This window comes from Pedobacter sp. (assembly GCF_046462515.1).
GTDB lineage: Bacteria > Bacteroidota > Bacteroidia > Sphingobacteriales > Sphingobacteriaceae > Pedobacter.
Genome location: NZ_JBKGVD010000009.1, coordinates 632,435 through 673,022 on the forward strand (window position 1 = coordinate 632,435; position 40,588 = coordinate 673,022).

Consider the following 40,588-nt stretch of genomic DNA (forward strand, 5'->3'; position numbering starts at 1 on the left):
AGAAGAAAAGTTTGAAGCTTTTACCAATCTGAAATCAAACATAGGTATTTTAAAAATGTATCCGGGCATTACAGAAAATGTGGTTAAAGCAGTCACAGAATCAGATGTAGATGCTATAGTGTTAGAAGCTTTTGGCTCGGGTAATACACCTACAGACGACTGGTTTCTAACTTGTCTTGAGAAAGCGTCTAAAGCAGGCAAGATCATTGTGGATATTTCACAATGTAAAGGAGGATCGGTTCAGTTGGGTTTATACCAAACGAGTAGCAATTTAAAAGCTATGGGTGTTTTAAGTGGATATGATATGACCTTTGAAACCGCTATTACCAAATTAATGTACCTTTTAGGTAAACAGCTTGACAAGATAGAAATAGCCAGACTTATGGAAACTTCCATTGCCGGAGAGTTAAGCAAGCCCTGATGGCGATAAGTTTTAACCGTAAAAATTGTGTCAATAACTTTTACACTTAGCTAAACTTCAACAAATAGCAGTTATTTTTGGTAAAACCGCTTCATTAGAATAATATGAAAATAGAACAAATATATACCGGTTGTTTGGCCGAAGCAGCTTATTATATAGAAAGTAACGGTGAGGCCGCAATTATAGACCCATTGAGAGAAATTGCGCCTTATTTAAATAAAGCTGCACATAACAATGCAAAGATCAAATATATTTTTGAAACGCATTTTCATGCTGATTTTGTGTCGGGACATGTTGACCTGGCCCAAAAGAGCGGAGCAGTAATTGTTTACGGACCAACAGCCAAAACACAGTTTAATGCTCATATAGCTAAAGATGGCGAACAGTTTAAAATAGGAGATGTTACTCTAACAGTTTTGCACACACCAGGCCATACGCCAGAATCTACTACCTATTTATTAACTGACGAGAATGGTAAAGCACATTGTATTTTTACAGGAGATACGTTGTTTATAGGTGATGTAGGCAGACCAGATCTTGCCCAGCAGGGAGATATGACCATGGAAGATATGGCCGCCACTTTGTACGACTCTTTACACAAAAAAATCATGGTTTTGCCAGATGATGTGATTGTTTATCCGGCGCATGGAGCAGGCTCTGCATGTGGTAAAAACATGAGTAAAGAAACTTTTGATACACTGGGTAACCAAAAGCAGGTTAACTACGCCTTAAAAGCAGCTTCAAAAGAACAGTTTATACAAGAAGTAACGGAAGGTATCTTACCCCCTCCTCAATATTTTGCTAAAAATGCCGCTATGAATAAACTGGGTTATGCCAGTATAGATGCCGTTTATGAACAAGGTATGAAAGCGCTAAGTCCTACGGAATTTGAATTAATGGCTAACCAAAGCGGAGCCTTGGTTTTAGATACCCGTGATCCGCAAGAATTTGCCAAAGGATTTATTCCAAATGCCATTAATATTGGTCTGAACGGACAATTTGCACCTTGGGTAGGGGCTTTGATTACTGATTTAAAGCAACCTATTTTATTGATAACTGATAATGGAAAAGAACAGGAAACCATAACACGCCTGGCCCGTGTTGGCTATGATAATACCATTGGTTATTTAGCGGGAGGTTTTGAAGCCTGGAAAGCAGAAAATCGTGAAATAGACCAGATCAAGTCTATAAGTGCGGCTGAATTTGAAGAAGTGGTGAATGGGCAAGGCAACTTACTGGCTTTAGATGTACGTAAACCGGGCGAATACCAAGCAGAACATTTAGAATTTACCCTGGCCCGTCCCTTAGATTATATCAACGATTGGATGTCTGAAGTTAAGCCTGACGAAACTTATTATATCCATTGTGCCGGAGGATACAGATCAATGATTGCGGCTTCTATTCTAAAAGCCAGAGGTATAGATCATGTAATTGATGTAGCTGGAGGTTATGGTGCAATCAAGAATACTGGTTTGAAAAGAACAGACTTTGTTTGTCAGAGCAAAGCTATGAAAGTATAAAGAAAACATGTTTAATAAAAAAAAGGCCGGATCATTGATCCGGCCTTTTTATATCAATTCCTAATTAACGGGGCAAACCTTTGGCATAGGCCCTTTCTGCCCGTTTTACCGCTAGTTTTTCCCTGTAACTGGCATATTTCCCTTTGAGCATCATTTTAATCAGACTGTCAACCGCGCCGTGTTTAAAAACACTCCATACACTTGCTGCTTTACCCATAAAAGACTGATCCCATGCTCTTAAACTTAAAGAGAAAGAGCCATCCAGATATTTCATCCAATGCCACATGCCTACCGGCATGAACAAAGTATCGCCATGTTCTAAAAAGACTTCATAACCCTCTACGCCATTTAAAGAAGGGAATTTTTCAAAATCGGGATTACCAACATTATAATCTTCCAAGGCATAGGTGGCGTTTGGCAAGCAGTATAACCTTGTTTTCCACTCGTAATCAAATAAAATCACATGTTTACGTCCATTAAAATGCGTATGAAAAATATTCGGTAAATCTATATCATAATGCAAAAACGTTTCAGAGTTTGATCCGCCAAAAAACATACTTGGTAAACTCTCCATAACACCATCTATTAAATGTTTAGGAATTTTGACATCATTTACCATAGAAGGCGCTTTCTTAAATAAATTAAATAAGAAAATGCGGAGCTCTGTTGGTTCACGTTGTATCAGATCAAGGTAATCACCAAATTTCATTTTGGCTACAGCTGCATTGATTGGTTTGCTGGGATCTGCTTTAGAATTGTCATAAAGCGGAACCTCTACATCGCCAGCAAGTTGCTTTAAATATTCGGGTGTCCATTTTTCACGTGCAGGCCAGTCTTTAGTTAGTCCTTTGATTACTAAAGGTTTTCTGGGCTTGAGATAGTTTTGGATAAAATCTTCTCTGGTAATATTTTCTACTGTATCTACAGGTTTTAGGATGAAACTCATTTATGTAAATAAACTTATGTTTTCAAATTATTTAGAACGCTTTCACACAAATTTGAGAATTAAATTTTAATTGTTTATACGTTTATGTGTAAAATGTTAAGCCAATGATAATTGTATAAAAAGTAACAGTTACGTAACTTTTGCCTTTTTGATCATTTTGCTGAAATAGGCAGGAAAAAGTCTTTTTAATAATACGCCTTTTACTTCTTTTCCGCCAATATAAACTTCTTCTTTTTTAGCTTCGAAGGCAGCAACAATCTTTTCGGCACATGCGGATGGTTCCATGCCGTTAGCCTGTGCGCTATCCATAGTGCCTTGTGGTGTGCCGTTGGCTGTAAGTGCATTTAGCGTTACCCTGGTTTTGATAAAACCTGGACAGGCCAGCATAATATGGATGCCGCGATTGTCAATCTCTGTGCGCAGTGAATCAAAATAACCATGTAAAGCATGCTTTGATGCCGCATATGCAGAACGGTAACGGGTGCCGAATTTACCAACTAAGCTACTAATGCAAATGATCGATCCGCTGTTCTGTTGAAGCATAATAGGTAAAACGGCTTTGGATAAAATAACTGTCCCCCAAAAATTAACATTCATAAGGCGTTTTTCGGTTTCAAGACTGGTATCTAAGGCAAGTGCTCGTTGACTGATCCCTCCGCTGTTCACCAGTATATCAATGCGGTTGTAGATGCGCAGGGCTTCTGCTGTTTTTTGAGCTAAGCTGTTGTGATCTTCTAAGTCAATAGATAGTACGTGAACATCTATTTGGTTTTTGCAGTTCTGTTTAACCCTAAAAAGCTCATCTCTATTTCTGGCTGAAATAATGAGTTTGGCACCTCGTTGGTTAAAAGCGTACACCAAAGCCTCGCCTATGCCTGATGATGCGCCCGTTATCCAGACTACTTTGTTGTTCATAATGAGATTAGATAAATGTTAAATAATAGGTTAATCCGTATCCGTAAAAAGTTCTGCTGCAATTCCATCGGCAAGCAATTTACCCGATGTTGTAAGTATGATCCTTTCGTTTTCTAAAATTACATGATTCTCTTTTAAAAACGGTTGAATTTCTGCTCTTACCTTACCAACATAACTCTGCCCGAAACTATCCTCTATTTTTTTTAAATCGATACCCCACATTGTTCTTAATGAGGTCATAACGTACTCATTAAATTTATTTGCTTCAGTTAAGACCTCGATATGTTCAGGTAATTGATTTTGCAGAATATTTTCTATATATCTTGTATTGTTGTTAATGTTAATGTAACGTTGTGTGCCGTCAAATCCATGTGCAGAAGGGCCAATACCCAGATAAGGTACACCTTTCCAGTAATTGGTATTATGAACCGCATAACGCCCTGGTTTTGCATAGTTGGAGATTTCATAATGTTCAAAACCGTTTATGGCTAATAATTCGGTCAGGATCATGAACTGGTCGGCGGCCTGTTCATCATCAATATTTGGTTGTTTCCCTTTTTTTATTGCGGCTGCTAAAGCTGTTTTAGCTTCAACAGTTAAGGCATATGCCGATATATGAGGTATTTGTAAATCTAAAGTAGTCCGGATATTATTCTTCCATTTTTCATTGCTAAGTAGCGGAAATCCATAAATAAGATCGATACTTAAGTTTTCAAAACCTGCATCCTGACATCTTTTGATACTGCTTTCGGCTTCTTCGGCATTATGGGCACGATTCATCCATTTCAGATCATCATTATAAAAAGATTGTGTGCCTATGCTAAAGCGGTTAACAGGTAAAAGTCTTAGCGCTTTAACTTTTTCTTGGTTCAGATCATCGGGATTGGCTTCGAGTGTAATTTCTGCTTCGCTATTGATGGTGAAATGTTTTTCTATTGTATCAAAGATTTTTTGAAGTTGAGAAGCCGGTAAAACACTCGGTGTCCCTCCGCCCAAATAAATACTGCTTATGGGGCTGCTTATACGGTCCTTCTTTAGAACAATCTCTTTACAGATGGCTTCTATTAGGTTATCGACGTTCTTGAAAGAAGTGGTAAAATGAAAATCACAATAATTGCAGGCCTGTTTGCAAAAAGGAATATGTATATAAATACCAACCATGCTGCAAAGTTAAGATAAAATTAAACGCGTTTTTTAATTTTGAAAGTATTGTAAAAATAGGCTTACTTTATGAAATGAAATATCTGTTAACCGTTTTTCTGGTACTGAGCAGCTTTTTAGTGTGGGGACAGGAGCTTTATCAGGTAGAAGTTAAACTGGTAAAGCCAAATGCAGAATTGCTGAATAACTTAAAGTTTAATAAGGAAGCGGCAGATAGTGCAACAGTTTATAAGGAAGCTGATAAGGTCATTAGCCAACTTAGATTAAAAGGCTATCTTCTGGCAGAGTTGAAACAGATTAGCATCAAAAATAAACGGGTTGAGTTATTTGTAGATCAGCAATTGCAATACAAATGGATAGGACTGAGAAAAGGAAATATACCCGTATTCCTTGAGCAGAACATAAATACCTATGTAGGCCATTTTACGGGTGCTCCTTTTAATACTTTGCAACTTGAGGATTTGCTCAAAAAGGTGATAACTGATTGCGAAAATAGTGGCTATCCTTTTGCAATGGTAAACCTCGATCAAATACATTTTGAAAATGAACAGATTGTTGCAAGCCTTAATCTAACACTTAATGAACGCATTGTTTTTGATAGCCTCAAAGTAGTGGGCGATGTAAAAATAAGTAAAGCTTATTTACAGTCTTATCTGGGTATTAAGACCGGCACGAGCTATAATGAAAATGCGGTAAGGCAAATTTATAGGCGGTTAAATGAATTGTCTTTTTTAAAAGAAGCCAAACCCTTTGAAGTTAGCTTTGCAGATCATAAAGCTATGCTTACCCTTTTTTTGGAAAAAAAGAATATCAATCAGTTTGATGGTATTTTAGGCTTACAACCAAAACAAAATGCAACTGATAAATTAGAAATTGTAGGTAATCTTAAGCTGGCTTTGGCAAACACTTTTCAACAGGCAGAAAAGATTTATTTTAACTACCAAAACCTGGCTAAAGGGACACAGCTTTTAGAGAGTAATATTGATATACCGCGTGTACTTAATACGGATCTGGGCTTTATGCCTGCCCTAAGTCTGTATAAACAAGATACTACTTATCTCAATGTAGATACAAAGTTGCTATTTAATTATGAAGTAAGACCTAATGACAGAATACAGTTTTTTGTTGAGCGGAGAACAAGTAGCCTGATAGAAACCTCCCAATATAAAGAGGCACAGAGCCTCCCGCAAAACTTAGATGCCACCATCAATTTCTATGGATTGGGTTTTATGGCTCAGCATTTAGATTACAGATTTAATCCTAGGAAAGGTTTCCAGCTTGAACTTAATTTTGCCGCGGGAAATAAAAAAATAAAACCTAATGCAAATATTCCTGCGCATTTGTATCAACAGGTTAATCTTAATAGCTCTATATATCGATTTTATCTGGATGCAAAATATTTTATTCCGCTTACCAAGCAAGCCATTTTTGCTTTAATTAACCAAACCGGATATTTATCAGGTAAAGATTTCTTAGATAATGAATTGTTCCGCATAGGAGGTCAGAATACCTTGAGAGGTTTTAACGAAATGGAATTTTTAGCCAGCGCGTATACATTGTTTAATGCCGAGTTCAGATATTTATTAGAGCAGAATTCTTTTCTGTTTCTTTTTTATAATCAGGCTTATGTGCAAAAAAACAATAACAAAGATTATCCTTTGGGTATGGGGGCTGGCTTAAATTTTGAAACCAATTTGGGCATACTTTCATTAAGTTATGCCCTAGGTAAACAAAAAAATAATCCGTTAAATTTGCGCCAGGGAAAAATCCACGTTGGAATAACCGCTTTATTTTAATTGATATGCTTAAAAAACAAATCTGCTTTTTATTATTCCTTTTACCAGCCTTTATTTCATTTGCGCAGATAAGCCCCGTTAAAGCAGATTCGTTAAATATAAAGCCTTTCTTAACTGATAGTCTTTTACTTGATACTATAAGTAAGAGCGCAATTGATACTTTAACACCACATATTTTAAAAAAGAGAGATTCTTCTACTTATGCGCATTGGATAGATAGCCTAAGTAAAGGATATGGTTTTGCGGTATTTGATTTGTCTTCAGTTTTAAAAAAACAAAATCCCGTAGAAAAAGTAACTTACCAGCAAGGAGACCTTTTACCTAAAGGTAAGGTGTGGATCCTATTGGTAATCGGATTTTTATTGGTGCTGTTTGCGATTTTGAAAAACTCATTTGGTAAGCAACTCAATATGGTTGTACAATCTTTCTACAGCAACCGCGTGTTGGCTAATTTCAGTAAAGAAGATAACTTGGTTACTTCATGGTCTTTTTTACTGCTGTTTGTACAGTTTGGTTTTACCATAGGCATGTTCTTTTACCTTTTAGCACAATACAATGAGAATGAACAGGCACAGCGACAAGGCTTTGAATTCTTTATTACCCTCTCAATGGGTATTATTATGCTGTATCTCTTAAAGATTGTTATGCTAAGATTAATAGGTTTTTTCTTTGAAGTACAGAAACCTGTAAAGCATTATGTTACCATTTTATACCTGAGTTATTTTAACGCGTCTTTATTGTTTATTCCTTTGATTATTGCTTTTGCACTTGCTCCTGTCCAATATGGTAATGTTTTTATTCTTACAGGCTTAATTTTGCTTTGCGCCATCTTCGTTTTTCAGTTTGTAAGAGCGGCAATTAATATTTTATCCACTTACCGGTTTCCTAAGTTGTATTTAATTTTGTATCTTTGCGCCCTTGAAATATGCCCTATAATGATATTAATCAAGGCAATAGGATATTAAGAGGTAAAAAAGAAATGCAAGAAAACAAAGAAAGACTACGTAAAGTAAAAAGCATCTTGGTTACATTGCCAAAGCCTGAAGCAGAAAAATCACCTTATTTCGATTTAGCCAAAAAGTATAATCTTAAAGTTGATTTCAGATCGTTTATACATGTAGAGGGAGTACAGGCTAAAGATTTTAGAAAGGAAAAAATCAATCTTCCTGATTACACTGCGGTAGTATTTACAAGCAGAAACGCGGTAGATCATTTTTTTAGAATATGCGAAGAAATGAGATATGAGGTTTCTGTAAATCTAAAATATTTTTGCATTTCAGAATCTACGGCGCTATATCTTCAGAAATATATCCAGTACAGAAAAAGAAAGATATTTTTTGGGAAGCAAAGTGCGTCTGATTTGGCAGAAGTAATGAAAAAACATGCCGGTGAGAAGTTTTTGTACCCCTGCTCTGATGTAGCTACTGAAGACACGATGAATTTTTTGCAGAAAAACGGTTATGATGTAACACCTGCGGTATTATTCAGGACAGTAGTAAGCGACCTTTCTGACCTTGCTGATGTGTTTTACGATATTCTGGCTTTCTTTAGTCCGTCAAGCATTCAGTCGCTGTACACAAATTTCCCCAATTTTCAACAAAACAATACGCGTATAGCGACCTTTGGATTAAATACACAGAAAGCAGTAGCTGAAAAAGGACTTATTGTTGATATTGCGGCGCCAAATCCTGAGGCTCCTTCAATGATCATGGCATTAGAAAATTATATCAAGAAATCTAATAAATAATATATCGTCTATTGGTATATCATTACAAAAAAACAGGAAGCGGCTCAGGGTTAACCCGAGCCGCTTTTTAGTTGATATTCAAAAATAAAGACATCGCGAAAACCTTTTTTATAAAGAAAATCTTTACAGGATCTGCAGATATAAAATACCTATAAGTAAGTATTTATGTTTAATTATTTAATATTAAATTAGTAAATAATTTAAAGGTATTTTTTAATTATGCCTTCTGTTTGGTTTTAAGCTTTTGTGGATAACTGGGCTTTGTGGGGAAACTGTGGATAAATTTGTGCAAAAAGTTGTAATTGTCAATGTTAATTGATAAAATTGCTATAAAATTGTTTAAACAACTTATGAGGAAAATCTACTTTCTTGCATTTTTTATTGCAGGAGTTATGCTCTCGAGCTGTGGAAGAGGCGGTGCTGGCGAACTTGTAGGAGCGTACAATAAAAAATTTAAGAACAAAACTATCCCGCTGGGGATGGTGTATATACCCGGAGGAAGAAACCTTATTGGTATGACTGACGAGGATATTACTTTCTATCAGGGGAGGCAAAGTAAAATGGTTTCATTCAGTCCTTTTTATATGGATGAAACAGAAATTACCAATGCTGAATACAGACAGTTTGTAAACTGGGTAAGAGACTCTATTGCAGTTTCTGTATATGTTAAAGGTGCTCCCTACGAAGGGGGAGGTAATTACAAAACTCCAAGTGGTGATGCAGCTAAGTATTTCTTGAAGCCCAAGACACAACCAGCTTCAGGAACTACAGCTCCTCCGCAAAATATTAACTGGAAAGCGATTGGTAACGGTTCAAAATTATGGGCTAATAATAAAGGTGGCAACAAAGATTTAGGCGATTTATATAGTAAAATCAGTATGAATGGTCGTGATATCTCTGTAGGCCTTGATGTGAAAAAATTAAAGTATTCATATTACGAAGTAAACCTTGAGTACCAGCTTAAAAATCCTAACGGATCTATAGCAGATTTCTATGATGTGTATGTAGATAATCCAGATCCTAACAACCCAAACCAACACCCTTCTGTAATGGTTTATCCGGATACATTAGTATGGAAAAAAGATTTTACCTACGAGTATAATGATCCTATGGTTGAAGCTTATTTTAATCACCCGTCTTATGACAGGTACCCGGTTGTAGGTGTAACCTGGGATCAGGCAAAAGCTTTCTGTGCCTGGAGAACTAATCTTTATGAAAGTGTAGCCTCGAAAAGAAAATTACCAAAAAATACAAGATTGAAATATTCTTTACCTACTGAGAGCGAATTTGAGTATGCTGCAAGAGGAGGAAGAGTACAAACCAAATATCCTTGGGGCGGTCCTTACATTATGAATGCAAAAGGCTGCTTACAGGCTAACTTTAAAGTAGGAAGAGGAAATTATGTGGATGATGGCGCTCTGTATACTGTAGAAGCCAAAGCTTATTTGCCAAATGATTATGGCTTATACAATATGGCTGGTAACGTGGCAGAATGGACTTTAGATTCATATAATACCTCATCACCTGAAGATAAAAATCCTATTTTTAGAAATGGTAAACGTAAAGCGGTAAAAGGTGGATCATGGAAAGATATAGGCTTTTTCCTTCAAAACTCAGTAACACAATACGAATATCAGGATATGGCAAGATCTTACATCGGTTTCAGATGTATTTCAAAATTCCCTGGAAATAAAATTTAAACGATAAACCAAAACTAAAATTCAAACGAAAAAACTATGGCTGGAAAGTACGCTACTACAGAAGCAAAATTACACCTTGCAACCTCAGTTGGTGCATCTATTGTAATTGTTGGTGCTCTATTTAAAATTCTTCACTTAGGTGGGATATATGGTAGTATCATGATTGGGGTAGGTTTAGGGGTTGAAGCTGTCCTGTTTTTATTAACTGGTTTATTCCCTCCGCACCCGGATGTAGAGTGGCAAAAAGTTTACCCTCAGTTACGTGAAGGTGGTAAACCAACTCCTGATGGCGCAATTCCTGAGGTAAGCAGCAATAATGCTTCTACAGGTACCTCACAACAACTGGATAAATTATTTGCTGATGCAAAAATTGAGCCTGCATTAATAGAAAGTTTAGGCTCTGGCTTAAGAACATTCAGCGATAAAGTAGCCACTATTTCTAATGTTGCAGATGCATCATTAGCTACCAATGAATTTACGGCGAAAGTAAAAAATACAACTTCTAAGTTTGCTAACTTAGATAACGCGTTTGATGTTGCTACAAACCAGCTTCAGGATTTAGGTAACAGTAGTAAAGACACCAAAGCTTATCACGAGCAGGTGAATAATTTAGCTAAAAACCTTTCGGCATTAAATGCGGTATATGAATTAGAGTTACAAGATTCAAGTGCTCACTTAAAATCAATGAATAAATTCTACCAAAATCTTTCTTTAACCATGAATAACTTCAACGATTCAATGGATGATTCTAAGCAGTTTAAAGAAGAGGTAGGAAAACTGGCTAAGAACTTAGCATCATTAAATGCTATTTATGGTAATATGCTGAGCGCAATGAATCAACCTCGTGCTTAAAATATCGGATTAAATTTTTTAAAAACTAATTCTAATTTAACATGGCAGGAGGTAAAGAAACCGCAAGGCAGAAGATGATAGGTATTATGTACCTGGTGCTTTTAGCGATGCTGGCGCTAAATGTATCAGATCTGGTACTTAAAGCCTTTAAAAATATTAATGACAGTTTAAACACTTCAAAAGAAAATGTAAATACCAGTATCCAGCAGTTATTAAAAAACTATGGGGATACTAAAGCTAAAGAAAGCTCAGATAATCAGGTTAAGTTTGATAGAGCAAAAAAAGCACAGGCTATAGCTGGTAACTTAATCAAATATATTGATGGGTTACAGGCAGAAATTGCTAAAGACGGTATTGACGAAAATGGAGAACTTGTTCAAAAGAACAACCTTGATATAGGTCAGAATATTATGGGTAGTGATGAGCAGCCTAAAAAAGGTAAAGAATTGCAAGAAAAAATTAACCAGACCGGTAAAGAACTTGCTGCGTTGTTATTACCTGATGAGGGAAGACCTACTTTTGTACTGGAAGCCAAGAACCCTGCAAAACCAAAAGCAGGAGAACCAAAAACATGGACAGGTACTAACTTTGGTGAGGGTGTTCCTTTGGCTGCGTTCAGAACAATATTAACCATGATTCAGAACGACACAAAGAATATGGAAGCTGATATCATTAACAAGATATTAGCTGATAAACCTATTGTTGTTTTAGATCATTTCGAAGCAGTTGCTGTAGCGCCTACTTCATATGTAATTCAAGGACAACCCTATAAAGCAGAAATTTACCTGACAGCAAGTGATTCAAAATCTACACCTGATATCAGCGTAAACGGAAGCAAAGTGCCAACCGAAAACGGGAAAGGTATATATACTGGCGGAACAGGTAGTGTAGGTACATTTACATGGAAGGGTACCATAAGAGTTAAAGAACGCAATGGTAATATTAAAACGTATGAAACCGCACCTCAGACCTATCAGGTTGCTGCTCCGTCTGCAACTGTTTCATCCGATAAATTAAATGTAATTTATGCGGGTATTCCAAACCCTTTTACCATATCGGCTGCAGGTTTCCCTAATATCAATGCTTCTATTTCAGGAGGCGGTTCTTTAACAGGGGCAAATGGTAAATTTATGGTTAACGTACCGGGTTCATTGGTGGGTAAAGAAGTTTCTATCAGTGTATCGGCTAATAATAATGGTAAAACTGTAAATTTAGGTGCACCTAAGTTTAGGGTTAAAGCTATACCTGCACCGGTTGCAAAAGTTGGAGGTAATGGCGGCGGAGATATTGCTTCGGTACAATTAAAAAGTGAATCTGAGATCGAAGCTGATTTAGATGATTTCCCTTTTGATGTTAAGTTCAGAATTTTGCGTTATGAGCTTACTGTAATCAAACCTCGTTCGGATGCGGTTACAATATCAGGTCAGGGAGGAAGCTTTACAGGAGCAGTTAGAAACGCTATTAACGCAGTTTCGCCTGGAACAAGAGTTATTTTTGATCAGATTGTTTCGCAGGGACCTGATGGGAGACAAAGGGTGCTGCCACCTGTTGTATTTAATGTAAAATAATTGAAAATGAAAAAGTTCATATTATCGCTTGTTTTTATTGTTGCAGTTAGTGTTGTTGGTTTTGCTCAAAATGGAGCAAAGAAAACAAACGGAAATAAGACTACTCCACCGGCTAAGCAGCAGCCTGTGAAAACAGATCCACCGGCGGAAGAGAAAAAGCAGGTAGATCCTAAGCCTGCTAAAACACCTAAACGTAAAACTCCACCTAAAGATGGTTATGCTGTAGAGAAAGATTTGAGAGATACGGTTTCTCAAAAAGCTTTTTTAGCAGAAATTAAAGATGAGGATGTGATTTATACCAAACGGGTATGGCGAGATATTGATTTGAGGGATACGGTTAATTCTGTGCTGAATTTCCCTAAATCAAGATTAATTGAAATATTATTAAACGCGGTTAAATTAGAAGAGCTAACGGCTTATAATCCTAAAGATCCTAAAACTTTAGAAGATGATGACGCTTTTCATTTTCCCTTAGATACTGCTGAGGCTATGAAATTAGCTAATGGGGTAGTGAACGTAACCAACAATAAAACGGGCACTGTAAAAGAAGTACAGGGAGAATTTAATCCTGCTCTATTCTTGAAATACAGGGTAAAAGAAGACTGGGTTTTTGATGGTAAAAGAGGTGTTTTTGAACCTCGTATTATAGGTTTGGCTCCTTTAAAACTCAATGCACAGACTAAAGACTGGCAGCCTATTTTTTGGATCTATTATGACGATGCAAGAGATTTGTTAGCGAAAAAGAGATTATTTAATGCTTTGAACGATTCTTCTCCGCTAAGTATGGACGATTTCTTTGTGCACCGCTTGTTTTCGAGTTATATTGTTAAAGAAACCAACTCTGGCGATTATAAGTTAAAAGATATTATTTCAGATCCGAGAGAGCGCCTACTGGAAAGCGAAAGGATCAAAAAGAAAATGGCTGATTTTGAACAAGGCCTTTGGGAATACTAAACAAAAAAGCGGGACGTTAATCGTCCCGCTTTTTTGTTTTAGGCAAAATATTCTTTTAATGCTTTAACCTGTTTCAGATTTAATACTTCCATTAATTCTTTATCTGTTGCTTCTTTAATTTTTTTAACGGATTTGAATTTCAATAGGAGCTTATCTGCCGTAGTTTTTCCTATTCCTGGTATCTGTTCCAGTTCGGTTTTTAATGTGCCTTGATTTCTTTTCTTACGGTGAAAAGTAATACCAAAGCGGTGTGCTTCATCTCTTAATTGCTGAATAATTTTCAGTGTTTCCGATTTTTTATCTAAATAGAGCGGCAGACTATCATTAGGGTAGTAAAGCTCTTCAAGTCGTTTAGCAATACCTATAACAGTTACTTTTTTATCTATTCCTAATTTTTTGAGGCTACTTAAAGCAGATGAAAGCTGGCCTTTACCACCGTCAATAATAATGAGCTGCGGAAGCGTTTGGTTTTCATCTAACATGCGCTTATATCGCCTGTAAACAGCCTCTTGCATGGTGGCAAAATCATTAGGGCCCTCTACGGTTTTTACGTTAAAATGTCTGTAATCTTTTTTGCTGGGTCTGGCATTCTTAAATACCACGATAGCCGATACAGGATATTTGCCCTGAAAGTTAGAATTGTCAAAACATTCGATATGATAAGGCAATTGAGTAAGTCGCAAATCAGCCTTCATCTGGCTTAAAATGCGTTCTGTTCGTAAATCAGGATTCAGTTTTTCATATTGGTTCAGTTTCTCTTTTTTAAAGAACAATACATTTTTTTGAGAAAGCTCAAGTAAGCTCTTTCTGTCACCTGATTTGGGCACGGTAAGCTTAAGGCCAGGGTCGTCCAAAGCCATTTCGAAAGGAACGATGATTTCTTTTGAAGTACTTTTAAACCGGCTTCTGAATTCGGCTATGGCAATAGATAGCAACTCTTCATCAGTTTCGTCCAGTCGCTTTTTAATTTCTATGGTTTGTGTTTGTATAATGCTTCCGTTCATTATTTTCAGGTAGTTTACAAAAGCATACCTTTCATCAGAAGCAATACTAACCACATCTATATTGGTAACAGAACTGTTTACAACAGTGGATTTACTCTGGTATTTTTCAAGTGTATTCAGTTTAAGCTGTAGGTTATGCGCCTGTTCAAAATCCAGGTTCTTAACAGCCAGATCTACATTTTGTTTCAAATGTTTAATTACAGAGCCTATTTTACCATTCAGGATATCTTTGATATCTGCAATGTTTTGTAGGTAATCAGCTTCGCTTTGGTAAGCCTCGCAAGGCCCTTTGCAATTTCCGATCTGGTATTCTAAACAAACCTTAAATTTTCCCTGGCTAATATTTTGAGGCGTTAAAGCCAGATTACAGGTACGTAAAGGATAGGTTTCTTTAATGAGGTCTAAAATAGTATGCATCATACCTACAGAAGCATAAGGGCCAAAATAGGTAGAACCATCTTTAATGGCTTTACGCGTAGGAAAAACCCGAGGGAAAGGTTCTTTTTTAATGACAATCCATGGATAGGTCTTATCATCTTTGAGCATGATATTGTATTTGGGCTGATGCTTTTTAATGAGATTGTTCTCTAACAACCACGCATCTATCTCAGTATCTACTATGGTAAATGTGATTTTACGTATTTTAGATACCAGTACTCTTGTTTTGCCATTGAGCTGTTTATCCTGGGTAAAATAAGAACTTACCCTGTTTTTAAGATCTTTGGCTTTACCAATGTACATCAGTGTTCCATCGATATCAAAATATTGATATACGCCCGGTTTATGAGGAATATCGGCTAATGCCTGTTTATAATCAAAACTGCTCATCGGTTGTAAAGTTAGCTCAAAAAAATGTTTTATCCATTTTTGCTAAGTAAGAGAGCAAGAAGGATTAACTTATTTTTGTAACCTGTTGTTTTTATGAGTCTTGTTGTGTAACTTGATGTGACCCAAACTAAACCAGATTATGAAAATGGTGCTCTCAGGAAGAAACCTCTTCCTATCGGTAGCTATGCTGGCCACCGCAATAATCTTTAACTCGTGCCGCAAGGATCTGCTGGTGCCAGGCCCCGATAACCTGAAGAACGCGCTGAGCATAGCCGAGGCGAAGAGCTATTTCAACTCGCACCTTGCGGGGCCCAGAAGAGGGAGCGGGGCGCTGTCCGCGCTGCCCGCCGAGACCAGTCCGTTACAGGTACTGTTTGCCGGCAAGCAGCCCGTATGGAGCGAGGCCTACCAAAAAATGATAAGTACCGGAGGGGCGGTGAAAATACCTTTAGATTTTGGGCAGAGCTATGCCGTGGTAGACCAGAAGACAAAAGCGATGGTGCCTTTGGCCAGCCTGAACTACCTGTTGATGTACAAGGACAAAAGGGACAGCATCCATGTGGAGTGGGTCCGTCTGGTGCCCGACCGGGCCTGGCTTTACGGAGATAGGGACAGCTATAAGGGAAAAGTCCTGGTGAGTGACTGGAACGGGAAAGCGCTCAAGCGATACGTGTACGGTTCAAGCAGCAAGGGTAAGGTGGCCAGTTCGGGTGGAGAAGCCGAAGAGGGGGAGGGCATAAAGTGGGTCTGCATCAGGATATCGAGAGGTACCTGCCCCCGGCAATACCCTTGCACGGCCACTTATTGCGATTTCTGCCTGGATGTATGCGCAGTGGAGATATGCGGATGGGAGATAGGGGATTGCCCTACGTGCTCGACCGGGCCGCCGTCCGGCCCGCCTGCTGGAGATGGCGGAGATGGTGGCAGCGGGGCGTCGAACGATCCGGGCAGTGGCGGCGGTGGACCGGGTGCGGGCGATTACGCACCTAATTGCAACCCCGACCCGGATTACGTAGTTCCCAGCTACCCTGCGCCACCGGGGATGGACTGGATATTGCCCTGCGGCGATGTGCCCACCCCACAGGAGCCGGGCGGCAGCGGCGATCCCTATGCTGGGATGGACCTCTCCCCTGCGGTTCGCTTCCTGTCACTAAGGCTGGGCCTGAACGGGGGCGAAGCGGCATACCTGGAAGGCCACCAACAGATATTTGATGCCATTAGTGGCTATCTTGCACAAAATCCAAGCTCTGTAGATGCGGATGCTTTTGCAAAATGGGCGGTGGGACAGTTTATGGTGCGCTCCAATATTTCTTTAGGATTATTAGATAATATTTATGATGTCGTTAGGTATCAAAATTATATACCAAGAGATAGGGAACCAACAAGCTATAATTGGAGAAGTAAATTAACTACTAGTGATTTTAGCAATTATCTTACAGAAACTACTCCTCTTTGGATTGAGAATAATGGAATAGAAGTAAGAAATATAGAAGCATTCAATTGTCATTATTATGCATTTGGTCCAGTTTATGCTACGGCAACTCTAGAACATTATCCAAAATGGGTAACTGAGATGCAATTAACATCAAAGAACTGGAATCAGGTTACAGGAAATGTTCAAGTTGGCGATAGGGTTACTTATTATAAAAATACTAATGGACAAGTAGAATGGGTACATTCTGCAATAGTAATTGAGGTTGATACGGATGGGTATGCCACCAAAGTAAGCAGTAAAATGGGGACATACCAAATACTGGAACATCATCCTAGAGATATTCCGCCGTCTTATGGCATTCCCGATCCAACTTTTACAGTTAATGTTGGTACGGGTACAGCAACTTATCCATCAAGGATATATTGGAGGAAAAAATAGATTTAATATTGTGAAAAAAAAATATTTACTTTTTGTTGTATCAATTATGATGTTAGGTTGCGCTGTTGTGCAACCTTTCGATAGACAAACAATTGATTTGGATTTTCAGAAATTAGTAACATCAAAGATTAATTATGAAAAATATAATATGATTGCCACTCAAGATCCGGGAGAAAAAAACATCAAAAAGAGAGATTCTATTTATGATCTTTACAAGAGCCAGATATCGCATATAAAAAAAAATCCTGATGTTTATTTAAAATTCATTAATAAAATGCTAAGATCTGAAAACCAACAAACAGATGAAACCCTTCCATACCGGTTTATACCCAAAACAGGAGGATATGTTAATTTAAAATGGTATGAAGTTAAAAAGAACGACTTTTATCGAATAATCAAATATAGTCTATTTAAAATGGATGATAGTGTTTTGCCAGAGAATTTTCGTGGTTTAGCAATAATTGACGAGAAAGCTTATAATGGATATGATGAAACAAAACAAGAAGAATTTAGGTTAGCCTCAAAGTTCCTCAGGCTTCACTTATCCTTAACTAAGGAAGAAATTAAGTTTGTTAAAAACTGTGACAACCAAGTCCATGTACTATCCATTAAACAGTATTTGGATAAAGAGGGACTTAATCGAGACAATGTGGCATTCACAAAGTGGGCGATAGATTACTTGCTGAAATCTCCTGATGTATCTTTAGGTTACCTTAATAATGTATATGATGCAATAAGATACCAAAATCAAATACCCAGAGATAAAAACAAATAATCGTTGTTAATGAAATAGGTTATAGTTATGGTTTAGCAAAGGGGGTACTTGAGATGGAAGGGATGAGGTTCTTTTAGCATTTATTGGAGGAAAAAGTAAGTGTAAATTGATGAAAATAGTTCTATTAACAAGTGTCTTATTATTTAGTTGGGTTCAGTAAAGTTGGCTGAGCTAAAGGTGGAATACAAAAAAGATAGGGGTAATGACAAAAAAGGGGACTTTGTTTTTAGGCTTTACAAAGAACATGTCAATAAAATTAAAAAATTACCGAAAATTTATTTAAGATATATTAATTGTACCTTGAGGAATAATAACGCTCAAATTAAAGAAAGAATCCTTTCCATATAAATATTTAACAGTTGAATGTGCCACGGGCTTGCACCAGTGAAGGAAAAATCATCCCAATAGGAACTACCTTTGTTAATTTAAACCTTAACAGTTAGTTCGTTTCTATTTAGTTAAAATCCCAGTTTCTTATCCAGTTCTGTAGTGCCTTGTTCCTGCTGTTGGTATTTGTCACAATCGTAAATAATATTTACCCCGCCTGCAGGTGGCGAAAAATCACTTCTGCTTATCTTGAGTTTAGGATCGGCATAAACCCGTTTCATAAAACCTGCATAGACAGGAAGTGCAGAGTTTGCACCCTCGCCATAACTTGTGCTGGTAAAGTGAAAAGCCCTATCCTCACAGCCAGTCCAAACTCCGGCCACAAGATCTGGTGTTATGGCCATAAACCAACCATCAGAGTTGTTCTGTGTAGTTCCGGTTTTACCACCAACAGGTGTATTTATACCGTATTTATAACTTAACCTTGAGCCTGTACCACCTGTAACTACACCACGGAGCATACGTGTCATTACAAAAGCAACTTCTTCATTCATAGCCACTTTTACAATAGGCTTGCTGTCGTATAAAACCACCCCGTTTTTATCTTCTATACGTAAAATATAGGTAGGTTGTGTCCAGATGCCTTTATTGGCAAATACGCTGTAAGCGCCAACCATATCAAATATAGAAGCATCAAATGTTCCCAAGCATATAGAAGGTACTGCAGGCACATCGCTGGTGATCCCCATTTTCTTAATTTCATTTACTACTGCGGTTGGGCCTACCTGTTTCATAAGATATGCGGTAACATAGTTTTGCGAGTAAGCTAAAGCTTTTTGCAGCGTAATTGAGCCCGGTAAAGGCGTGCCCGAATTACGGGGCGTCCAATCAGCACTACCTGGATTAGAAATAGTAACCGGCTCATTTGGTACAGAAAAACAAGGTGAATAACCATTTTCAATGGCTACTGCATAGGTGAAAGGTTTACCTGTAGAACCTACCTGCCTTGTGCCAATCTTAACCTGGTCGTATTTAAAGTGTTCATAATTTATACCGCCAACCCAAGCTTTAATATAACCGGTTTTAGGATCCATGGCCATCATAGCGTTACGCAATAATAATTTATAATACTTTACAGAGTCAATAGGCTTCATTAAAGTATCAATATTACCATGCCAGGTAAAAATGGTTAATTTTGAAGGAGTATTAAAATCCTGCGTAATTTCTTCATCTGTTTTGCCCTCAAGTTTTAGAGACTTATACCTGTCTGAGCGTTTAATACCTTGATCTATCTGCAAATCCATGCCTTTAAAAGGATTTCTTCCTTTCCAGCTATTGCTGAACTGCTGTTGAAGTACTTTCATGTATTCTTTTTGCGCTTCTTCGGCATATATCTGCATATCGTAATTGATGGTGGTATAGATCTTTAAACCGTCACGATCTAAGTCATAAGGAGTTACGCCATCTGATTTATAGATGGAACGTTCTTCGAGTATTTTTTTTACCTCGGCCTTAAGAACAGTTCTGAAATAAGGCGCGATACCATCATTAACAGTGGCCGGATTAAAATTAAGCCCTAAAGGCAAGGTTTTGTATTTCTCAAAATCTTGTTCACTGATCAAGTCGGCTTTAGCCATCAGTGCCATTACGGTGTTACGTCTGTTTAATGATCTTTCAGGATTTTTGGTAGGGGAGTAACGGGTAATACCGCGTTGCAAACCGATGAGTACAGCTGCCTGTGGAACGGTAAGTTTATCTGGAGTGGTATCAAAATAAACCCGTGCAGCCGATTTGATACCATAAGCATTATTGCCAAAATCCACAGTATTGAGATACATGGTAATAATCTCTTCTTTTGTGTAATTACGTTCCAGTTTTACGGCTATTACCCATTCCTGAAATTTCTGTATGATACGTTTAAAGTAGTTTTTCTGACGTCCCTCTTCAGAAAAAAGATTAAGCGCTAACTGTTGTGTAATGGTGCTTCCGCCTTGTTTTTTGCCCATCATGGCATATAAAAAGATAGTGAAAGTACGTTTAAAATCTATGCCCGAGTGCGATTTAAACCTTACATCTTCTGTGGCGATTAAAGCATTTACAACATTTGGAGAAATCTCACTATAGGTAACATTTGATCTGTTTTTTACAAAATAGGTACCTAATACCTTGCCATCCTCCGAAATAACTTCGGTTGCCTCATTGCTTTTAGGGTGCTCAATAGCTCTGAAAGAAGGAATGGAGCCAAAAGCTCCGGCACCAATCAGCACAATAAATAAACTAAATAATACAATTCCACAGGCTAAAATTACCCATATCCTTGTATTGTATTTTTTGATGATATCTTTTGAAAGTTCGTTATTGTTAGGTCTATTGTAATTATAAGCCATTGTTATTAATGTAGTTGATATATCTTTTTAAGGTATCTCGATTGGTGATTTTTTGAAAATTCTCTTTGCTGATTACAAAGGTAGTATAATTTGCTGCCGGAATCTTCATAATTACGGCAAGTTGTTTTTTTATGGTTTCTTCGTAATTTTTAACATCTTCGGCCGATTTAAAATCACCCACAAAGATCAGTTCGTCTTCATCTAATTCTTTCAACTGATGTTTTAGATTTTCACCTGTAAAATTACCGCGGTTAAACTGGCCAATACCAAAACGTGAAGGACTTAAATTAAAATCTGTACTATTTACAGCTATCACATAAAAATAAGTGGCAGAAACCCCATCGCTAAACAGGTTATCTTTAATCGTGTTAACAACAGAAGGTAATTTTTCTTCAACTGATTTAGCTTGTGCTGCAGGCTCTTTTTTCTCAGGAGCCTGTGGTATATTATTGGCTATGGTCGCGACATTTTTTTCTTCGGTAACAATTGCTGTGTTATGTGCTGGTTCAGGTTTTTCAGGAATTATGGTTGTTGTAGCTGCTACAAAAGGAATTTCGTTCGGATCATAATCTGTTAAAGCAACCAGCCTTTTTTTATAGGAAACTAAATTGGCTTTAATATAAATTAAATGATCTTCAACTAAAGGTTTGATTAAAGCATCCTTATCATAACGACTTACAATCGTATTAAAAGCAGCAAGTAGACTATCCACGTTTTGTGTATGACCAATAGCTATAGCCTTTAAATACTCAAACTGTGGTGTAAAATTATTGCCCGGAAAACGGTTATTAATAGCATTTACATTGCTAATTACATTCTTATACTCTTTATTGCTTAACTGGTTAAATACCTTAGTATATTCTGTTTTAATCACATTTTCTAATGCCGATTGTTTATCAGAAAACTGGGGATCTATAATAGTTTTTGCGTATACAGATGCTGGAAACTTACTTAGGACAAGGTTTTTGTAATAATTAGATCTTTCTAAGTTTATTGGTTGGTAGGCTAAATATAAACTGTAATAAACAGCATCTAACTTATTGTTGGTAGGGAAACGGCTTATCAAGCTTTCAAAAGCTTTAATTGCCTCTGGTTTATCATTTAACTCTTGGCGGTAAAAATTACCTATACCAATGTAAGCGTCAATCATTTTCTGATTGGACTTTTCTTTTTGCAGGGTGGTTAAAGGTAAAGAGTCTAGGTATTGGACAGCTGTGATTGCATTTACTTTTGAAGATGCAACAGTTTCATCAGGGTCTAAAGCATTTGGAGAGCCAGCAACAGGTTGCTGTGCAGACAGGGTCTGTAGAGGCTGGCTCTGTTTTACACTCTGCCGCCAGTTATCTTCCAATTTTCTATTGCCCCATTTACGCTTAAATTCATTAAAGCCTTTGGTTAAAGCTGTAGGATTGCTGAAATAAAAATTACTGTTCTTGGTTTGTGGGATAATGTCGCTACTCCCATTGTTATCTGTCTGAACAGCAGAAGAAAAAGCGTTATTGGCCCCAGTTTCTTTGTTTTCAAAGTAAGAGGCTAAAGCATTTGCCCGATCTGCTTCAGGTAAAAGCGCTATTTTCTGTAAATGTTCTTCACGATCAATAAGCTCATAACGATCAATAAGATAAGATAAATTGTCTCTTTTTTTAAGTGTGGTAATATATTGCTGCGATGTTTTTGGTAAAACATTTACAGCGCTGTCATAATACAATTTTGCCTTTACGTAGTCTCTGTACTGGTTAAAATTAAGTTCAGCTATTTTAAGATAGGAAAGTCCTTTTTGTGCACTGTTACCTTTGCTTCTTGATACGGATAATTTGTAATTATGCTCGGCATTCTGATAATCGCCAGAGCTGTAATTGTCTTCGGCAATTTCATAATAGATCTGATCAATAAAATCAGTGTTCTTATCGTCTTTAATGAGTGTTGCAAGTTGTTTTTTTCTGTCGAACGTTTTATGATCTAAAAAGCTATTGATGCGGATCTTGCTTAACTTAGCATTGAAGTACATTTCAAAAGGAGCATTACTTTTTTCAACTTTATGGTAATAAACCAGGCTGTTTCCATAGTCTTTCTCTGTTTCATAAAGCTGTGCAAGAACATAATGCCATCTGATTCTATCTTTCGCGTCGGGCTTTTGCTTTAACGCAAGCTGTAAATAATTAATCGCATCCTTAGGGTTTTGAGTAACAATGCTCATCTGTGCCAATGTGGCGTAAGCATCCGATTTTTGATTTTTAACTGAATCAATTTCTTTATGAAGTGTGGCTATAATGCGTTGGGCTTTTTCATAATTGCCTAATTCTATATAGCTGCGGGCTTGCCACGATAAGGCATTTAAGCGTACACGATGTTGGTTTTTATAAGTCTCAGCAACGTAATTGAAATATTCTGTGGCGTTAAAATATTTGCCGGCATAAAAATTGGTTTTGCCTAAAAGTAGGTAAGCATCATCTATGTAATTGCTGAAATTTTTTTCTGCAATAATGGTTCTGGCTTTGGCATCAATCTCATCCAATGTCTTATTGTTGATTTCATTGCTTAATCCGGCAGGTTCAGGTGCATAGTAAATAGGGATAAGTCCACCAAAATCGTACTTTGTAGTTTGCGTTATCTGCTCAAGATAATCGTTGAGCAATACGTTGGAGTTATAAATAAGATTATAACGGGCCGATAAATTTTGCAGTTTTCTGTTAACAACCGTGTCTTTTTGAGTGGAACAACCACAAAATAAGCTTAGTAATAAACAAAAGATTACTAACTTAACCGGAATGTTATAGTGCATGTTTTTCAAAAGCCTGTTAATTTTATATATATAACAAAGTATCTGCAAAATTATTTTATTCGACAATATAAACTTAATATTTGATTTTTATTTTTAAAACAGCTAAAATGGGAGAGGATAAAGAAGAGAAAGAAGCAAACGGAATGAACAGTTTTGCTAAATATAGTGCCATGGCTTTTCAAATGTTGGCCACCATAGGCCTATTTGCGTTTATAGGCTATCAGTTAGATAAATATACGCAGCAAAAAGTCCTGATATACACTTCTATATTAGGTATTGTAGGTGTAGCGGCTTCGCTATACCAGGTGGTAAAAACATTAAATAAAAATAAGTAACTGAAGCTTTGGCGGGGCTTTATTAACTTTGCAAAAAAAAAAATAAAGTTTTGAGCATTAAGCAATTTGTTTTCTGGTTTGTAATATTCACAATTATTTTGGCAGGAATAGCACTCCTTATCCAGCAATTTACTTCTGTGCCTGAAATTTTAACTTCAGATTTCTGGCCTGTTTTTTTCTTTTTAGGTGGCTTGACTTTTATAGCTTATATCGTTGCATTTTTGGGGATAAAACGTAACCCACAAATGGGTGTAATGACTATTTTGGGCTCTATTGGTATTAAGATGATTTTTTCTATGGCTTTAGTGCTGATTTTCAGTTTAAAAGGCAAAGGTATTGACTTGAGGTTTGCATTAATTTTTTTTTCTTTATATTTATTGTTTTCGGCCTTTGAAATGTACTGCTTGTTGCGTAACTTGCGCCACCAAAATTAAAAGTAAAAAACTGCGAGTAAATGTATTATAACCCCGTTTTTGTGTCAAGAGTTAAACAAGTAATTGTGGCTTTTACGCTTTTTTTAGCGTTTTTTGTTTCAAAAGCACAAGCTGCAGCCCCTGTTGACAGCGTAATTGCCGATACGGTAGTAACAGCAGAAAATGATGCTCAACATCATGGAGCTGCAAATCATGAAGCTAAAAAAGAGGAAAAAGGTTTTGATATCACCTCATTCATTTTTCATCACATCAGCGACAGCCATTATTTTACCTTGTTTGGGCATGGTGAACATGGTATACATCTACATCTTCCCATAATTTTATGGACTGATAAAGGGTTGGTTACTTTTTCTTCTAAAGAATTTAATTTTAATGATGACGGAACAGTTGCTGTAGAGAAGAATGGTCAGCGTTTTGCAATGGCGCATAATAAAATTTATTACGCTAACGAAACAGCTGATGCTCATGGTTCTTTTGTTTCGCATGAGTTAAATGATAAGGGTGATGAAGTTGTGACCAATGCCCGTCCGTTAGACTTCTCTATTACTAAAAATGTTTTTAGTATGCTGTTGTCAATAGTTGTGCTGGTTATCCTGTTTACTGCTGCAGCCAGAGGTTATAAGAAAAGAGAAGGTAAGGCACCTAAAGGAATACAGTCTTTTATGGAGCCAATCATATTGTTTGTGCGTGATGATATTGCAAGGCCAAACTTAGGGCATAAGTACGCTAAATTTATGCCTTATTTGTTAACCGTATTCTTCTTTATCTGGTTTAACAATATGTTAGGTCTGGTTCCATTTTTTCCCGGAGGAGCTAACGTAACAGGTAATATCGCTATGACGGCAGTTTTAGCTGCTTGTACATATTTGATTACTACTTTTAAAGGAAATAAAGATTACTGGAAGCACATATTCTGGATGCCAGGGGTTCCTGTCCCAATGAAAATATTTTTAGCGCCTTTAGAGCTTATAGGTACATTTACTAAGCCTATAGCTTTAGCGATCAGGTTATTTGCCAATATTACTGCTGGGCACATATTGGTAATGTCTTTATTGTGTTTGATATTTATTTTTAATTCGATTGCTGTAGCTCCCGCTTCAATTTTCTTTGCGGTGTTTATTGGTTTAATCGAGTTTTTGGTGGCGTTTATTCAGGCATTTATTTTCACAACTTTATCGGCCTTGTTTATAGGTATGGCTGTAGAAGAACACCATTAATATTTTTAAAGAAAGAACAGTATTGTTAAACTTACATATATAAATTAATCAAAATGACTGGAACATTAGCTGCAATCGGCGCAGGCTTAGCTGCAATTGGCGCTGGATTAGGTATCGGTAAAATTGGTGGATCTGCAATGGAATCAATTGCTCGTCAACCAGAAGCCGCTTCAAAAATTCAAACTGCTATGCTTATCGCTGCTGCTTTTATCGAAGCGGTTGCTTTATTCGCGGTAGTAGTTTCTTTGATCGCAAAATAATCAAAGAAAGAATTCAACAAGAACCTTTTCGGGGTTGCCGTTAAGGTTCTTGTTAAAGCTAAAAAAATATTAAATAAGTTTATAGACTAAAAGATATATATACATACAATGGATTTATTGATTCCTGAAATTGGTTTGTTGGTTTGGAATACCATCGCTTTCCTTGTTTTAGTGTTTTTATTAGGCAAATTTGCCTGGAAACCTATTATGAAAGCTATTCATGATCGCGAACAAAATATCGATGATGCTTTAAACAAAGCTGAGCTGGCTAAACAGGAGATGGCACGTTTAACTTCACAAAATGAAGAGCTGATGAAACAAGCTCGCGAAGAGCGTGACCTGATCTTGAAAGAAGCTAAAGCACTAAAAGATAATATCGTTAATGAAGCTAAAACTCAGGCTCAGGCCGAGGGAGCTAAATTAATTGAAAAAGCCCGCATTGAAATTGAGAACCAGAAGAAAGCTGCTTTGGCCGAGTTAAAAGGTCAGGTATCTTCATTATCATTAGATATTGCTGAGCGTGTGTTACGAAATCAGTTAGATGATAAGAACAAACAACAGGAGTTGGTTAACAATTTGTTAAAAGACGTTGAATTAAACTAGAGTGAGATACTAGATTTGAGATACCAGATTTGAGATGAAACGGTCTCACTTCTTCTATCTCACATCTCAATACTAAGAAATATGTCAAGTAAAGCAGCAGCCAGATACGCAAAATCGTTAATAGATCTTTCTAAAGAGCAAAACGCTTTAGAAGATGTAAAGAACGATATGGTTTTTTTTGAGCATGTGGTAGATGAGAATAGTGAATTAGAAGCTATTTTAAAAAATCCGATTGTACCTTTAGATAAAAAACAAGGTATTGTATCAGGTATTATGAAAGATAAAGTACATGCTATAACTCAAACGTTTTTTAACCTGGTAATCACTAAGGGTCGTTCAGAGTTATTATTTGCTATTTCAAAACAGTTTATTGCACAATATAATGCTTTAAATGGCATTGTTACAGCAGAAGTAACATCGGCAAATACACTAACAGAAGCTAATAAAGAAGAAATTACAGCTTTAGTTAAAAAAGAATTGAATGCTAAACAGGTAGTAATTAAAGAGAAAGTTAACACTAACCTTATTGGCGGTTTTATTTTAAAAGTTGGCGACAGACAGTTTGATGCTTCTATTGCCAGCAGCTTAAATAAATTGAAAAAAGAGTTTGCTCAAGGTATAGCATAGGCCGAGCAAACATTAATAAAAAAGAAACACAGGATTTACATTTTCAAATAGAAAACAATAAATAAAATTATGGTAGAGGTAAGACCAGACGAAGTTTCGGCAATTATAAGACAACAATTGGCGGGCTTTAAATCAGAAGCTGAGCTTGAAGAAGTGGGTACCGTATTGCAGGTAGGCGATGGTATTGCACGTGTTTATGGCTTAACTAAAGTACAAAGTGGTGAGCTTGTTGAGTTTGCCAACGGTTTACAGGGTATCGTGTTAAACCTTGAAGAAGATAACGTAGGTGTGGTATTATTAGGCCCATCAGACGAGATCAAAGAGGGTGATACCATAAAACGTACTAAGAAAATTGCTTCTATTAAAGTTGGTGAAGGTATGTTAGGCCGCGTGGTTAACACCCTTGGAGAACCAATTGATGGCAAAGGCCCAATTTTAGGTGAAACTTACGAAATGCCTTTAGAGCGTAAAGCGCCTGGGGTAATCTATCGTCAGCCTGTAAACGAGCCTCTACAAACTGGTATCAAGGCTATTGATGCGATGATTCCCATCGGCCGTGGTCAGCGTGAGTTGGTAATTGGTGACCGTCAGATTGGTAAAACTGCGGTTTGTATCGATACTATTATCAACCAGAAAGAATTTTACGAAGCAGGTAATCCTGTATTCTGTATCTATGTAGCTTGTGGTCAAAAGGCAAGTACAGTAGCAAACGTTGTACGTACTTTAGAAGAAAACGGTGCAATGGCTTATACTATTGTTGTAGCTGCTTCTGCTGCTGAGCCTGCTCCATTACAGTTCTATGCTCCATTTGCGGGTGCTGCTATTGGCGAGTTCTTCCGTGATACGGGTCGTCCGGCTTTAATTGTTTATGATGATTTGTCTAAACAAGCTGTAGCTTACCGTGAGGTTTCTCTATTATTGAAACGTCCTCCAGGCCGTGAGGCTTATCCGGGTGATGTATTTTATCTACACAGCCGTTTGCTAGAAAGAGCTGCTAAAATCAACGCTAATGATGATATCGCTAAAAACATGAACGATTTGCCAGAGTCTATCAAAGGCATTGTTAAAGGCGGCGGTTCATTAACAGCATTGCCAATTATCGAAACTCAGGCAGGTGACGTTTCTGCTTATATCCCTACTAACGTAATCTCAATTACTGATGGTCAGATTTTCTTAGAGTCTAACTTGTTTAACTCAGGTGTACGTCCGGCTATTAACGTGGGTATTTCTGTATCACGTGTAGGTGGTAACGCACAAATTAAATCAATGAAAAAAGTAGCTGGTACTTTAAAATTAGATCAGGCTCAGTACCGTGAGCTGGAGGCTTTCTCTAAATTCGGATCTGATTTGGATGCGGCTACAAAATCTGTATTAGATAAAGGTGCTCGTAACGTAGAGATGTTGAAACAAGCTCAGTTTTCTCCACTTACGGTAGAAAAACAAGTTGCGATTGTTTATGCGGGTACTAAAAACTTAATGCGTAATGTACCGGTTAATAAAGTTAAAGAGTTTGAAGCTGAGTATTTACAAGCTTTGGAGCTTCGTCATGCAGACACTTTAGCAGCATTAAAAGCAGGTAAATTTGATGATGCAATTACAGGGGTATTAGAAACTGTAGCAAAAGAAATTTCAGGTAAATATTAATTAGATTATAAGTAGTCAGTATTTAGACTTTAGTCTCTCTACTAAATACTGGCTGCTAAATACTAACAAATGGCGAATTTAAAAGAAGTAAGAAACCGTATAGCATCAGTACAATCAACTCAGCAGATTACCAAAGCCATGAAGATGGTATCGGCTGCCAAGTTAAAGCGTGCTACAAATGCTATTGTTCAATTACGTCCGTATGCAACAAAACTGAAAGAAATCTTGGGAAATCTTTCGGCAAGCTTAGAAGGTACATCTTCACCTTTTATTGAAGAGCGTGAGCCTAATAAGGTTTTAATTGTTGTAATCTCTTCAAACCGTGGTTTGGCCGGAGCTTTCAATATGAACGTAATTAAAACGGCTAACAATTTAATTGCTACAAAATACAGCGAGCAGTTTAAAAAAGGAAATGTTAGCATTGTTTCTATTGGTAAAAAAACTCAGGATTTTTACGAAAAACGCAATTATAAAGTTATTGGTAACAATAACGATGTATATGCAAATTTAACTTTTGAAAACGTGACCAAGATTACAGAGGCCATCATGAAAGGCTTTGAAGATGGGGAGTTTGACAAAGTTGAATTAGTTTACAACAAGTTTAAAAACGCTGCCGTTCAAATTTTAACTTCTGAACAATTATTACCTCTTCCAAAAACAGAAGAAACAGCAGCTGTTAAGACCAATAATGTAGACTATATTTTGGAACCGAGCCAAGAAGAAATCGTGGAACAGTTAATTCCAAAATCAATCAAAATACAATTATATAAAGCAGTATTAGATTCGCACGCATCAGAGCATGGTGCACGGATGACATCTATGGATAAAGCTACTGAAAATGCCGGTGATTTGCTAAAATCATTGAAACTGGCTTATAACCAAGCTCGTCAGGCTGCTATTACAACTGAGTTAACAGAGATTGTAAGTGGTGCAGCAGCACTAAACGGATAATATTCCATTTAAAAGAATAAAAAACCCATTTCATTAAGAAATGGGTTTTTTATTGCTTATAATCATTTTAATCCAAAATTATTATAATTTATTTGGAATGTAATCCAAAATTATTATAGTTTATTTGGAATGTAATCCAAAATTATTATAATTTTAATAATTATTTGGATAAGATGATTACACGCAAGCAATTAGATTATGCTTTGGCCAGACTCTTTAAAGGAAAAGCTTTTATTGTTTTTGGTCCAAGGCAAGCTGGAAAAACTACTTTTGTAGAGCAATTGCTCGAAAAGGTGAATAAGAAAACCTTATATCTTAATGGTGATGATGCAGATGTAAGGGAAACATTGAATAAACCAAATGCTACTCAGTTAACACAATTGTTAATGGGTTATGAAGTGCTGTTCATAGATGAAGCGCAACGTATAAATGAAGTAGGACTATTGATAAAAATCATAGTAGATAGGTTTAAGCATATTCAGGTAATTGCTACAGGTTCATCTGCATTTGAGTTGTCAGGTAAAATTAATGAACCCTTAACCGGGCGTAAATATGAGATGTTGCTCCTACCTTTTTCTTATGCAGAGCTGGTAGAGCACAATGGTTTCCTAAATGAAGAGAGAGCCTTAGATCAAAGGTTGCTTTATGGTTCCTATCCTGAAATAATTAATGATTTTTCTAATGCAGAAGAACATTTAAAACTACTTGCTGATAGTTATTTATATAAAGATCTATTTGCTTTGGAGGATGTAAAAAAGCCTGCGCTTTTTGAAAAAATAGTTAAAGCATTAGCGTTGCAGGTGGGAAGCGAAGTTAATTTCTCTGAACTTGCGCAACTGGTAAAAGCAGATCAAAAAACGGTTGAGAAATACATAGATTTATTAGAAAAAGCTTTTGTGGTTTTTTCAGTACCTGCTTTTTCGGGAAATGTGCGGAATGAAATAAAAAAGGCACGTAAGGTGTACTTTTACGATACAGGTATCATCAATGCTATTACAAGAAACTTTAATGCTCTAACCAATAGAAATGATGTGGGTATGTTATTTGAAAATTACATGATTGCCGAACGTATAAAATATTTGCATCAACATCAGAAAGAGGCAAAATCTTTTTTCTGGCGAACCACACAACAACAGGAAATAGACTATATAGAACAACAGGGAAATAAATTATTGGCTGTAGAGTTTAAATGGAATGAAAGCAAGAAAACAAGAATTCCACTAACATTTAAGCATGCCTACAAACCTGCTGAGACTTCTTTCATTTCAAAATCAGATCGAGACGCATTTCTCAAATAGTTAATTAATAAACTTTATCTTTGCAAAAAAATAATGAGATGAGAATAAAATCTTTTGTATTGGCATTGCTGCTATCGCCCGTAATGCTTTTTGCACAGAAAGCTGGACCAGAAAGAGATTGGACTAATGCGGTACTATGGCAACAATATAGTGGCGAATATAGAGCTCTGGCTTTTCAGGCCTATAATTTCGCTAGATTATCTTTAAAAGAAGCTTTATGGGAAAACCAAAATGGTAAGCCTAACTGTGTAATTGTTGATGCAGATGAAACTATTATTGATAACTCTCGTTTTCAAGGTTATGAAATTCAGCATGGGGTAAGTTATGTGCCTGCAGATTGGACAACCTGGACTTCGAAAGCAATGGCTGATACTGTACCGGGAGCATTGTCATTTTTGAAATTCGCAGCTAGTAAGAATGTAGAAATTTTTTACGTAACAAACCGTGATGAAGCAGATAGAAAAGGTACTATTGAAAATCTTAAAAGATTAGGTTTCCCTTTTGTAGATGACGAGCATATTGTATTAAAAGACAAAACTTCTGATAAAGAACCTCGTCGTCAGAAAATAGCAGAAAAATATAATATCTTATTGCTGTGCGGAGATAACCTGAGCGATTTTTCAAATGTTTTTTACCGTGAAGGTAAAGACACCAAAGAACAGGTTGATTTGAACCAAAAGTTGTTTGGGACAAAATTTATTGTGCTGCCAAATCCGATGTATGGCGACTGGGAAAAACTACTTTATAAAGAAGGAAAATTCACTGATAGTGAAAAAGCTAAGCAGCGTTTCGATAAGCTAAAAACTTATTAAAAATAAATAAGGTAAATTACCAATAAATACTATTTTTGTAACATAAAATCAAAATAAAATCTCATGGATGCTAAAGAAAGAGAAAGCAGCATGGAAGCTGCAAACCAATCAGGTATTTATATGAATCTTGTAGTTGGTGTAATTGTTGGTATTGTTGGCGTTTTCTTACGTTTCGCTTATGATTCAAGAATGCTTTCAATTATTTCTTGGGCCATTTTAGCAGTTGGAACAATTTTAGCATGTAAAGCTGTTTTTAGAATTCTGAACGCAAAATAACCCTTTTTTAAAATATTTAAGCCACGTTGTTTATTTCAGCGTGGCTTTTGTTTTTTATATGTGGTTGCTTTTTGTAGGGTTACCTTTTTATGATCAAAGGATTAAGCTTTAATAAAACCTTAATCTTATGAAAAAGAACTATGTGTATCTGCTTGTTGCATTATTTGTCTTTTTTGGATGCAACAGCAATAGTAATAAAGAATATGCGCAAACAACTGAAATAGCTGCCGATACCACCGCAGCGGTAGCAGATCTGCCTAAGATCATTAAAACGGCAGATATGAATTTCAGGGTAAAAGATGTACAACAGACCAAAGAACTGTTAAGCGCCAAAATCAAAGCAGAGGGAGGTGCCATTGCAGAAGTTTCAATAAACAGTTCAATACAAAGGACCGATAAATTCAAACTTTCTGTAGATTCTCTTAAAGAAATCACTGCTTATAGAAAAGAAGCCTATCTGGTTGCAAAAATTCCTGCAGAGAAACTAGACGATTTTACAAATGAGGTAGCAAAAATGGCCTTGTTTGTAAATAGCCAATCGTTAAAAATAGACGATCAAAGCATTTCTTATCTGGCTAATCAAATGAAAGTAAAGAACAGAGAAGAAGCCGCTAAGCAGATTAATAAGGTTTCAATACCTCAATCAAATAACGTAGAAAGTTCCCTTTATATTAAAGATGATCTGGTTGACAAAAAAGTTGAGAATCTGGATATTGATAGCCGGGTAAAATACAGTACCATTACGCTTAATTTTTATCAGGATAATACCGTTCAGGCTACTGTTATTGCCAATGATAACCTGTATGATTTTAAACCGGGATTTTTTACGAGGCTGTGGTTGAATATTGTAGATGGCTGGATCCTGTTTAAAGAATTTATCTTATTTCTTACCAGATTATGGATGCTTTTTGTTGTAGCGGCTATTATTTATGTTGGAATAAAGTATTATAAAAACAGGAGAAAGAGAAATACAGCACAAACTCTGTAAAAAAATTGGGATATGCTTTAGGTATGTTGCAAAAGTTTTAACTTCATTGAACAAAAACGGACAAATTATGAATTTCAAAAGATTAGCAACGCTTACTTTGATTTGTACCAGCTTAGCTGCATCCGCTCAGGACAATTTTAGCAGTACATTTGAAAAAATCAATAGTGAAGTACAAAAGAACTCACAGGCTTATCAGAATTTAAAAGATGCCACGAATAAAATAGGGCATCGCTTAACAGGATCTGCCAATGGTAAAAAAGCCGAAGAATATGCTTACAATCTCTTGAAATCTTACGGTTTTGATGTAAAATACCAACCTTTTGAGGTAGAAAGCTGGGACAGAAAAACATTAAAAGTTGAAATAGGGAGTAGCCCGTCAAATTTGAAAGTGGTTAAGGCTGTAACTTTGGCACACTCACCGGTAGAAGCCAATGTAAGTGCGGAGATTATTGATGTAGGTAATGGTTTAGAAGCAGATTATGAACCCTTAAAAGAAAAAGTTAAGGGTAAAATAGCCTTAATATATTTAGGAGTACTTCCAGGCTCTCCTAAAGGCACGCCTTCACTGCACCGATCTGAAAAAACAGCTATTGCAACAAAATATGGTGCTGTAGGCGTAATTATTATCAATCAGGTAAAAGGAGGTGTTTTGTTAACAGGAACAGCTTCTGTTACCGGAAAGCTTATACCTATTCCGGCGGTGTGTATCGGTCTTGAAGATGGTATGAATTTAAAAAATGAAGTTAAAGCTGCACCACAGTATGCGCGTATTAACATGTCCAATTTCTCGGGCTTAATTAAAGCAAGAAATGTAATTGCTACCATCAAAGGAACTTCTTTGCCTAATGAAAAAATAGTAGTAGGCGGACATTTAGATAGCTGGGATCTGGCTACCGGAGCTATTGATAACGGTATAGGTTCTTTCTCTGTTTTGGATATGGCGAGAACATTTAAAAAGTTAGGCTTAAAAACAAAGAGAACAGTAGAATTTGTGATGTTTATGGGCGAAGAACAAGGCTTATTAGGTTCAAAAGCGTATGTTGAAGCTGCTAAGAAAAACAAAAGTTTAGATCAGATCAGGTTTATGCTTAACTATGATATGACAAATGATCCTAAAGGCTTTAGTACTACACGTGATGAAATGAAAAACCAATTTACAAATTGGGGAGCGCAGGTAGCTAAAATTGATACAGGATTTAAAAACTTATTTAACGTAGGGGCAGGATTGCATAGCGACCATCAGCCGTTTATGTTAGAAGGTATAACTACCGGAGGTGGTGCAGGTGGCAGATTGCCAAATAATTCGGGCCCATATTACCATTCTGATGGAGACGGATTTCATTTGGTTGATGAACAGGGAATGAAAAATACGGTAAGATACTCTGCTATGCTTACTTACGCTTTAGCTAATACACCTGTTATACCTGTTAAGCGTTTTGATGATAAAAGCCTGAAAGAGTTTTTAGAAAAAAATAAATTGAAAGAACCTTTAAAAATTGCGGGCGAATGGAAATGGGGAGATTAATCTCCTCATTTTTTATGAATTGGATCTTACAAATGAGTAAGCGTCTTCTTCAAAATTCTCATCAATATCGATTTTGTTAATTTTCCATTGAGAATTGCCATTAAAGATATGTAGTTTAAATCTTAAAGGACGTGCCCATAAATAACAGCATAAGAATAGATTAGATATTTGTCAGTGAGCTTAATTTTGTTAATCAGCTGAGCTTCGTTGTATTTTCCAATCATATATAGGTTAATGGAATAGTCCATAGCGTTAAACCGGAAACGTTGTAAAGGCTGTGCCCAATCAAACTTTTCTTTAATCGTTTGTATTGATTTTAAAGGCAGATTGCCTTCTTTAGCAAATTCTTTAAAGAATAGGTTTGCTAATTCATCTGAAGTGGATTGAGCTTTGCATTAGTGCTAACTATAAAAAGCACTAATACCATAGAGAAAAAGATTTTCATGATTTTAAGGTTTAATTTGTGTTCTATTAATATACACAGACCCTATAAAAAATCAAAAGATTAAATGTATCTTTTTCGAGATTTGCAGTTTATATAGATTTCAAAATATCATCCACGTATTCTCTGTTATTAGCCAAGCGTGGTACTTTGTGCTGTCCTCCTAATTTGCCCCGTTGTTTCATCCAGTTATAGAATGTTCCATTGGGTGCATTATGTACTTTGGGTCTGCGCAGGGCCATATCTTTAAAGCGTTTGGCATCATAGTCAGAATTAACTTCACGCAAGGTCTGATCTAACACATCTATAAATTTTTCAAAGTCGTCTGGCTGGTGTTCAAATTCAATAATCCATTCATGTCCTCCGGCCTCTTCTCCCTGAAAATAAATAGGGCAGGCAGTATAATCCTTTATTTTTGCCTGTGTAATCTCACAAGCCTTAATTAAGGCATTTTCAGCATTGTCAATAATTACCTCTTCTCCAAAGGCATTGATAAAATGCTTGGTTCTGCCGGTAATCTTGATGCGATGAGGAGCTAAAGAGGTAAACTGTATGGTGTCGCCTATCATATAACGCCATAAGCCAGCATTGGTAGAAATAACAACCGCATAATTTTTATACAGCTCAACTTCTTCCAATGACAATGTTTTGGGTTGCTCATCGTCAATGCGATCGAGCGGTAAAAATTCATAGTAAATTCCGTAATCCAGCATTAACAGTAATTCCTCAGAATTAGCCTGATCCTGGATGCCAAAGAAACCTTCAGATGCATTATAAGTTTCCAAATAATACATATTTGGTGAAGGAATAAGCTGTTTAAACTGCTCGCGATACGGTGCAAAATTTACTGCGCCATGAAAATATACCTCTAAATTAGGCCATACTTCAAGCAGATTGCTTTTGCCTGTTAAGGCTAGTACTTTTTTAGCTAAAACGATAGTCCAGGTAGGTACGCCGGAAATGCTGGTTACATTTTCTTTAATGGTGGCCTCTGCCATTTTATCCATTTTAATCTCATAGTTGTCCATGAGTGCAATAGACATATCGGGCGTACGGTAATACTCTGCCCAAATCGGTAAGTTCTTAATCAGTACAGCAGAGAGATCACCATAGCGTATATCCTGGCAAAGCTGATTGATCTGATGGCTACCTCCTAATACAAGCCCTTTACCTGTAAAAACCTGCGTATCGGGTTGGTTATTACAATAAATAGAAAGCATATCCTTACCACCTTTAAAATGGCATTCTTCCAATGCTTCTTCAGATACCGGAATAAATTTGCTTCTGTCGCTGGTTGTACCTGATGATTTTGCAAACCACTTGATTTCTGAAGGCCAGAGAATATTCTCTTCGCCTTTTAACATCCGCTCTATATAAGGTTTTAGGGTATCGTAAGTTTGCAACGGTACACGCTCTTTAAACTGTTCGGCCGTAAGTATAGATTTGTAATCGTAAAATTTACCCCATTCTGTATTCTCAGCACTAGAAATGAGTGTATGGAGCCATTCATCTTGCACTTCTAAGGGGTATTTCTTAAAAAGCTCGATCTGGTGGATCCGCTTTTTCATGTACCAGGTAAAAATGGAATTGACTATAGCCATAGCAGATTACAGGTTTTTTCTTCGTAAAACAAAATTAGAACCCAGGTAAACTTTTCTAACCATTTCATTGGCAGCTAAAACTTCAGGCGTACCAGATTCTAAGATTTTTCCCTCAAAAAGTAAATAAGCCCGGTCTGTGATAGATAAAGTTTCCTGCACATTGTGGTCGGTAATTAAGATGCCTATATTCTTGTTTTTTAGCTTGGCTACAATGCTTTGAATTTCTTCTACGGCAATAGGGTCAACACCGGCAAAAGGTTCGTCTAATAAAATAAAATTAGGGTTTGCGGCTAAAGCTCTGGCAATTTCTGTGCGGCGTCGTTCACCACCTGATAAAAGGTCGCCTCTGTTTTTGCGTACTTTATGCAAGCTAAATTCAGCAATCAGTTCTTCAAGCTTTTCGCGTCTTTCTTCATGATTATCGTAGGTCATTTCTAAAATAGCCATGATGTTGTCTTCAACAGAAAGTTTTCTGAAAACACTGGCTTCTTGTGCCAGATAACCAATACCTTTCTGGGCACGTCTGTACATTGGATCTTTGGTGATGTCATGTCCATCAAGTAAAATGGTGCCTTCATTGGGTTTGATCAGGCCTACAATCATATAAAATGAGGTGGTTTTTCCTGCACCATTTGGCCCTAATAAACCTACAATTTCGCCCTGGCTTACTTCAAAAGAAACATCATTTACAACTGTACGCTGTTTATATTTTTTAATAAGATGCTCAGCCTTTAATATCATTTAGTTTAATATTTTAATTGCTAAAGAAATAACTTTCATGTGTTTCTGTAGCTATTCTAATGTCTTTAATGTTTAACTGCAAACGCTTGTTGTCTTTCCAGTTGTTCTCTTCAATGGTGTAACAGATAGAAAACACAGTTTTAGAATTGAGCAAGCTTGCATAATGCCCCAAATTGAAACCAATAGCTTCAAAAATAGGTGAATTTTGTTGTTTTACCGATAATTTAAGATGATTTGTGCCCACAACTTGTGGGAAACCGACAAATCTTATGCCATGACTTACAAAAACAGGCGTCATATTCTGAGGCCCGAAAGGTGCCATTTGTGCTAAGATTCTTTGAAATTTTCCATTAATCTGTTTAAACTCAAGGTCGGCATCTATGGTAATTTGCGGTACCAGTAGAACCGGATCTATGCTTGCAGCAACCACTTCTTCAAATTTTTGAGCAAAAGCATTCAGGTTTTCGGGTTTAACGGTTAAGCCTGCGGCATATTTATGTCCGCCAAATTGCTCAAGCAGGTCGCTGCACAATAGAAGCGCTTCATAAAGATCGTAACCCCAAACACTACGGGCAGAGCCGGTGTATTTGCCATTTGATTCTGTAAGTACGATAGTAGGGCGGTAATAGGTCTCTATTAAACGGGACGCCACAATGCCTATTACCCCTTTGTTCCAACTATCCTGAAAAACAACAGTTGTTTTTCTTTTCATCAACACATCGCTGCTGCCAATGATCGTCAATGCCTCCTGTGTTATGCTTTGGTCAAATGATTTACGCGTATCGTTTTGCTGGTTAATATAAGAACTGTACTCTTCTGCTAAATCAGGATGAGAGCTTAATAACATTTTAACGGCATCTTTGGCATGTCCCATCCGTCCGGCGGCATTTATGCGTGGAGCAAGGAGAAAAACAACATCGCCAATGGTATATTTTTCTGTTTTTCCAGCGGATTGCATCAGATACTTTAAGCCTAAAATAGGATCCTGGTTCAATTTTGCCAATCCGAAGTAAGCTAATATTCTGTTTTCATCTATAATGGGCACAATATCGGCGGCGATACTTACTGCACACAGATCAAGGTAGCGGAGATATAAACTGGCATCCAGATTATGATCTATACAGTAAGCCTGAGCCAGTTTAAAGCCTATACCACACCCAGACAATTCTTTGAAAGGATAAGTACAATCGCTGATCTTGGGATCTAAAACAGCAATCGCATCAGGTATTTCATCGCCGGGTAAATGGTGATCACAAATGATAAAATCTATGCCCATACTGTTGGCATATGCAACTTTATCAACAGAACGGATACCACAGTCTAACGCAATAATAAGGCTAAAGTCATGTGTTTTTGCATAATCAATGCCGATAGTTGATACACCATAACCTTCGCTATGCCTGTCTGGTATATAATAAGCAACAAGCTGTGTAAATTGGAGCATGAAACTATAAAGCAGTGTTACGGCAGTGGTACCATCTACATCATAATCGCCATAAACCAATATTTTTTCATTGTTTTGGATAGCCAGATTAATCCTGTCCACAGCCTTTCGCATATCTTTCATTAGAAAGGGATCATGTAATCGGCTCAGCTGAGGCCTGAAAAAATCTTTTGCCTCATTAAACGTATGGATGTTTCGCTGCACCAATATGCGGGCCAGCGTAGTATCTATATTAAGTTGTTCGGCAAGCGCATTAACGGTGTTTTGGTTGGCATTGTTGGTGTTTACCCATCGTTTTTGCATTGGCTATTAAAATTGTTTTTTGAGCAAATTTTTATGTAAGCAGACAATCCTATGAGGTTAAGCTCATATGGGTTATTTATATTTGCAGTATTGCTCGTAAATATATCATTTAATTTTTATCTATAAAACAATGTCTATCCAGGTTTTTACACTTAAAGAAGGTTCGTATTCAGTAGATGCCACTAAGAAATTTATTCCCTTTGATCCGCTCAAAGATAATTTTAAAGACAGGCCGGCGTCTTTATTTATTCACGTTCAACCTTTTTTAGTAAAATGTGGTAGCGAGCTGATGCTTTTAGATACAGGCCTAGGCTATAGTGATGAAAAAGGTCATCTTCATTTGCATCACCATATCAGAGAAGCCGGTTTTGAACCAGAAGATGTAAGCATGGTACTCATGTCGCATTTGCATTTTGATCATTCAGGAGGTATGGTACATAATCATAACGGTCAGGTAGAACTGAGTTTTCCGCATGCTACTTATGTGATGCAGAGAGGTGAGTGGGAAACCGCCTTTTCGAGCAAATCTTCTTCTTATCATCCTGAAATTTTTGAATATATACAACGTAATGCTCAGATAGAGCTGGTAGAAGGTTCTGGAAAACTGACAAATGAAGTGAGCTATGAACTAACTGGAGCACATTGTCCATATCATCAGGTATTTTTGTTTGATGATGGTGAGGATAAAGTGTTTTTTGGTGGAGATGTTCTGCCCGAACCAGAAGAGCTTTTACGAAAATTTATTGCTAAATATGATTATGACGGAAGAAAGGCAATGGAGCTACGCGATGAATTTGGGCACAAAGCGGCTCAGGAAAACTGGAAGTGTCTGTTTTATCATTCTAAATCAAAAACACAGGCTTATATTGGGTTTGATGGAGAGAAGTTTCAGATTATTTAGAGAGAATGTCGTTAATTAGTTCTTTTAATTTTTCAATAGAGAGGGGTTTTGAGATAAAGCCTTTTATAGTTTTGTAGGTTTTGGCTTTTTCGATGTCGTTCTCGTAAACGGAGGAGGAAAGCATATACATATCAATCGGTGTTTGAATGTTAAGACTTTCAAAAGCTTCGATAAATTCCCAGCCGTTTAAAACCGGCATGTTAATATCTATGAGCATAAGATGAGGTAACTCTGCGTGGTTTTCTATCAGCTCTTTGATGTAATCAATGGCCTGCTGCCCATTGTTCTTAGACAGCATCTTTACATCATAGTCGGTTTTTTCGACAATTTTTTTGATGATGAAGATATTAATGTCATCATCATCTATAACCAGCAGATTGACTGTTTTATCAACCATTTTAAATTTTAAGTTGTGTGTGTATTCCTTGCGGAATGTAGGCAAATGTAAATTACTGCAATATAATAAAAAAGCTGCATCAATTTTTTTACAAAAAAAAGTTAGAAAAGCTAAATATAGCTTATAATGAGTAGTTTACGAGGCGGGAAATCATTGTCGGTAACGATTTAGTAATGGTGCTTATTGCATTCATTTTCTTTCGATTTCCTTGTAAATCAGTAGCAAATATAAAA

36 protein-coding genes (1 of these 36 only partly in view) are annotated in these 40,588 nt (G+C 36.8%); 26 read left to right on the forward strand and 10 right to left on the reverse strand.

The window, feature by feature from the left end:
- Both ACLHG9_RS14695 and ACLHG9_RS14700 read left to right on the forward strand, forming a co-directional pair.
- Nucleotides 1-421: the final stretch of an asparaginase gene (locus tag ACLHG9_RS14695; RefSeq protein ID WP_410222256.1), read on the forward strand. Its footprint begins 599 nt before the window's first position; 421 of the gene's 1,020 nt are visible here — the last part of the coding sequence; the start codon falls outside the window, past its left edge; its stop codon occupies nucleotides 419-421.
- A 104-nt stretch (nucleotides 422-525) separates the two neighbouring features.
- The gene (locus ACLHG9_RS14700) at nucleotides 526-1,941 is read left to right on the forward strand and encodes an MBL fold metallo-hydrolase (RefSeq protein ID WP_410222257.1); all 1,416 of its coding nucleotides are present in this window, start codon (nucleotides 526-528) and stop codon (nucleotides 1,939-1,941) included.
- Nucleotides 1,942-2,005: 64 nt separating this feature from the next.
- Here ACLHG9_RS14700 and ACLHG9_RS14705 read toward each other — a convergent pair whose 3' ends face one another.
- From ACLHG9_RS14705 to hemW, 3 genes are all read right to left on the reverse strand, one after another.
- Entirely contained in the window at nucleotides 2,006-2,887 is an 882-nt protein-coding gene (locus ACLHG9_RS14705) for a cupin-like domain-containing protein (RefSeq protein ID WP_410222258.1), read from the reverse strand.
- Between the two features lie 129 nt (nucleotides 2,888-3,016).
- Nucleotides 3,017-3,802 (reverse strand): SDR family oxidoreductase, encoded by a 786-nt coding sequence (locus ACLHG9_RS14710; RefSeq protein WP_410222259.1) that lies wholly within the window; start codon nucleotides 3,800-3,802, stop codon nucleotides 3,017-3,019.
- A 30-nt stretch (nucleotides 3,803-3,832) separates the two neighbouring features.
- Entirely contained in the window at nucleotides 3,833-4,963 is a 1,131-nt protein-coding gene (gene hemW, locus ACLHG9_RS14715; protein ID WP_410222260.1) for a radical SAM family heme chaperone HemW, read from the reverse strand.
- Nucleotides 4,964-5,037: 74 nt separating this feature from the next.
- Here hemW and ACLHG9_RS14720 point away from each other — a divergent pair, with 74 nt between their 5' ends.
- The 7 genes from ACLHG9_RS14720 (at nucleotide 5,038) to gldN (ending at nucleotide 13,580) form a co-directional block, all read left to right on the forward strand.
- Nucleotides 5,038-6,759, forward strand: a complete 1,722-nt coding sequence (locus ACLHG9_RS14720) for a BamA/TamA family outer membrane protein (protein WP_410222261.1) — start codon at nucleotides 5,038-5,040, stop codon at nucleotides 6,757-6,759.
- A gap of 5 nt (nucleotides 6,760-6,764) precedes the next feature.
- Nucleotides 6,765-7,724 carry a DUF4271 domain-containing protein gene (locus ACLHG9_RS14725; RefSeq protein WP_410222262.1) on the forward strand — a complete coding sequence of 320 codons (960 nt, stop codon included), beginning with the start codon at nucleotides 6,765-6,767 and terminating at the stop codon, nucleotides 7,722-7,724.
- Nucleotides 7,725-7,738: 14 nt separating this feature from the next.
- On the forward strand, nucleotides 7,739-8,506 hold the full coding sequence (locus ACLHG9_RS14730) for a uroporphyrinogen-III synthase (protein ID WP_410222292.1): 768 nt from the start codon (nucleotides 7,739-7,741) through the stop codon (nucleotides 8,504-8,506).
- Between the two features lie 350 nt (nucleotides 8,507-8,856).
- Entirely contained in the window at nucleotides 8,857-10,206 is a 1,350-nt protein-coding gene (locus tag ACLHG9_RS14735; RefSeq protein WP_410222263.1) for an SUMF1/EgtB/PvdO family nonheme iron enzyme, read from the forward strand.
- Between the two features lie 36 nt (nucleotides 10,207-10,242).
- The gene (gldL, locus tag ACLHG9_RS14740) at nucleotides 10,243-11,058 is read left to right on the forward strand and encodes a gliding motility protein GldL (protein ID WP_243357768.1); all 816 of its coding nucleotides are present in this window, start codon (nucleotides 10,243-10,245) and stop codon (nucleotides 11,056-11,058) included.
- Nucleotides 11,059-11,099: 41 nt separating this feature from the next.
- Nucleotides 11,100-12,626: a gliding motility protein GldM gene (gene gldM, locus ACLHG9_RS14745; RefSeq protein WP_410222264.1), complete on the forward strand. Its 1,527-nt coding sequence runs from the start codon at nucleotides 11,100-11,102 to the stop codon at nucleotides 12,624-12,626.
- A gap of 6 nt (nucleotides 12,627-12,632) precedes the next feature.
- A complete protein-coding gene (gene gldN / locus ACLHG9_RS14750) occupies nucleotides 12,633-13,580 on the forward strand; it encodes a gliding motility protein GldN (protein ID WP_410222265.1) in 948 nt (315 codons plus the stop codon).
- Nucleotides 13,581-13,618: 38 nt separating this feature from the next.
- Here gldN and uvrC read toward each other — a convergent pair whose 3' ends face one another.
- Nucleotides 13,619-15,412 (reverse strand): excinuclease ABC subunit UvrC, encoded by a 1,794-nt coding sequence (gene uvrC, locus ACLHG9_RS14755; protein WP_410222266.1) that lies wholly within the window; start codon nucleotides 15,410-15,412, stop codon nucleotides 13,619-13,621.
- Nucleotides 15,413-15,805: 393 nt separating this feature from the next.
- Between uvrC and ACLHG9_RS14760 the strand changes: the two genes are divergently transcribed.
- The 3 genes from ACLHG9_RS14760 to ACLHG9_RS14770 are packed head-to-tail and all read left to right on the forward strand — an operon-like array spanning nucleotide 15,806 to nucleotide 18,060.
- Nucleotides 15,806-16,021: a hypothetical protein gene (locus ACLHG9_RS14760; protein WP_410222267.1), complete on the forward strand. Its 216-nt coding sequence runs from the start codon at nucleotides 15,806-15,808 to the stop codon at nucleotides 16,019-16,021.
- A gap of 25 nt (nucleotides 16,022-16,046) precedes the next feature.
- Nucleotides 16,047-17,285: a hypothetical protein gene (locus tag ACLHG9_RS14765; protein WP_410222268.1), complete on the forward strand. Its 1,239-nt coding sequence runs from the start codon at nucleotides 16,047-16,049 to the stop codon at nucleotides 17,283-17,285.
- A 10-nt stretch (nucleotides 17,286-17,295) separates the two neighbouring features.
- Entirely contained in the window at nucleotides 17,296-18,060 is a 765-nt protein-coding gene (locus ACLHG9_RS14770; RefSeq protein ID WP_410222269.1) for a hypothetical protein, read from the forward strand.
- 458 nt (nucleotides 18,061-18,518) lie between these two features.
- Here ACLHG9_RS14770 and ACLHG9_RS14775 read toward each other — a convergent pair whose 3' ends face one another.
- Nucleotides 18,519-20,774, reverse strand: a complete 2,256-nt coding sequence (locus ACLHG9_RS14775; RefSeq protein ID WP_410222270.1) for a transglycosylase domain-containing protein — start codon at nucleotides 20,772-20,774, stop codon at nucleotides 18,519-18,521.
- On the reverse strand, nucleotides 20,764-23,556 hold the full coding sequence (locus ACLHG9_RS14780) for a tetratricopeptide repeat protein (protein WP_410222271.1): 2,793 nt from the start codon (nucleotides 23,554-23,556) through the stop codon (nucleotides 20,764-20,766). The genes ACLHG9_RS14775 and ACLHG9_RS14780 overlap by 11 nt, the downstream gene beginning before the upstream one ends.
- 107 nt (nucleotides 23,557-23,663) lie before the next feature.
- On the opposite strand from ACLHG9_RS14780, the gene ACLHG9_RS14785 reads away from it, so the two are divergent.
- The 13 genes from ACLHG9_RS14785 to ACLHG9_RS14845 all read left to right on the forward strand — a co-directional run bounded on the left by ACLHG9_RS14785 (nucleotide 23,664) and on the right by ACLHG9_RS14845 (nucleotide 34,526).
- Nucleotides 23,664-23,891 (forward strand): AtpZ/AtpI family protein, encoded by a 228-nt coding sequence (locus tag ACLHG9_RS14785; protein WP_410222272.1) that lies wholly within the window; start codon nucleotides 23,664-23,666, stop codon nucleotides 23,889-23,891.
- A 98-nt stretch (nucleotides 23,892-23,989) separates the two neighbouring features.
- Nucleotides 23,990-24,325, forward strand: coding sequence for a hypothetical protein (locus ACLHG9_RS14790; RefSeq protein WP_410222273.1), 336 nt, complete (start codon nucleotides 23,990-23,992; stop codon nucleotides 24,323-24,325).
- Nucleotides 24,326-24,366: 41 nt separating this feature from the next.
- A complete protein-coding gene (gene atpB / locus ACLHG9_RS14795; protein WP_410222274.1) occupies nucleotides 24,367-25,542 on the forward strand; it encodes a F0F1 ATP synthase subunit A in 1,176 nt (391 codons plus the stop codon).
- 53 nt (nucleotides 25,543-25,595) lie between these two features.
- A complete protein-coding gene (gene atpE, locus ACLHG9_RS14800) occupies nucleotides 25,596-25,802 on the forward strand; it encodes an ATP synthase F0 subunit C (RefSeq protein WP_010601523.1) in 207 nt (68 codons plus the stop codon).
- 108 nt (nucleotides 25,803-25,910) lie between these two features.
- Entirely contained in the window at nucleotides 25,911-26,405 is a 495-nt protein-coding gene (locus ACLHG9_RS14805) for a F0F1 ATP synthase subunit B (RefSeq protein WP_410222275.1), read from the forward strand.
- Nucleotides 26,406-26,486: 81 nt separating this feature from the next.
- Nucleotides 26,487-27,032: an ATP synthase F1 subunit delta gene (atpH, locus tag ACLHG9_RS14810; RefSeq protein ID WP_410222276.1), complete on the forward strand. Its 546-nt coding sequence runs from the start codon at nucleotides 26,487-26,489 to the stop codon at nucleotides 27,030-27,032.
- Between the two features lie 69 nt (nucleotides 27,033-27,101).
- Entirely contained in the window at nucleotides 27,102-28,676 is a 1,575-nt protein-coding gene (gene atpA / locus ACLHG9_RS14815; RefSeq protein ID WP_410222277.1) for a F0F1 ATP synthase subunit alpha, read from the forward strand.
- A gap of 69 nt (nucleotides 28,677-28,745) precedes the next feature.
- Nucleotides 28,746-29,627, forward strand: a complete 882-nt coding sequence (atpG, locus tag ACLHG9_RS14820) for an ATP synthase F1 subunit gamma (protein ID WP_410222278.1) — start codon at nucleotides 28,746-28,748, stop codon at nucleotides 29,625-29,627.
- A 173-nt stretch (nucleotides 29,628-29,800) separates the two neighbouring features.
- Nucleotides 29,801-30,925, forward strand: coding sequence for an ATP-binding protein (locus ACLHG9_RS14825; protein ID WP_410222279.1), 1,125 nt, complete (start codon nucleotides 29,801-29,803; stop codon nucleotides 30,923-30,925).
- 38 nt (nucleotides 30,926-30,963) lie between these two features.
- Nucleotides 30,964-31,737, forward strand: coding sequence for a 5'-nucleotidase, lipoprotein e(P4) family (locus ACLHG9_RS14830; RefSeq protein WP_410222280.1), 774 nt, complete (start codon nucleotides 30,964-30,966; stop codon nucleotides 31,735-31,737).
- Nucleotides 31,738-31,800: 63 nt separating this feature from the next.
- The gene (locus ACLHG9_RS14835) at nucleotides 31,801-32,013 is read left to right on the forward strand and encodes a hypothetical protein (protein WP_410222281.1); all 213 of its coding nucleotides are present in this window, start codon (nucleotides 31,801-31,803) and stop codon (nucleotides 32,011-32,013) included.
- 127 nt (nucleotides 32,014-32,140) lie between these two features.
- Nucleotides 32,141-33,001 (forward strand): DUF4349 domain-containing protein, encoded by an 861-nt coding sequence (locus ACLHG9_RS14840; protein WP_410222282.1) that lies wholly within the window; start codon nucleotides 32,141-32,143, stop codon nucleotides 32,999-33,001.
- A gap of 67 nt (nucleotides 33,002-33,068) precedes the next feature.
- Complete coding sequence (locus ACLHG9_RS14845) at nucleotides 33,069-34,526, forward strand: M20/M25/M40 family metallo-hydrolase (protein WP_410222283.1); 1,458 nt, start codon at nucleotides 33,069-33,071, stop codon at nucleotides 34,524-34,526.
- Between the two features lie 534 nt (nucleotides 34,527-35,060).
- Here the strand turns inward: ACLHG9_RS14845 and ACLHG9_RS14850 are convergent.
- The 3 genes from ACLHG9_RS14850 to recJ are packed head-to-tail and all read right to left on the reverse strand — an operon-like array spanning nucleotide 35,061 to nucleotide 39,057.
- Nucleotides 35,061-36,569: a GH3 auxin-responsive promoter family protein gene (locus ACLHG9_RS14850; protein ID WP_410222284.1), complete on the reverse strand. Its 1,509-nt coding sequence runs from the start codon at nucleotides 36,567-36,569 to the stop codon at nucleotides 35,061-35,063.
- A 6-nt stretch (nucleotides 36,570-36,575) separates the two neighbouring features.
- Entirely contained in the window at nucleotides 36,576-37,310 is a 735-nt protein-coding gene (lptB, locus tag ACLHG9_RS14855) for an LPS export ABC transporter ATP-binding protein (protein WP_410222285.1), read from the reverse strand.
- A 13-nt stretch (nucleotides 37,311-37,323) separates the two neighbouring features.
- Complete coding sequence (gene recJ / locus ACLHG9_RS14860) at nucleotides 37,324-39,057, reverse strand: single-stranded-DNA-specific exonuclease RecJ (RefSeq protein WP_410222286.1); 1,734 nt, start codon at nucleotides 39,055-39,057, stop codon at nucleotides 37,324-37,326.
- 130 nt (nucleotides 39,058-39,187) lie between these two features.
- Here recJ and ACLHG9_RS14865 point away from each other — a divergent pair, with 130 nt between their 5' ends.
- The gene (locus tag ACLHG9_RS14865) at nucleotides 39,188-39,958 is read left to right on the forward strand and encodes an MBL fold metallo-hydrolase (RefSeq protein WP_410222287.1); all 771 of its coding nucleotides are present in this window, start codon (nucleotides 39,188-39,190) and stop codon (nucleotides 39,956-39,958) included.
- Here the strand turns inward: ACLHG9_RS14865 and ACLHG9_RS14870 are convergent.
- Complete coding sequence (locus tag ACLHG9_RS14870) at nucleotides 39,951-40,355, reverse strand: response regulator (RefSeq protein WP_243357723.1); 405 nt, start codon at nucleotides 40,353-40,355, stop codon at nucleotides 39,951-39,953. The genes ACLHG9_RS14865 and ACLHG9_RS14870 overlap by 8 nt on opposite strands.
- Nucleotides 40,356-40,588: the final 233 nt, after the last annotated feature.

Excerpts from the sequence above, each read along its gene's own strand:
- atpH (WP_410222276.1), top strand. The coding sequence starts at position 26,487 with ATGTCAAGTAAAGCAGCAGCCAGATACGCAAAATCGTTAATAGATCTT.
- ACLHG9_RS14850 (WP_410222284.1), bottom strand. The coding sequence starts at position 36,569 with ATGGCTATAGTCAATTCCATTTTTACCTGGTACATGAAAAAGCGGATC.
- atpA (WP_410222277.1), top strand. The coding sequence starts at position 27,102 with ATGGTAGAGGTAAGACCAGACGAAGTTTCGGCAATTATAAGACAACAA.
- lptB (WP_410222285.1), bottom strand. The coding sequence starts at position 37,310 with ATGATATTAAAGGCTGAGCATCTTATTAAAAAATATAAACAGCGTACA.
- atpG (WP_410222278.1), top strand. The coding sequence starts at position 28,746 with ATGGCGAATTTAAAAGAAGTAAGAAACCGTATAGCATCAGTACAATCA.
- ACLHG9_RS14760 (WP_410222267.1), top strand. The coding sequence starts at position 15,806 with ATGGAGCGAGGCCTACCAAAAAATGATAAGTACCGGAGGGGCGGTGAA.
- ACLHG9_RS14700 (WP_410222257.1), top strand. The coding sequence starts at position 526 with ATGAAAATAGAACAAATATATACCGGTTGTTTGGCCGAAGCAGCTTAT.
- gldN (WP_410222265.1), top strand. The coding sequence starts at position 12,633 with ATGAAAAAGTTCATATTATCGCTTGTTTTTATTGTTGCAGTTAGTGTT.
- hemW (WP_410222260.1), bottom strand. The coding sequence starts at position 4,963 with ATGGTTGGTATTTATATACATATTCCTTTTTGCAAACAGGCCTGCAAT.
- ACLHG9_RS14720 (WP_410222261.1), top strand. The coding sequence starts at position 5,038 with ATGAAATATCTGTTAACCGTTTTTCTGGTACTGAGCAGCTTTTTAGTG.
- ACLHG9_RS14840 (WP_410222282.1), top strand. The coding sequence starts at position 32,141 with ATGAAAAAGAACTATGTGTATCTGCTTGTTGCATTATTTGTCTTTTTT.
- ACLHG9_RS14730 (WP_410222292.1), top strand. The coding sequence starts at position 7,739 with ATGCAAGAAAACAAAGAAAGACTACGTAAAGTAAAAAGCATCTTGGTT.
- ACLHG9_RS14845 (WP_410222283.1), top strand. The coding sequence starts at position 33,069 with ATGAATTTCAAAAGATTAGCAACGCTTACTTTGATTTGTACCAGCTTA.
- ACLHG9_RS14835 (WP_410222281.1), top strand. The coding sequence starts at position 31,801 with ATGGATGCTAAAGAAAGAGAAAGCAGCATGGAAGCTGCAAACCAATCA.
- ACLHG9_RS14710 (WP_410222259.1), bottom strand. The coding sequence starts at position 3,802 with ATGAACAACAAAGTAGTCTGGATAACGGGCGCATCATCAGGCATAGGC.
- ACLHG9_RS14780 (WP_410222271.1), bottom strand. The coding sequence starts at position 23,556 with ATGCACTATAACATTCCGGTTAAGTTAGTAATCTTTTGTTTATTACTA.
- ACLHG9_RS14870 (WP_243357723.1), bottom strand. The coding sequence starts at position 40,355 with ATGGTTGATAAAACAGTCAATCTGCTGGTTATAGATGATGATGACATT.
- ACLHG9_RS14725 (WP_410222262.1), top strand. The coding sequence starts at position 6,765 with ATGCTTAAAAAACAAATCTGCTTTTTATTATTCCTTTTACCAGCCTTT.
- ACLHG9_RS14865 (WP_410222287.1), top strand. The coding sequence starts at position 39,188 with ATGTCTATCCAGGTTTTTACACTTAAAGAAGGTTCGTATTCAGTAGAT.
- ACLHG9_RS14785 (WP_410222272.1), top strand. The coding sequence starts at position 23,664 with ATGGGAGAGGATAAAGAAGAGAAAGAAGCAAACGGAATGAACAGTTTT.
- uvrC (WP_410222266.1), bottom strand. The coding sequence starts at position 15,412 with ATGAGCAGTTTTGATTATAAACAGGCATTAGCCGATATTCCTCATAAA.
- ACLHG9_RS14735 (WP_410222263.1), top strand. The coding sequence starts at position 8,857 with ATGAGGAAAATCTACTTTCTTGCATTTTTTATTGCAGGAGTTATGCTC.
- ACLHG9_RS14830 (WP_410222280.1), top strand. The coding sequence starts at position 30,964 with ATGAGAATAAAATCTTTTGTATTGGCATTGCTGCTATCGCCCGTAATG.
- gldL (WP_243357768.1), top strand. The coding sequence starts at position 10,243 with ATGGCTGGAAAGTACGCTACTACAGAAGCAAAATTACACCTTGCAACC.
- recJ (WP_410222286.1), bottom strand. The coding sequence starts at position 39,057 with ATGCAAAAACGATGGGTAAACACCAACAATGCCAACCAAAACACCGTT.
- ACLHG9_RS14825 (WP_410222279.1), top strand. The coding sequence starts at position 29,801 with ATGATTACACGCAAGCAATTAGATTATGCTTTGGCCAGACTCTTTAAA.
- gldM (WP_410222264.1), top strand. The coding sequence starts at position 11,100 with ATGGCAGGAGGTAAAGAAACCGCAAGGCAGAAGATGATAGGTATTATG.
- ACLHG9_RS14775 (WP_410222270.1), bottom strand. The coding sequence starts at position 20,774 with ATGGCTTATAATTACAATAGACCTAACAATAACGAACTTTCAAAAGAT.
- atpE (WP_010601523.1), top strand. The coding sequence starts at position 25,596 with ATGACTGGAACATTAGCTGCAATCGGCGCAGGCTTAGCTGCAATTGGC.
- ACLHG9_RS14805 (WP_410222275.1), top strand. The coding sequence starts at position 25,911 with ATGGATTTATTGATTCCTGAAATTGGTTTGTTGGTTTGGAATACCATC.
- ACLHG9_RS14705 (WP_410222258.1), bottom strand. The coding sequence starts at position 2,887 with ATGAGTTTCATCCTAAAACCTGTAGATACAGTAGAAAATATTACCAGA.